This window comes from Streptomyces sp. NPDC034049 (assembly GCF_055575575.1).
The window spans coordinates 168,264-225,323 of sequence record NZ_JBVISJ010000014.1 but is presented as its reverse complement, the minus strand read 5'-3'; the positions used below and the strand labels follow the sequence as shown (position 1 = coordinate 225,323).

Here is a 57,060-nt window from a genome sequence, read left to right as displayed (position 1 = left end):
GGTGCGGATGCCGCAGACGGCGACCTCCCGCACGCCGCGCTCGGTGAGGATCTGCTGCAGATTGGTGGTGGTGAAGGCGTTGTGCGAGGTCTTGTGGAGCAACGGCTCCTCGCCCTCCCGGCGCTCCAGCCCCGCCTGCAGCCGGACGTGGCCGAGAGCCGGGTCGAAGGCGTCGCCGCTGCCGGGCTCCGCGTGGAGCACCCACACCACCAGGTCGCCGGCCCGGCGGGCCAGCCGGACCAGCCGGTCGGCCTTGTCGGCGATCTCCGGGTCGGAGATCGCCTCCCACAGCGGATCGGCGCGGAAGGACTCCTGGACATCGATGACGATCAGTGCTCGGGTCATGTCCCAAGCCTCGGCCGTACGGCCTCCGCCGCGACAGGCCGCATCGGGTCCCCGAGCGGACCGATCCGGTCAGTGACTCCGTTCGGTCACCGGTCGAGCACGAGCGATCGCAAGTGATCCACGAACGCGGCAATGCGCGACTCCCTCGGTCAGTAGCGGAACAACAGGGATGCCGCGGACGGCCGCCTCGTACGGTCCTCGCACCGGCGGACAGGGCGATGCCCGAGCCGCGCAGCGACCGACAGGAGATGCCGATATGGCCAATGTGGAGATTTCCCTGAAGGAGATCATGACCTCGATCGAGGGTTCCCTGGGGACCGCGCTCGTCGACTACACCAGCGGAATGGCCCTGGGCACCCTGGGCGGCGGAAAGGACCTGGACCTGACGATCGCGGCGGCCGGCAACACGGACGTGATCCGCGCCAAGACCCGCACCATGGAACACCTCGGCCTGACGGGGGAGATCGAGGACATGCTCATCACCCTGGGCAGTCAGTACCACATCATCCAGCCGCTCAAGGGCCGCAGCGGCAACGGGCTGTTCCTCTACCTCGTGCTCGACCGGACGAAATCGAACCTGGCCATGGCCCGCCACCAGCTCAGGCGTATCGGGGCCGAAGTCGACGTGTGACGCTCCGCGTTCTCCATGGCCTCGCACGCCCATGAGTTGAAGATTTCTTCAAGTGGACATATCCAGATCGGGCCAATCCCCTGGGTGTGCGGGGCCGGATCCACGAGGATGGGGACGCAAGTCCGCCTGCGGTGGCAGACACAGGCCGCCGTGCCCAGAGAGCCCGTCGAACGCGGCAGGGAGCGAGCGATTCTCATGCAGGTGCCCCTCTACCAGGCGAAGGCCGAGTTCTTCCGGATGCTCGGGCACCCGGTGCGCATCCGGGTCCTGGAGCTGCTCCAGGGCGGTCCGCTGCCCGTGCGTGACCTGCTGAGCGAGATCGAGATCGAACCGTCCAGTCTCAGCCAGCAGCTCGGCGTCCTGCGCCGCTCCGGCATCGTCGTCTCCATCCGGGAGGGCTCCACCGTCAGCTACGCCCTCGCCGGCGGCGACGTGGCCGAACTGCTCCGCGCGGCCCGCCGGATCCTGACCGAGCTGCTCGCCGGCCAGAGCGTGCTGCTCGCCGAGCTCCAGCAGGCGGACCTGGGCGGGCCCGTCCCCGAGCGTGGGGACGGGCCCGCTCCCCGGACGGTGGCGCAGGCAGGTGCCAAGTAGGTACCATGCCGAGCATGCCATCACTGAACGTGTCCTTCACGGACGAGGAAATGGAAGGTGTGCGGGCGGCCGCGGCGGCCGAGGGCAAGAGCCTGAAGCAGTACATGCACGACCTCGGGGTCCGCGAGATGCACCGCAAGCGGTTCGTCGCCGGCGCCACCGCGTGGGCGGACCGGCTGCGCGGCGAGTTCGACGAGGCCTTCCCCGACGAGGTGCCCCCGTCCCAGCGTGATCAGGGAGTCACCGCCGCCTGATGAGTGAAGCCCTGTACGTCGACGTCTCCTGGCTGCTGGACGTCCAGGAAGCCGCTCTCGGCACCGAGGACGTGTCCGTCACGGACTACTCCGCCCTGGTGGCGGCCGTCGCCCGGCACAAGACCCGGATGCCGACCCTGGAGACGTCGAACCCCGACGCCGCCTGGCGCGCGGCCGCGCTCCTGCACACCATCGCGCGCCTGGAGCCGTTGCCGCACCGCAACAGCCTCGTCGCCGCGTTCGTCGCCGCCCAGTACATGGACCAGTCGGCGCAAGGCATCGATCCGCCCTACGGGGCCCTGTCGGACCTGATCAGGAAGGTCCGGGAGAGCAGGCTGACCATCTACGAGGTCGCCGACACCCTGCGGTCCTGGCGGATCTGACGTGCGACAGGCCCCCGTGCGCCGTGCGCGCCGGGGGCCTGCGGTGACTCAAGGGCGTATCAGCAGGTCGAGTTGGTCTGGGTGAGGAGGCCGAGCCGCCACGGCAGCAGGTTGTAGTCGCCGCTCGCGCCGGGGTTCAGGCCCTGGTAGAGATACTGCAGCCGGCAGGCGGGGATGGTCAGTGTCTGGTCGTACCCGGCCCGGATCATCTCGCCGTGGCTGACGTCCCTGGTCCACGCGCCCGAGGGGAAGGCGACGTTGTTGGCCCGGGCGAACGGGTTGCTCTCGGACGCGGCCAGCTGGGTCCAGGAACCGGCGAGGCTGCCGGCGGTCCAGGAGCGGAAGTAGCGCCGGCCGTCCGATCCGATCGCCTCCACCAGGAGCAGATACTGATCGGAGCCCTGCACCTTGTACACGTTGCTCGCTTCGAACAGGGCGTACTTGGAGTCCTGCGCCGCGATGACGGTGTCGGTGAAACCGTTCGGGAACTGACCGACGCCGGTCCGGGACCGGTAGAGGTGCCCGTTGTCGTCGGAGGAGAACAGATAGCAGTTGGCGCTGTCGCAGATCACCCACATGTCGACCCAGTAGCCGTTGCCGATGTTCTGCCGGATGATCTCCGGCATCGACGCGTAGAAGTTGCGCGGTGCGCTCCACCCGTTCGGATTGCTGATGTCGGGGTTGGTGGAGTAGGAGGCGTTGCCGGTCTGGTAGACGAGGTACCACAGGCGCTGCGGGGCGTAGTAGAAGACCTGCGGGGCGGCCCGGTAGCCGGCTCCGATGGCGCTGCGGTCCAGATAGTGGTGCGTGGCGGAGCCGGCCTGCGACCAGTCGCTGAAGTTCAGGTACACCAGGTTGTACCCGGAGGAGCTCGCGACGCTGGCGAACACGTGGTACTTCCCGTTGTACCGGACGACCGTCGGATCCTTGATGCCGGCGATGTTGTGGGTGGCGTCCGGCTTCGGTGAGATCAGCGTCCCGCTGGAACTCCAGGAGAAGCGGGAGGGCAGCGCGGCGGCGGACCGGGGCGAGGAGGTGTCGGCCCGCCGGGTCGTGGGCGTGCCGCCCATGGCCGTGAGCGTCGACCCGTACGCCGGTTTCTTGTTGCCGTTGCGGTCGAACAGCAGCGGGTTCTCCCCGGCGCGCCAGGAGTCGCTGTCGCGGATGCCCCAGACGGTGATGCCGGTACAGCGCGCCACGTTCAGACAGGCCCTGACCGTGTTGGCGTACGCGGTCGTCGGGGCCTGTGCGATGTCCAGCTCGGTGATCTGCACGTCCACGCCGAGCGCGGCGAAGCTCGACAGTGTGGTCTGGAAGCTTGCGGGGGGACCGCCGGCGCCGAAGTGGGCCTGGAGGCCCACGCAGTCGATGGGCACGCCGCGCGCCTTGAAGTCGCGGACCATGCGGTAGACGCCCTGGGTCTTGGCGGCGTTCCAGTCCTCGATGTTGTAGTCGTTGTAGCAGAGCTTCGCCGCCGGATCGGCGGTGCGGGCCGTACGGAACGCCTGCTCGATGAAGCCGTCGCCCAGCAGGTTCTGGAAGACCGAGGGGCGGTGCTGGCCGCTGCCGCCGTCCGCGAAGGCCTCGTTGACCACGTCCCAGGAGTGGATCCGGCCCTTGTAGCGGTTCATGACGGTCGTGATGTGGTTGTTCATCACCCCGCGCAGGGTGTTGGCGTCCGTGATGGAGCCGACCCAGCCGGGCAGTTGGGAGTGCCAGACCAGTGTGTGGCCGCGCAGGCGCTGGCCCCGGGCCGTCGCGCGGTTCACGATCTGGTCTGCGGGCCCGAAGGTGAACTGTCCGCGAGACCGCTCGGTCGCGTCCCACTTCATCTCGTTCTCTGGGGTGACCGAGTTGAACTCGCGGTCCAGGATGCCCGTGTAGGTGCCGTCACCGAGCCTGCCGGCGGCCACGGCGGCTCCGAAGTACCGCCCGGACTGCGCAGCCTGCGCGCCCAGGGTGGACGCCTTGACCTCGTCCGGCGCACCGGACGCGGCGCCGGGCGTCACCAGGGCCAGGAGAGCTGCCAGGCCCACCACCGAGGCTCGGCGTCGGCCGATCCGTTTCAACGGGTTCATCGTTCTCCTCGTACGGTCGGGTGCCAGTGAGGGTGCTGCGGGTGCGGAAGCCTCGGGGCGGACAACAACGGAGGATGACGAGGGCATGACATGACCGAAGGCATGGAGCGCCCATGCCGTCCGCCTCCGTCCGCCCGGCCCGGTTCGTAATGCCGGACATCGATCGGCTCATCGAGCACTTCGGATGATAGGAGGCCGGTGAACGGCGTCAATGCCTCTCGCAAAATTCGATCCTGACAGCGAAACATTTCGTCGATCGGCGAGGGTGGAGGAGACCCGCGCCGTTCATGTGTGTGGACGGTTCTGGCTGGTCCTGGCGCATGCGGGCACCCGTGTCTCGATCGCGCGGTCGGTCGGACGGCAGGTGTTGACATGTTCTCCCGCCTCTCTATAGTCCCGGACTACCCGGCGCCCGAACGGCTTCGATCGCGAAGCACGGCGAATCTTGCGCCCTCTCGTTCCCGCTGCATTGTCAGGTTCGTGACAAACGAAGGAGGCCCATGTGATCACTGCGACGAAAACCCTCTTACGGCCCGCCGTGCTCGCGGTGCTGCTCGTCCTGACCCTCGGAGCCGTGCCGTCCACGGCCTCCGGCGCGACCGCCGCTCCCGCGCGCGCCGCCGCCGCGACCCCCGGCTGCGGCAAGGCGCCCACCCTCACCAGTGGTACGCACACGATCCAGAGCGGCGGCAGGAACAGGAGCTTCATCCTGCGGATCCCCGACGGGTACGACCGCAACCGCCCCTACCGCCTGGTTCTCGGCTTCCACTGGCTCGGCGGCACCTCCACCGACGTCTCCACGGGTCGGACCGTGGAGACCGGCACCTGGTCCTACTACGGGCTCCAGCGGCTGGCCGGCAACAGCGCCGTCTTTGTCGCGCCCCAGGGGCTCAACAACGGCTGGGCCAACAACGGGGGCGAGGACGTCACCTTCGTCGACGACATGATCCGGCGCATCGAGGCCGATCTCTGCGTCGACACCGCACAGCGCTTCGCCCTGGGATTCAGCTACGGCGCCGCCATGACCTACGCGCTCGCGTGTTCCCGGGCCACCGTCTTCCGCGCGGTCGCCGTCCAGAACGGCGGTCAGCTCAGCGGGTGCGCCGGCGGCACCCAGCCGGTCGCCTACCTCGGGGTGCACGGCATCAGGGACACCGTCCTCGGCATCTCCGGCGGACGGACGATGCGCGACAGGTTCGTCAGGAACAACGGCTGCACCGCCCAGAATCCGCCCGAGCCCGCCCGTGGCAGCCTGACGCACCGGGTCACCACCTACTCGGGGTGCTCCGCCGGACGCCCGGTCGCCTGGGCCGCGTTCGACGAGGGGCACATCGCCGCCCCGCAGGACGGCGCCACCGGTGACAGCGGCTCCAGGACCTGGCTGCCCGGCGAGGTGTGGAAGTTCTTCACGCAGGCCGGGAACTCCCCCTCGGCACAGGGGACTTCGGCCTTGACGAAGTGAGCGGGGCAGCCACCGAGCAGGTCAGCCACCGCCCCGGACCCGCCCGGCCCCGAATTCGCTCGGCCGGGGGACCGGCGCCGGACGCCCGCGCGGCGTCCGGCGCCGGTCGCGTCAGGTCCGGGTGCAGGCGGTCCCGTTCAGGCTGAAGCCGCCCGGTGCGGCGAAGGTGCCGCCGTAGGTGCCCTGGAAGCCGAAACTCTGGCTGCCGCCCGGGGAGATGCTCGCGCTGTGCGTCGGCGCGCTCGCCGTGACCGCGCCCGACGACGCGGAGAGGGAGGCGTTCCAGGCGCCGGTGACGCTCTGCCCGGAGGGCAGCGTGAAGGCCAGCCGCCAGTTGTCGACGGGCGCCGAACCGGTGTTGCTGACGGTGACGTTCGCGGTGAAGCCGCCCTGCCACACGGTGGTGGCGTACGACACCGCGCAGGCCGCGCCGCCCGGGGTGCCCGGCCCGCTGCCGCTGGTCTCGACGGTGGACGAGAAGGAGTCCACGGTCAGCCCGGTGCCGTTCTGCCAGGGCTCGAAGCCGGCCTGGACGCTGGTCAGGTACCAGTTGTTCTGCGCCAGTCCCCGGGAGACGGCCTGCCGGACGAAGTTCATCACGTCGAAGCTCCAGCTCGCGATCGCCGACGGGGCGACGAACGACAGCACGTCGTTGGCGCCGTTGTTGCCCGACCAGACCTGCCAGGACCGCCCGCCGACGGTGGCCGTGCCCACCGGGGAGCCGATGGGCTGGACCGGGCCCACCTTGTTGAACCAGATCATGATCTCGGTCCGGTTCACTCCGTCGGTACGGGGCGTCGGGTCAAGCCAGATGTCGTACGAGGCGTTGTAGACGGCGTCGCCGACGTAGCCGTACGAGATGCTGCTGGGCGCACGGGAGATGCCGGAGAGCTGGGCGGGCAGGTTGGTCCCCGGCGAGCAGTTGGTGTAGTGGCAGCCGTTGAAGACGGAGGGGTACGACTTCGGGGCGCCGTCGGTGGGGACGGAGCCGTCGGCCCGGGTGACCCGGAAGCCGGTGTCGGTGGTGGTGACGCACTGGGGCCAGCCGGTTCCCCAGCGGTTGTTCTGGACGACGTAGCGACCCTGGATCACGCTCGATCCGTACTGCTCGCAGACGGTCGTGTCGGCCTGGGCCGGTGGCGTGGCGGTGAAGAGTGCCGCGAGGGTCGCGAGCGCGGTGAGCAGCGCGGCCAACGCGCCGCGCGCGGTGCGCGGGAGAGGGGGTGACGGTCGCATGGGGGACCTCTTTCGGAGGTACGGCCGGGACGTGGGGGTGGCACGGGCGCTCCTCGGTTCCCCCGTCTGGGAGCGCTCCCATTTCCGTTCTGTTCCGGACTGTAGGAGTGCGGGCATGCCCCTGACAACCCTGTTGCGGCGACTCGTCGTACGAGCGGACGTCGCCGGCGCGGTCCCTCGGTGCCGACAGGGACCCTGTCGGCACCGGGACGCACGGCGCGGCTGAGCGACCGCCGCGACGTCAGGCCAGGCCGAACCGTTCCGCGTGCACCTGCCGCCGGGGGACCGCCAGTTCACGCATCGCGCGCAGCACGGCCGAGGTCATCGCGGGCGGCCCGCAGACATACACATCGCGTTCGGCGATGTCGGGGACCAGGGCCCGCAGACCGTTCGGCTCGAACGGCTCGAACGGCGGTGTTCCCTCCCCCGTGCGACCGGTGAGCAGGTGCAGTCGCCCGCCACGCGCCCCGACCAGGGCGCGCACCTCGTCCACCAGCACGGCGTCGCTCTCACCGCGCACCCGGTAGAGCACGACCACGTCGCCCGCCGGCTGCTCCTCCAGCAGGGACCGCACCGGGGTGATCCCCACCCCGCCCGCGATCAGCAGGACCCCCGGGCGCGTCCGGTGCAACGAGGTGAACGCCCCGTACGGCCCCTCGACGAACGCGCGGCTGCCGACGGGGAGATCACGCAGTCCGGCGCTGGTGCTGCCCACCGCCTTGGCGGTCAGCCGCAGCGTCCGGCCGTCCGGCGCCGCCGACAGCGAGAACGGGTTGGCGAGCCACCAGTGGTTGTGCCCGGGGAACCGCCAGACGCAGAACTGCCCGGCCCGGGCCGGCAGCCGGTCGAGGTGCCGGCCGGTGACATGCACCGACACCACGTCGTCCGACTCCCGTACGACCGCCGCGACCCGGAACCGGTGCCGGGCGTTGCGCCACACCGGCAGCCCGATCCGGCCCACGACCAGGGCACCGAACGCGAACAGCCACAGCGCCCACCAGTACGTCCACGCGAACGCGGAGGAGCTGAACGTCGTGGTCTCCAGCAGCTGGTGCACGAACGCCAGCCCCAACGCCAGGTACAGCAGCAGATGCAGCCCGTGCCACGTCTCGTAGCGCAGCCGCCGGCGCACCGCGCGGGCGGAGACCGCGGCGACCACCACGACGACCGCCGCGGCCAGCACCCCGAGCAGCGAGGCCGGCACTCCGGCCAGCGCGAGGAAGGTCTTCGTCATCGACGCGTCGTCGAGCCTCGCGTAACCCAGCACCACCAGCACGGCGTGGGTGAGCAGGGTCCACAGCAGGGTGAAGCCGACCCACCGGTGCCACACCGTCAGCCGGTCCATGCCGATACGACGGTCCAGCCACGGCAGCCGGGCCACCAGCAGCAGCTGGAACAGCATCAGCACGGCGGCGTGCAGACCGAAGAACTTGGCGACCGTGAGCACCCCGTTCTTGCCCGCGCCCGAGGTGAGGAACAAGAACTCGACGATCGCCAGATTGACGATGACGAACGTCCACAGCGCCCACCGCGCCATGGTCACGGGAGGTATGGTCCCGTGCCGCACCCGTGTACTCGTCGCCTCCACCGCTGCCCCCTCCGGTTCCTGTGACGCACTGCCGCCCGCTCCCGAAGAGGTCGGGAGGACCGGGCGTCCCGATCCGATCCGGCCCCTGGGCGGGGCAAGAATATGGAACGTGGCAAGAAGTAGACCCCGCTGGGGCCCGACCGGTTCCTGACGGTGTGGCGAGAGTCGCTCCGCGGGCACCTCGGGTGATGTCACGAGAACTCGGGGAAGAAGGTGCGGCAACCGATCGGAGGTTGTCGTGGAAGGTGCAGACCTGGAACTGGGCGAATTGCTGACCGCTGCGGAGGCGGCCCCGCCCGGTGATTCCGTCGAAGTGGTGGCGCACGATCTGCAGAAGCGGCTCGGCGCGCAGCGGGTGTCCTTCCTGTTCGTCGACCTCATGGGGCAACGACTGGTACGACTCGTCGCGGCCGACGGCGACATCGTGGACCAGGCCGAGCCGATCGATCTGCACGGCAGCGTCTACGACGACGTGCTGCGGAGCCAGCGCCAGCACGTGGAACCCGACGGGCAGGGCGGACAGCGGGTCGTCACGCCGGTCACCAACCGCGGTGACTGCATCGGCCTCCTGGAGGTGACCCTGCCGAACATCGCGGACACCGTGCTCCGGCAGGTCCGCGACGCGGCACACGCACTGGCCTACATCATCGTCACCGACCGCCGCTTCACCGATCTCTACCACCTCGGCAGACGCACGACCCGTACCAGCCTGGCCGCGGAGATCCAGCACCAGCTGCTTCCCTCGGCCCCCTGTTGCGAGGCGGCCCAGTTCACCCTGGCCGCCGGCCTCGTCCCGGCCGACGACATCGGGGGCGACACCTACGACTACACGCTCGACCGTGACACCCTCCACCTGTCCATCACCGACGCCATGGGCCACGACACGCAATCCGCCCTGCTCGCCACGTTGTTGGTGGGCGCGCTGCGACAGGCGCGCCGCGGCGGCTGCGACGCCCTCAGCCAGGCCGACCACGCCCATCAGGCCCTGCTGCGTCACAGCCGGGGCCTGGCCACGGGACAGTTGCTGTGCGTCGATCTCGCGACCGGCGTGTGTGAAGTGGTCAACGCCGGGCACCCCTGGCCCCTGCGGTTGCGGGACGGCACCGTCGAAGAGGTCGAACTCGCCGTCAACCTGCCCTTCGGAGTGTCGGCGCCCATCCCTTACCGCCTACAGAAACTGAGCCTGAGACCCGGCGACCGTCTGATCCTGCTCACCGACGGGATGCAGGACCGCGGGGCAGCGGCCGCCGATCTGGAGGCGGTCCTGCTGGAGACCCGCGCGCTGCACCCGAGAGAGGTCGTCCGCAGCCTGACCGCCGCGGTGCTCGACGCCTGCCACGGTCACCTCAGGGACGACGCCACGGTCCTGGTGCTGGACTGGCACGGCAACCCCGAATGAGAGCCGCCGACGCCCCGCGGGGCGACACGAGGAAGAAGCCGACCGCCATGACCATCACGCACCCCGTCGACGACCGTGTCCTGCGCCTGCGCCGACGGCTGGAACGCCTGACAGGGGTCGCGGCGACCGAGGGCAACGCGCTCACCGTGCTCCGCAACGGAGACGAGATCTTCCCGGCGATGCTGGGTGCGATCCACCGTGCCCGGCACACGGTGGACATGATGACGTTCGTCTACTGGAGGGGGGACATCGCCCGCGAGTTCGCCCACGCCCTCGCCGAACGGGCCCGTGCCGGGGTACGGGTACGACTGCTGCTGGACGGCTTCGGCAGCCGGCTGATCGAGACCGAGCAGCTCCGGACGATGGAGCGGGCCGGCGTGCAGGTGGCCTGGTTCCGCAAACCGCTGTACCTGTCCCCGCTCAAACAGAACCACCGCTGCCACCGCAAGGTGCTCGTCGTCGACGAGGAGACCGCGTTCACCGGCGGGGTGGGCATAGCCCAGGAGTGGTGCGGCGACGCGCGCGACGAGACCGAGTGGCGCGACACGCACGTCGAGGTCCGCGGGCCCGCGGTGGACGGCCTGGCCGCCGCGTTCGCGCAGAACTGGGCCGAGTGCCACGACGAACTCTTCGACGAACGCGACCGGTTCATCGAGCACCGCCCGCAGGGCGGGTCCGTCGTCCAGGTGGTGCGCGGCTCGGCCAGCCTCGGCTGGCAGGACATGCAGACGCTGATGCGCGTCATGTTGGAGTCCGCCGAGGAACGCTTCCGCCTGGCCACCGCCTACTTCGCGCCGGACGTGTACTTCGTCGACCTGCTGTGCGCCACCGCCCGGCGCGGGGTGCGGGTGGAGATCCTCCTCCCGGGCACCCACACCGACAAGCGCGTCTGCCGACTGGCCGGCCAGCACCACTACGACGAGCTGACCGCCTGCGGGGTGAAGATCCACCAGTACCGGCCGACGATGATGCACGCCAAGGTGGTCACCGTCGACGGGGTCACCGCGCTGATCGGTTCGACCAACTTCAACCGGCGCTCCCTCGACCACGACGAGGAGATCATGCTGGCCGTGCTCGACGAGGAGTTCACCCGCACCCTCGACGCGCACTTCGAGGCGGACCTCGCGTCGAGCGATCCGATCCGGCCCGGCCGCTGGAAGCGGCGCTCTCTCCTGCAACGAGCACAGGAAGCAGCCGTACAGCCCATCCGCCGCTTCCTGTGACCGGCGGCAGGGGCCGGCCGTCGCTACGCCACCGCGCTCAGCGTGTCCGCGAGGCGCCGGCGGGAGGCGCGGGCCGCGGGTACGGCGGCGAGGGCCAGCGCCCCCAGGAGCGCCGCCGCCCCGAAGGCGGACAGCGCCACGAGGGAGGGGCCCTGCGCGATACCGGCCCCGATGCCGCTCGACCGGCCCTGGGCGTCGATCAGCCATCGCGCGAGGGGGAGACCCAGCGCCAGGGCGACCGCGACCGCGGCCAGGGCCGTGCAGCCCGTGGCGGTCACCGTGATCGCGGTGATCTGCCGCGGTGACAGCCCCGCCGCCTTGAGCGCCAGCAGGTCCCGTTCGCCCTCGCGCACGGTGCCACCGATGACGGTGAGCAGTTCGACGAGCCCGATGAGCGCGAGTACGCCCAGCAGTCCGACGACGACACCTCGCAGCGGCGAGAGTCCGTCGGCGGGGTTCGTCACCGCGTGCACGTCCAGCTGCCCCCGGCCCGCCGCGTCGGTCAGCTCGGCGGCGACCGCGTGCGGATCGGCGCCGGGACGCAGCCGCAACTGGTAGAGCGTGGGGCGCAGTCGGGGGTCGTTCTCCCGGAGGGTGTCGAGGGAGGTGGAGATGACGCGGCCGGCGTTGTCCGGTTCGATGCTGCGGCCCACGATGTGCAGGATCTGCGGACGGCCGCCCACCGTCATGCGCACCCAGTCGCCGACACGTACGTCCAGCAGATCCAGCAGCCCCTGCCCGGCCACCGCCTCGTCGGGCCCCCGCGCGGTACGGCCCTCGGCGAGCGCGAAGGGGTAGGGGTCCGCGTCCGTGCCGAGTCCGCGCAGCGCGATCGTGGCCGTCTGACCCGGCACCAGCGCGGCCACCTCCACACCGGGACGGGCGGCGGTCACCTCGGGATGGCGGGACAACAGGGCCCGCGTCGCCGGCGCGTCCGTACGGTCGTCGGCGCGCACGGTCAGCGCGGCGGGCATCCCCAGCTGCTCGGGGCGGGTGTGGAAGCGGTCGATGGTCGTCCACGCGCTCATCGCCACCACGACCAGCGTCAACGGCAGCGCGAGCCGGGCGATCGTGGCCAGGGTGCGCGGCCGACGGGTGAACGCCTTGTGCCAGCCGAGGACCAGCGCGGGCGGCAGCCCCAGGGCCAGCGCCCGGCGCGCCGTCGCCGACAGGCGGCCGCCGGCCGGGGCGGCGGCCCGGGGCACCGGCACCGGCGGAACCCGCCCCGCCCGCCAGGCCGCGAGGCCGGTGGTCGCGCCGATGAACAGCACCACCGCCACCGGCACCGCCACGAGCGCCGCCGTGTGTCCCGGCAACCCCTGCCACACGCCGACCGCGTCCCCGAGCCGCCCCGGCGTCCGGGGCCCCAGCGCCTCGGTGAGCGCGGCCGCGGCCACGGCGCCCAGCAGGGCGTAGGCCAGGTGCTGGAGCAGGAAGACACGCACCAGCTGGCCGGGGGTGAAACCGATCGCCTTCAGGATCGAGATGTCCCGCAGATGCCCCCGGACCCGGGTGCCGATCGCGCCGTGCACGGCGAGTCCCGCGGCGACCAGAGCGCCCAGTCCGAACAGTCCCAGCACCTGCCCGAGCAGCCGGTCGTCGCCCTGGGCCTCGGACCGCGCCTGCTGCCAGGAGGAGACCTCGCTGACGGCGTCGGCGCCGAGCAGGGTGACGGCACGCTGGACGGCGTAGTCGGTGGCGTCGGGGTCGGTCAGCCGCAGCCCGATCACCTGACCGCCCGCGGAGCCGGTACGGGGCAGGGCGGACGGCGGCGCCCAGACCAGGCCGGGCCGCTCGCCCTTGCGGTAGCCGGGCTCGGCGCTGTCGGCGACACCGAGGACGGTCAGGGTCCTGGGGTCGCCGCCCGGCAGGGTCAGGACGTCCCCGGGGCCGGCCAGCAGCGCCTGTGCCAGGCCGCTCTCCAGCACCACCCCGTCGGGCCTGCCGGGATCCAGCCAGCGGCCGGAGGTGAGCAGCGGGCGGCCGGTGTCGGGCCGCTCGCCGGTGCCGCGCAGCTCGACCGGGGCGCGCGTGCCCCGGGTGGCGATCGTGGTGGCGGAGGTGGGGTAGGGGCCCGCCACCGCCTCGACCCCGTCCAGGTCGTCCAACGCGCCGAGGTCGGCGGCTTCGGCGGAGGCGGCGGTGTGGATCCACACATGGGCGCCCCGGGACTGGGTGAAGACCCGCTGCCAGGGGTTCGTCGCATAGCCGAAGAGCGCCGCCGCCAGCAGCAGGGAGGCGACGATGCCGACGGTGGCGAGGACCAGGAACAGCGCCTCGCCGCGATGGGTCCGCAGGTCCGAGTGCGCCCAGCGCAACATGGCTCGCATGGGTCAGTCCTTCAGCTCCAGCACGGCGGGGACCCCCGCGCGGGGCGTCGGCGTGCCGTCCAGCTCGACGTCGTCGGCGATGCGGCCGTCGAAGAAGCTGATGACCCGGTCGGCCGCACTCGCCAGCCGTGCGTCGTGCGTGACCAGGAGGATCGTCTGCCCCCGCCGGTGGAAACGGGACAGCACCCGCGTCACCTCGCGGGTGCCCTTGCTGTCCAGACTGCCCGCCGGCTCGTCGGCCAGCAGCAGCGGCGGACGGTTCACCAGGGCGCGGGCGAGCGCGACCCGCTGCTGCTCGCCGCCGGAGAGCTCGCCCGGCATGCTGCGCTCCTTGCCGGTGAGCCCCAGCTCGGCCAGCAGCTCCTCGCGCTCGGCGCGCGCCCGTCTGGCGGAGACCCCGGCCAGCAGCGCCGGCAGTTCCACGTTGTCCGCGACGGACAGGTCCGAGACCAGGTTGAAGAACTGGAACACGATGCCGATGCGGCGTCGGCGCTCCACGGCCCAGCGCGCCTCGCTGTAGTCGTCGGTGCGCTCACCGCCCAGCCAGATGCTGCCGCTGTCCGGCCGCTGGAGCCCGCCCAGCAGATGCAGCAACGTCGACTTGCCCGCCCCGGACGGACCGGTGACGGCCACGAACTCGCCCTCCCGCACGCACAGGTCCACTCCGCGCACGGCATGGGCGGGGGCGCCCTGCCCGTGGTGGGTCTTGACGAGGCCCTCGGCCCGCAGCACAGGGATGGGGGCGTCGCTCACCGAGGCTCCTCCAGTTCCTCCTGGCAGCGCTCCAGCCAGTCGAGGTCGGCCTGGAGGTGCAGCATGGCGCCCTCGATCAGCAGCCGGGAGACACGGTTGTCCCGGCCGTTCTCGGCTGTGGAGAGCTTCGACAGGTTGCGCATGGTGTTCAGGTAGTGGCGCCGTTGTCTGTTGATGAGGGCGATCTGGTCGGCGAGACCGGTCTGCGGGGCGAGCGCGAGCTTCATGAAGAACTCGTCCCTGACCCGCGGCTCGTCCGCCGTCTCCTCGTACCAGGCGCGCAGCGCCTCCCGCCCGGCGTCGGTGAGGTGGTAGATCTTCTTGTTGGGCCGGCTCGACTGCTCGACCTCCTCGCCCTCGATCAGGCCCGACTTCTCGAGGCGGCCGAGGGTCACATAGATCTGGCCGACGTTCGGCTGAGGGTACGCGGCGCCCAGCAGTTGCTCAAGGTCCTGCTTGAGCTCGTAGCCGTGGGCCGGGCCGCGCGCCAGCAGGGCCAGGAGGGGCAGGCGCACTCGAGCTGTCCTCCTCGCAGCCTCGTATTGTGTTCCAGGCCCTAGTATCGCCCATACCTAACAGGTATACATGGCCTCTGACTCCGGGCGACGGTGCCCGGCGCCGGTGTACTGGGAGGAACCTATGCGGTGGATACGCGCCGCCGGTAGGGGCCTTCTCGTCCTCGCGGTCGTTCTGGCCGGTTACGGTGCCTCCGGCGCGCAGGCCGACGGCGGACTCAGGGGCCGGGGTCCGCTGACCCTCGCCACCGCGGGCGATCTCACCGGCTATCTCGGCCCGCTCCTCGCGGGCTGGAACCGCGCCCACCCCGGGGAGAAGGTCACCCTCGTCGAACTGCCGGACTCCGCCGACGAGACCCGCGCCCAGATGATCACCGATCTGCGCGCCGGCGCGCGCGGCCGGTTCGACGTGCTCAACATCGACGTCACCTGGACCTCGGAGTTCGCCGCCGCCGACTGGATCCGCCCGCTGCCGAGGAACCGTTTCCCGCTCGGCAGCTTCCTCCCGCCGGTCGTGGACACGGCGACGTACGACGGACAGCTCTACGCCGTCCCGTACGTCACCAACGCCGGCCTCCTCCTCTACCGCTCGGACGTCCTCGCGGCGGAGGGCGTCCCGCCGCCGCGCACCTGGGCCGAACTGGAACGCTCGGCGAAGACCGTCGCGCCCCGGCACGGACTCGGCGGCTACGCGGGCCAGTTCCTGCCCTACGAGGGCCTCACCGTCAACGCGGCCGAGGCCGTGTACTCGGCGGGCGGCACCATCCTCGGCGACGAGGGCGAACGCGTCACCGTCGGCTCGGCGGCACGCGAGGGGATCGGCTTCCTCGCCCGCGGTGTGCGCGAGGGCTGGATCCCCCGGGAGGCGCTGGAGTACAAGGAGGAGGAGTCCAGACAGGCGTTCCAGGACGGCCGGCTGCTCTTCCTGCGCAACTGGCCCTACGCCTACGTCAGCGCCTCCGCCGAGGGCTCCGCGGTCGCCGGGAAGATCGGCGCCGTGCCGCTGCCCGGCCCGAACGGCCCCGGCACCAGTGTGCTCGGCGGCTCCAACCTGGCCGTCAGCAGCCACGCCGAGCACCCCGACACCGCCGCGCGCCTGATCGCGTACCTCACCGGCGAGCGCGTCCAGCGGCAGGTCCTCACCCGGGGCGCGCTGCCTCCCGTACGCGCGGAGCTGTACGAGGACCCGGAGCTGGTGCGCGAGTTCCCGTACCTGCCGACGCTGCGCGCGAGCGTTCTCGCGGCGGCGCCCCGGCCGAAGAGCCCGCGGTACGACCAGGTCAGCATGGTCGTGCAGGCGGTCGTGCACGACGCCATGGCCGGACACCGGACCCCCGAGGAGTCCGTGCGCCGACTGACCCGCGAACTCGCGGCGATCTCCCGCGGCTAGGGGACCCCTAGGCCATCGCTCACCCCTCCCTAGTTACATGTTAGGTAACGCGGATGTCTCACATGGCATTCAGCTGCCCTGATAAATCCTTATTTGTCTCCCCGACTTCCCGGTAGCTTCCGTCGACTCGTTGACACCTCCGCGACATCCCTACCTAACATGCATGCATAACCGTCAGGTCGCACAGACAGGTCAACGGGTGAGCTCCAAGCACATCGACACACGTCGCTGGTGGCGCGACGCAGTGATCTACCAGGTGTACGTCCGCAGCTTCCTGGACAGCACGGGCGACGGCGTCGGCGATCTCGCCGGGGTCAGGGCCGGACTGCCGTACCTGAGGAAACTGGGCGTCGACGGGATCTGGCTGAGCCCCTTCTACCCCTCGCCGCAGCACGACCACGGCTACGACGTCGCCGACTACCGCGACGTCGACCCGCTCTTCGGCGACCTCGCCGAGTTCGACCTGCTCGTGGCGGACGCCCGGCGGCTGGGCATCAAGGTGCTGCTCGACATCGTCCCCAACCACTGCTCCAGCGAGCACCCCTGGTTCCGCGAGGCGCTCGTCGCACCGCCCGGCGGCGCGGCCCGCTCCCGCTTCCACTTCGCCGACGGCCGGGGACCGGACGGCGCCGAACCGCCCAACAACTGGCACGCCATGTTCGGCGGCCCCGCCTGGTCCCGCGTCACCGAGACCGACGGCCGCCCCGGCCAGTGGTACCTGCACATGTTCACGCCCGAGCAGCCCGACTGGAACTGGCGTGACGCCGAGGTCGGCGCGTACTTCGACGGCGTCCTGCGTTTCTGGCTCGACCGGGGCGTCGACGGCTTCCGCATCGACGTCGCCGCCGGGCTCTTCAAGCACCCCGAACTGCCCGACTCCCCGGACCCCGAGGCCGACGCCCGCACCCGCGACTCGGTCAACCCGCTCGCCTGGAACCAGCCCGAGGTCCACGACGTGTGGCGGCACTGGCGCGCGGTGTGCGAGGAGTACACCGCGCACGACGGCCGCGAACGGCTCCTGGTCGGCGAGGTCTCCGTCCCGACGGCCCGCGAACACGCCCGGTACGTCCGCCCCGACGAACTGCACCAGGCCTTCTTCTTCGACCTGCTGAGCGCCTCCTGGGACGCCGACGCCTTCCGCAAGGTCATCACCGAGGCCATGCAGGACATCGCCGGCACCGGCTCGACCGTCACCTGGGTCCTGAACAACCACGACCAGGTCCGCACCGTCACCCGCTACGGCGAACCGGCCACCGAGGGCAGCGGCCTCGGCGCCGCCCGCGCCCGCGCCGCCGCCCTGCTGATGCTGGCCCTGCCCGGCGCGGCGTACATCTACCAGGGCGAGGAGCTGGGCCTGCCCGAGGTGGTCGACCTGCCCGACGACGTGCTCACCGACCCCATCTTCCGCCGCACCGGAAGCCGCGCCCGCATCCGCGACGGCTGCCGCGTCCCGCTGCCGTGGTCCGGACAGGCCTCACCCTTCGGCTTCACCTCCGGAGTCGAGGGCGCCAAGCCCTGGCTGCCGCAGCCCGACTACTTCGCCGAGTACGCCACCGACCGCGCCCTCGCCGACACCCGCTCCTTCTGGCACCTGTACCGCGACGGACTGCAACTGCGCGCGGCCCTGCCCCAGTTGGGCGAGGGATCGCTGCGCTGGCTGGACACCCAGCCCGACGTCCTCGGCTTCGTCCGCGGCGACGGCCTCGTCTGCGCGGTCAACTTCGGTACGGCACCCGCGTCGGCGCCCGTCCCCGGCACCCCGCTGCTGTCCAGTGGCCCCTGCCCGGCCGGGGTCCTCCCCGGCGCCACGGCCGCCTGGTGGATCGGCGACGACACCGCTTCCTGAGCCCCACACCCCCCTCACCCCCAGCACCCTCCGCACCGGCCGTGATCCGTCCCGGCCGCCCGCTCCATCACCTTGCGACACTTTCCGAAGGGACATCGACGATGATGCGACCACGTACCACCCTGCCCGCGAGCTGTAGCGCCCTCGTCCTCACGCTGGCGCTCGGCGCGACCGCGTGCGGGGGAGGGGGGCCCGTCGCCGCGGGCGGCGGAGACAGGACGCTCGACGGCCAGACCGTCTCCGTCGCCGGCGTCTGGTCCGGCACCGAGCAGAAGAACTTCCAGAAGGTCCTGGACGCCTTCACCGAGAAGACCGGCGCCAAGACCCAGTTCGTCTCCACCGGCGACAACGTCTCCACCGTCGTCGGCAGCAAGATCGAGGGCGGCAACGCCCCCGACGTGGTGATGGTCCCGCAGGTCGGCGTGCTCCAGCAGTTCGCCGAGGCGGGCTGGCTCAAGCCGCTGTCCGCCGCCGCGACCAAGTCCGTCGACGCCCACTACGCCGACGTCTGGAAGGACTACGGCAGCGTCGACGACACCCTCTACGGCCTGTACTTCAAGGCGGCCCACAAGTCGACCGTCTGGTACAGCCCCGACGCCCTCGACCAGGCCGGCGTCCAGCCGCCGAAGACGTACGAGGAGATGCTGAAGGCCGGGCGGACCGTCTCCGACTCGGGCCTCGCCGCGTTCTCCGTCGCCGGACAGGACGGCTGGACGCTCACCGACTGGTTCGAGAACGTCTACCTCTCCCAGGCCGGGCCCGAGAAGTACGACGCCCTCGCCGCACACGAGCTGAAGTGGACCGACCGGAGCGTGGTCGACGCCCTCACCACTCTCGGCGACCTGTTCTCGGACGAGCAGCTCCTGGCGGGCGGACAGAAGGGCGCCCTGAACACCGACTTCCCCGGCTCCGTCGAGAAGGTCTTCGGGCCCGAGCCCGAGGCCGGCATGGTCTACGAGGGCGACTTCGTCGCCGGTGTCGCCAAGGACCAGTTCGGCCGCAAGATCGGCGAGGACGCGGACTTCTTCCCCTTCCCGCCGGTCGGCGGCGGGAAGGCGCCCGTGGTCAGCGGCGGTGACGCGGCCGTCGTCCTGAAGGACGGCAAGAACACCGAGGCCGGCATGGCCCTCCTGGAGTACCTGGCGACCCCCGAGGCCGCCGCCGTGTGGGCGGAGGCGGGCGGCTTCCTGTCCCCGAACAAGGGACTCGACCTCTCCGCCTACGGCGACGACGTCACCCGTACCACCGCCAAGTCCCTGATCGCGGCCGGGGACACGGTCCGCTTCGACATGTCCGACCAGGCACCGGCCGCGTTCGGCGGGACCAAGGGCGCGGGGGAGTGGAAGATCCTCCAGGACTTCCTGCGTGACCCCTCCGACCCGGAGGCGACCGCGGACCGGCTGGAGAACGCCGCGGCCAAGGCCCACAAGGACTGACCGCGATGACCGCCACACTCACGAAGGTGGCCGGTCCGCCCGCCGCCGGAAGCGCCGCCCCCGAGCGGCGCTCCCGGCGGCGGGGCCGGATCGTCGCCCTCCTCTTCGTCCTCCCCGCGCTGCTCCTGCTGGGCGCCCTCGTCCTCTACCCGGTGCTGTTCTCGGTCGGCCGCAGCTTCTTCGACGCCTCCGGCACCCGGTTCGTGGGCGGCGACAACTACACCGAGATGTTCCGTGACCCGGCCACCCTCAAGGCCGTGCGCAACACCACCGTCTGGGTCGTGGTGGCGCCCGCTCTGCTCACCGGGCTGGGACTGATCCTCGCCGTCCTCGTCGAGAAGGTCCGCTGGGCGACGGCGTTCAAGCTGCTGCTCTTCATGCCGATGGCCGTCTCCTTCCTGGCCGCCGGCATCATCTTCCGGCTCGCCTACGACGAGGACCCCGACAAGGGCGTCCTCAACGCGGCGGTGGTCGGCGTCCACGACGCCTTCCGGGGCACCTCCTCCTACCCCACGGCCCGCGCCCGCGAGGACCAGGGCCTCACCGCCGGCGGCGACGGCTCGTACCGTACGACCGCCACCGTGTCGCCCGGTGACACGGTCGCCCTCGGTCTGGTCGGCGTCGCGCCGAAGGACCTCGACGGCGCGGAACCCGCCCGCGCGGCGGCGGCCCGGGCGGCGGGCCCCGACGAGCTGCGCGGCGTCGTCTACCTGGACTTCACCCCCGGCGGGGGAGGGAAGCAGGGCGAGGTGGACCGCCGGGAGAGCGGACTGCCGGCCATGAAGGTCGAGGCGGTGCGGGACGGGAGGACGGTCGCGAGCACGACCACGGCGGCCGACGGCTCCTTCCGCTTCCCGGACCTGGAGGCGGGCTCGTACACGGTCACGCTCCCCGGTTCGAACTTCGCCCCGCCCTACGAGGGCATCTCCTGGCTCGGTCCGACGCTCGTCACCCCCGCCGTCATCGGCGCCTACCTGTGGATCTGGACCGGCTTCGCGATGGTGCTCATCGGCGCCGGGCTGTCGACCCTGCCACGGGACACGCTGGAGGCGGCGCGGATGGACGGCGCCAACGAGTGGCAGGTGTTCCGCCGGATCACCGTGCCGCTGCTGGCCCCGGTCCTGACCGTGGTCTTCGTGACCCTCGTCATCAACGTGATGAAGGTCTTCGACCTCGTCTACATCATCGCGCCCGGACCGGTGCAGGAGGACGCCACCGTGCTCGCCACCCAGATGTGGCTGGTCTCCTTTGGCGGCGGCAACGACCAGGGGCTCGGCAGCGCGCTCGGTGTCCTGCTCCTCCTGCTGGTCGTCCCCGCGATGGTCTTCAACGTCCGCCGCTTCAAAGGAAGTCAGCGATGAACGTCACCGCGCTCAGGCGGGCGCTCGGCAACAGTCTCGTGCAGGCCTTCCTCGTGGTCGTCGGCCTGATCTGGCTCACCCCGCTCGCCGGACTGCTCCTGTCGTCCCTGCGCTCCACCGAGGACACGGCCCGGGGCGGCTGGTGGACGGCGCTCGCCAGTCCCGGCCGGCTGTCGTTCGACAACTACTCCGCGTTGCTGGGCAACTCCGGTATCACCCGGGCGTTCTGGAACACGGTCCTGATCTCGGTGCCCACGACCGTCCTCGTCGTCGTCATCGCGGCCCTCGCCGGATACGCCTTCGCCTGGCTGGACTTCCCCGGCCGGGACCCGCTCTTCCTGCTGGTGGTCGCCCTGTTGGTGGTGCCGGTCCAGATCGGTCTGCTGCCGGTGGCCAAACTCTTCGGCCAGCTGGGGCTGTTCGGCACCATCCCGGGGGTCGTCCTCTTCCACGTCTCCTACGGGCTGCCGTTCGCGATCTTCCTGCTGCGGAACTACTTCGCCGAGATGCCGAAGGAGATGCTGGAGGCGGCCCGGATGGACGGGGGCGGCGAGTGGCGCATCTTCACCCGTCTCGTCCTGCCCGTGGGCCGGCCGGCCATCGCCAGCCTCGCCATCTTCCAGTTCCTGTGGGTGTGGAACGACATGCTGGTGGCGCTCCTGTTCGCCGACAGCTCGGCACAGCCGCTGACCGTGGAACTCCAGTCACAGATCAGGCAGTTCGGCAGCAACATCGACGTCCTGGCCCCCGGTGCCTTCCTCTCCCTGATCGTGCCGGTCGCCGTGTTCTTCGCCTTCCAGCGGCACTTCGTCCAGGGGGTGATGGCGGGATCCGTGAAGTGACGCCGTGGGCACGGCGGTTGTGGCGCGTTCCCGACTTGCCCATCGGGAAAGTCGGGGGCTAACTTTCCTCCTGGGAAAGTCGAGTTGGCGCGGGAGGGCGAGGGACGTGGGCATGCCGGTGGACGCCGAACAGGCATGGAGGGATCTGCAACGCATCCGGGTGCCGCAGGAGCGGGTGTACGACGAGTTCGAGCACACCGTGTCCGGCGGGCGCGGCACGACCTACGGCACGGCCGCGCTCATGTGGGTGTTCCTGGCCGGCGTGGGCATGGACCTGCCCCAGTGGGGCGTCGGACTGTTCGTGGCCGCCTACGTCGGCCTGTTGGGCCTGCTGGTCGTGATGAGCGGCCGCAGGAGTCGGATGCGGCTGCACCACACGCGCTGCCCTGGGCGCATGTGGGCCGCGTTCGGAGCGGCGGCGGTGCTGGTCGGCGGGACGATCGTGCTGTCGGACCACCTGACAGAGTCACTGGCGCCGATCCACGCCGCCCCCGTCCAGGCCACGGCCGCGGTGGCCGTGTACCTGCTCTCCCTCGGTCCCGCCAACCGCTGGGCGGCCGAATCGGTTCGGCGCGGCGGCGAACCGGCGGCGGACGAGGAGGCGAGTCGATGAGCACCCCCAGAGGCTTCGACGAGTTGATCCACCCCGCCACCCGGCTCTCGGTGGTCGCGCTGCTCGCCGCCACCGAATGGGCGGACTTCGCGTTCGTCCGCGACAGCCTCTCGCTCAGCGACTCCGCCCTCTCCAAACAACTGCACACCCTGGAGGAGGCCGGATACCTGGAGCTGCGCAAGGAGGGCGGCGGCCGCAGGCGGCGCACCCGGGTACGGCTGACGGACCGGGGCCGCGCCGCCTTCGAGGGGCATGTCGCGGCGCTCCGGGCGATCGTCGAGGGCGCCGGCTCCCCGACCGCGACGGACACCTCGGCACGACAGGGACAGCACGCGGAGGCCGGACGATGAAGGGGCACACCGACGCACGGACCGTCGTCCACGCGCGCGACGTGACGATGTCGTACGGCGCCCTCGACGTCCTGCGTGGTGTCGACCTGGACATCCGCCGAGGCGAGGTCTTCGCGCTGCTCGGCCCGAACGGGGCCGGGAAGACCACCACCGTCGAGATCCTGGAGGGCTTCCGACGGCGTTCGGCCGGCGAGGTGAGCGTCCTCGGGACGGACCCGGAGCGGGGCGACGACGCGTGGCGAGCCCGGATCGGACTGGTCCTGCAGTCCTGGCGCGGCCACCGCGGCTGGCGGGTCGCCGAACTGCTGACGCACTTCGCGACGTACTACCCCAACCCGCGCGACCCGGCCGAACTGCTCGAACTGGTCGGCCTCACCGAGCAGGCCGGCCGGCAGGTGGGCCGGCTGTCCGGCGGCCAGCGCCGGCGGCTGGACGTCGCGCTCGGCATAGTCGGCCGCCCCGAACTCCTCTTCCTGGACGAGCCGACCGCCGGCTTCGACCCGGAGGCGCGGCACGAGTTCCACGGCCTGGTGGAACGGCTGGCCCGCGACGAAGGCGTCACCGTCCTGCTCACCACCCACGACCTGGCGGAGGCCGAGCGGCTCGCGGACCGGATCGCCATGCTGGTCGGCGGCCGGATCCGGGCCTGCGGCACCCCCGCGGAACTGGCCCGGCGCGCCGCCGCCCGAGCCGAGGTCCGCTGGACGGCCGGCGACGGTACGTCCCGCCGCGAACGCACCGAGGACCCCTCCCGGCTGGTCTGGGAGCTCCACCGGCACGCGGACGGCCCGATCGCCGACCTGGAGGTCCGCCGCCCCACGCTGGAGGACACCTATCTGCACATGGTGCACCGGGAGGCCGACGGTGCGGACCGCGCCGTGGACGAGGAGGCGGGGGTCGCGTGAAAGGGTCACCCATGACGAACACGTGGCGTGCCGGGCTCCAGCGCGGCGGCATCGAGCTGCGGCACTTCGTGCGCAGCGGCAAGGAGATGTCCAGCCATCTGACCAACGTGGTCGTCGCGCTGCTCGTCGCCGCCTGGATCGGCGACGACGTGCCCGGCACCCGGACCCCCATGTCCCATCTGGTGCTGGCGGGTTTCGCCGCCTACCTGCTGTTCCAGATCGGTCTGATCAACCTCCCGCAGATACTCGTGACCGAGCGGGAGGAGGGCGCCCTGCTGCGGCTGCGTGCCACGCCCGGCGGGATACCGGCCTATCTCGTCGCCAAGTCCGTGCTGGTGGTCGTGGTGTCGGTCGGCACGCTGGCGCTTCTCCTCGGGGCCGCGGCGCTGCTGGTGGACGGGCCGCTGCCGCGGGGGCCGGGCGGCTGGCTGACGCTGCTGTGGGTCACCACGCTCGGTCTGCTCGCCGTCGTACCGCTCGGCGCGGCCATAGGCGCCGTACTGCCCAATCCCCGTGAGGCGCTGGCGTTGATCATGCTGCCGACGATGGGGCTGCTGCTCACCTCGGGGGTGGTCTTCCCCCTCACCGTGCTGCCCGTGCCGGTCCAGCAGGTGGCCGCGGTCTTCCCACTCAAGTGGATGGCGCAGGGCCTGCGTTCGGCACTGCTCCCGGACTCGGCACGGGCCGCCGAGACGGCCGGCTCCTGGGAACTGCCCCTGGTCGCCCTGGTGCTGACCGCCTGGGCCGTGCTGGGCTTCCTCCTCGCGGTCCCCCTGCTGCGCCGCGCGGCCCGCCGCGAGTCCGGCTCCCGGCTGGCCGCGCGCCACCGCCGGGCGGAACGGAGCGGCGCGCCGTCCGCCTAGCCGGTGGGCGCGCCCCACCTGTTGACATGTGCACGGTTGATTTCTATGGTCCGGACCAAGCTTCTGTATTCGGAACGACGTTCTCATTCCTGAACGAATTTTCCTGAACGGAAGAGGTCACCGGATGTCACGCACCAGAACCGCCCTGCTCGGTGTACTCGCCCTGCTGGCCGGGCTGTTGAGCGTCCAGTTCACCGGCCCGGCCCCACGCGCGGAGGCCGCCCCGGCCGCCTTCGCCCACCCCGGTGTGCTGGTGAGCCGGGGTCAGCTCGACCATGCCCGGTCGAAGGTGCAGGCCGGCCGGCAGCCGTGGAAGGCCGCCTACGACGCCATGATGGCCAGCCCCTACGCCTCCCTGTCGCGTCCCGCCACACCGCGGCCCGTCGTCGAGTGCGGCTCCTCGTCCAACCCCAACAACGGCTGCACCGACGAGCGCCAGGACGCCGTCGCCGCCTACACGCAGGCGCTCGCCTGGTACTTCACCCGCGACAGCCGGCATGCCAGGAAGGCCGTCGAGATCATGGACGCCTGGTCCGCCACCATCACCGACCACACCAACAGCAACGCCCCGCTGCAGACCGGCTGGGCCGGTTCCACCTGGCCGCGCGCCGCCGAGATCATCAAGTACACCTACGACGGCGGCTGGCCGGGCGCGAACCGTTTCGCGACCATGCTGCGCGACGTGTACCTCCCCGAGGTGATCAACGGCGCCCCGACCAAGAACGGGAACTGGGAACTGGTCATGACCGAGGCGGCGCTCGGCATCGCCGTCTTCATCGAGGACCGCGCCGCCTACGACAAGGCCGTCGCCACCTATCTCGCCCGCGTACCGGCGTACGTCTACCTGAACGGCGACGGCGACCTGCCCGAGCCGCCCGCCGGCAGCAGCATCGACACCCGTGCCGAGATCGTCAAGTACTGGCAGGGGCAGAGCACCTTCACCGACGGCCTCGCCCAGGAGACCTGCCGCGACTTCGGGCACACCGGCTGGGGCATCGCCTCCCTCGCCAACATCGCGGAGACCAGCCGGATCCAGGGCCAGGACCTCTACCCCAGGATCCAGGACCGGCTCCGCCACGCGCTGGGCTTCCACACGTCCTACGAGAACGGCACCGCCGTGCCCTCCTGGCTGTGCGGCGGCTCGGTCGCCCAGGGGCTCGGCCGGGTCACCGAGGTCGGCTTCAACGCCCTCCACCACCGCCTCGGCATCGCGATGTCCCGCACCCAGAAGTACACCGAGGCCCACCGGCCCTCGGGCACGGACAGCTACTTCAACGCCTGGACGACGCTCACACACGCGGAGAACCCCAACTGAGCGCCGCCCGCCGATGGTTGGCGGCCGGCCGGTGCCGTGCCGCCCGGTGAGGTGATCTGCGCCTCACGAGCAACCCTCTCGGCGCGCACGGCATCTTGATCGGTGACGGACGCCGCCCCGGCTCCTGGGGCGGCGTTGATTTTCGCTCTCTATACACGGCATGTATACACAGCGTGTATAGGGCGCATCCACCGAAAGGGTTCCATGTACGGCAAGGCGTTCGCGCCCGAATACCAAGGCGCTCTGACCACCCTGTCCGTGAATTCCTCCCTGACCGAGGTACTGGCGGCCGGCACACGGCAGTTGAGAGAGGCCGAGCGCGCCGGGGAGCACGGCGAGGCGGCACGCTCCGGACTCGCCGTGGCCGAGGCGCACCGCCGGCTGGGGCAGATCGGTGAGGCGGACCGGGCGTGGAAGGCGAGTTATCGCGCGGCCAGAGCGGTGGGGGACACGGGAGCGATGGCCTGGGCCCTGTGGAGCGGTGGCACGCTGGCCCGGCAACGAGGCTCGTTCGCCCTGGCCCGGCGGCTCCTCGGACTGGCGGCCGAACTGGGCGAACGGGGCGGCGACATCGTCGTGCGCGGCTACTCCCTCGCGGGACTGGCCGAGACGGGGCGGATCCAGGGCGACTACGAGGCCGTCGCCCAGCTGCACGAACAGCTGCTGGCCGAGGCCCGGCGACGCGGGGAGGCGCGCCACACGGTGTGGGCGCTGGAGGGCATCGCGCAGATCCACCGCCAACGGGGCTCCTACGACACCGCCTACGCGATGTTCGAAGAGGCGGCCCTGATAGCCGCGGGCGCCGACGACCGGCGCGGCCACGCCTGGGCACTGCGCGGGCTCGCCGACATCGTCTCGGCACGGGACGGGGACGTCGAGCGGGCGCTCGTCCTGCTGTCGGAGGCCGAGGAGATGTGCCGGGAGATGCGGCTGTCCAGCGCGCTGGCCTACAACCACAAGATGCGTGGCAACGTCCTCTACCGGGCGGGGCGTCATGCCGAGGCACGGGACACCTACGAACGCGCCCTCGCGGAGTTCCGTGAGATGAGCGAGCCACGCGGGCAGGCACTGTCCAGGCTGGGGCTGGTCAAGTCCCTCGCCCGACTGGGCCGGAACCCCGCCGAGACCGCTTCGGAACTCGCCGATCTGGCGCGGGAGCTGGAGCGGATCGGACTCCGGCACGCGCGGCAGATGGTGGAGCGCGCACGGGACGAGCTCGGCCTGCGGGACGAAGACGAACATGCTCTGCGGGACCAGGGCGAACTCCCCGCACACGACCAGGCGCGCCCTGACGACCAGGCGCACCGCGGAGCGCGGACCGCCGAGCGCGGTGTCCGGGCGGAGGCCGTACGGTGACCCCGCTCTCCTCCGCCCTGCGGGCACCGACCGACGTCCCCCTCGTGCTGGCACGCTGCCGCGAGCTGGTGCGTCCGGCCCTGCGGGACGCGGTCGGGCGGATGCACCCCTGGGTGGGTGAGATGGCCGCGTACTCCTTCGGCTGGTGCGAGGTGGGTGGCGCCCCGGCCCCGGCGGCCGCGCCCGGGGGAAAGGGAGTGCGACAGGCACTGGCCGTGCTCGGCGCCGAGGCGGTGGGCGCCGCCGGATCGGCCGGGGTGCCCGCGGCGGTCGCGGTGGAGTTGGTGCACACCTTCTCGCTGCTGCACGACGACATCATGGACGGTGACACGGCCCGCCGCCGTCGCCCCGCCGTCTGGGCGGCCTACGGCACGGGGCCCGCGGTTCTCGCGGGCGACGCCCTGTTCGCGCTGGCCGTCGAGACGCTCGCGGCCACCGGGGCGGGTCCCACCGCGCTGCGCGTGCTGTCGGCGGCGCTGGGCGACCTGGTGCACGGTCAGGCCGAGGACCTGCTGTTCACCACGCGCCCCTGGACGGGGCCCGAGCGGGTGCGGCCCGCGGAGTACCGGGCGATGGCCGAGGGCAAGACCGGGGCCCTGCTCGGCAGCGCGGCCGCGCTCGGCGCACTGCTGGGCGGCGGCCCGCCGCACGTGGTCTCGGCGCTCGACCGGGCCGGCCGCCGTCTCGGCCTGGCGTTCCAGATCGTCGACGATGTGCTGGGCATCTGGGGCGACCCCGAGGTCACCGGCAAACCCGTGCACGGCGATCTTCGGGAGCGCAAGAAGACCCTCCCCGTCCTGGCCGCGCTCGACTCCCCGACCACCGAGGCGCGGCGTCTGGCCGTGCTCCTGGAGTCGGGGGCGGACCCCGAAGAGGCGGCCGGCCTCGTCGAGGCGGCCGGCGGCAGGACGGCGGCTCTGGACGAGGCACGGGCGCACATCGCCGCCGCGGACGCCGAACTGGCCGACGTCCTGCCGGAGGGCGGCGCCGGGGACGAGTTGCGGGCGCTGTCGCGGTACCTGGTGCTGCGTGACCTCTGAGCAGCGGGTCTTCGCCTCCGGCGGCGCCGACCGCCGGGGCGCGCCTCGCCCCCGCGTACGTCCGTGGCGTGTTCTCCACATGTGACCGGTGAGCCGGGGACGGATGCGGGTACACGGGGCGCCATGACGCCGAGGAAAGACCATCTGATGCCGCCGCCCGTCGTGCGGCAACTGCGACGCATCCGAGCCTTCTACGCGACCGCCGCCGTCCTGTGGGCGGCGTCGGCGGCCGAGGAAGGGTGGACGCGTCCCGGAAGCCAGCCCATGTGGGTGTCCGTGGTGCTTCTGTTGGTCTTCACCGGGCTGTTGTCCCTGACGTCCCTGTGGCTACGGCGTCACCGGTCCGCCGAAGCGGGCCCGACGGACGCCCGGACAGCCGGCGCGTCGACACGCGTGTCGGCGCGGGCCCGCCTCGTCCAACAGCTCAGGACCATGGGCGCGGGGCCCGCGGCGGAACGGTGACCCTCGCGCCCGCCGTCACGGCCGAACCGACCCCCGCCCCCGCGCCGGTTGCGCCGTCCGGGCGAGCCGGCGCAGCAGGGTGCCGCGGCCGCCGTCGGGAACGGTCCACAGGGTCTGGCCCCTGACCCCCCACCGCTCCAGCAGCGCGTTGGCGGCGAGGAATCCGCTCGTGGCCGCCCGCTCCATCAGAGCGACCGGGAGGCCGGTGCGGACCAGATCCCCGGCCACCACCAGGGCGGGGTCGCTGGTGCGGACCGTGGGCCGGTCGCCGTACCCGCCGACCGGGAACAGCGGGCAGTCGGCCCGCCACTCGTGCCGTTCGTCCAGCACCCTCGCCGCCCGCGTCTCGGGGTACACCCGGTGCAACTGCTCCAGCAGACGCTTCTGTTCGACATCCCGGGGCGAGCCGTCGGACAGGGCGTAGGCGTGCAGTTCCACGACGGATCCGCCGGTGCGGGCGGCCCAGCGCGCGGCCTCGCCCTCCCACCGGTCGAGCACGCTGACGTTGTCGAGCGTGCCGTACCCGGCGGTGCCCAGGAAGCCGGGACGGCCGGCGGCGACGGGGCGGTCCAGCCACAGACGGGAGACCAGGAACGGCGGCGCGCCGCGCAGGGCCGCCACCCGCTCGCGCCACGCCGTGTCCGCCAGCCGCGGGGAACCTTGGACGAGCGAGCGGAGGCCGCCCGTTTCCAGGGCCAGGACGACCGCGTCGTACCGGCGTTCCTCCTCACCCGCGGCGACGAGGAAGCCGCCGTCGGGCGTGGGCTCGACCGCCTCGACCGGGGTTCCGGTGTGCAGGTCGGCCCCGTGGCCGCGCAGATAGGCGGCGAGGGGGTCCCACAGGGCGGTGGGGAAGGGCTCGTCGGGGACGTCGAACAGGAGCCCTTCCGCCGAGCCGAGGAAGTAGATGTGGAACATGAGGACCATCTCGGCCGCGGACAGTTCGCGCGGATCGGCGAAGAAGCTGCGGGAGAACACCTCGAACGCGAGGTGCTGCGCGGCCTCGGGGAACCGGATCGCGTCGAGGAAGTCGCGGGCGCTGACGTGGTCGAGGCGGGTGTGGACGTCGGGGACCCGCACGTCCAGCAGCGGCAGCGCGGCGACCGGGTGCATCCGGACCAGGTCCCGGAGCCCGAAGGAGGGGCTGAGGGCGACGAAGCCCAGCACGCTCCACGGCGGGGTGCGCGGGACGTGCCGGAAGCTGTCGTGGAGACCGTCGGCGTGTCGCAGGGGGTAGTCGGGCAGCGCGCGCAGGCGGGTCAGGCCGGGGTCGGTCCGCCGCAGCAGTCCGCGGAGGTTGTAGTACTGGCGGAAGAACGCGTGGAAGCCGCGGCTCATGGTGACGGTGGTCCCGTCGGACAGCACGGTCGGCCGGCCCGCCAGCCGTCCGCCGAGGACCTGCTCCCGTTCGTGGAGGGTGACCCGCACCCCGCGCTCCGCGAGGGCGGTCGCGGCGGCCAGCCCGGCGATACCGCCCCCGACGACAGCGGTCGTCGGCGGCCGGTCGCCCATGAAGCGCGGGGCACCCGGTACCGCGTTCACCCTGCGGACCCGCCGGTCCCTGCCCGGCCGCAGCGGGTCGCCGCCCCGGCGGGCCCTCATCGGCCGTCCTCGGCGGTGGCGGGCCGGCGGGCGACGATCGTGTGCGTGATGCCGGTCTGCCATCCGGGCAGGGGCAGGACCCGTACGGCTTCGAAGTCATGGGAGCGGACCCGTGCGGCGAAGTCGCCGGCGGTGTCGAACTCCACCACGCTGCGCCACAGATGGCGGTAGAGGTCGCCGTCGCCGAGGGCGGTGGCGACGGGCAGGACCAGGCCACGGCACACCCCGGTCCACACGGCCCGGTCGAGGGGCCGGCCGCTGAGGGTGTACTCGTGCACCGCCAGGCGGCCTCGGGGGGCCAGGACGTCCCGCACGGTCGACAGGACGCCGTCGGGATCGGTGACGTTCCGGAAGAGATAGGCGGCGAACACGGCTTCGAACGGGCCTTCCACACCAGCCTCCGCCAGCCGCTCGGCGGGCGCGCACACGAAGTTCACCCCCGCGTGCCAGGGCTTGCGGGCCGCACGCTCCAGCATGCCCGCCGAGGCGTCCACCGCGGTGATCTCGGCCTCGGGGAGAACGGCGGTGAGCGCGGCGGTCGACGCACCGGTACCGCAGCCGAGGTCCAGGACACGCAGACCGGCCCCCCGCCCGGGCAGCCCGAGACGGCGCGCAGAGCGGCGCAACTGGCTGTGATAGCCGGGGTTGGCGGACACCAGCGTGTCGTAGCTGCGCGAGGCGTGGTCGAAGGCGGCGGCCAGGTCCTCGTCGCGGAGCAGCGTCATGGGATCTCCTCGGTCTGGTGCACGGAAGGTCGCCGTGCCGGTCATGGGCGGCCGGGGCCGCGGTCCGGGAACGGTCCGCCGGAGAAGGGCTGCTCGGCGGATCCGCGGGGCAGCCAGGACAGTTCCACCGCGGAGCGGAGCATCGGCAGCACGGGCGTGCGCAGGCCGAGGGCGAGATCCTCGTGCAGGCGGGTGCTCCCGTCCAGGAACCGCAGCAGCCGTTCCGCCGGCACCCGCGAGAACAGCCGGGTGAAGAAGGCGGCGCCGTCGACCCGGCCGCTGTCCAGGGCCCTCAGCAGCACCGCGTCCATCGCGCGCGAGCGGGCCGAGTGGGCGGGGGGAGGCGACGGGTTCCGGCCCGCGCGCAGCGCCGCGGCGATCGCCCGGGTCTGCCGCTGGATCGCGGAGAACGTATAGCCCGTCGACGGCCGCGTGGCGCCTCCGGCCGTGCCGATACGGAACACCGAGGGCCCCGACCGGCGGTCGAAGCGGGCGTCGGTCATGGGGATCACCCCGCTCTCCGTCGCGACGACCTCGAAGTCGCCCAGGCCGAGCACGTCCTCGCTGTAGCGGCGCAGCGCGGTGTCGTAGGAGTCGCGGGGCAGGACGGCACCGGAGAACTCGGTGTACTCCACCAGCGCCCGCTCGGGGCCGGTGGGCAGGACGTAGCCGAAGGCGAGCCCGCCGGGCGGCTGCGGCACCCGGAAGTCCATGAACTCCACCGTGCCGCTGTCGAAGACGGGGCGGCCGGTGCGGACGAACCAGCCGTGGAAGTGCTGCAACAGGGTGGTGCGGGCGGCGGGCAGGCTCCCGAGGGGCCGGGAGTCGAAGACCCAGCAGGCGCGGACGGTCACGGGGGAGCCGTCGCCGGACCGGGCGCGGATCTCGGCCCCTCCGGCGACGCCGTCCACCGTCTCCACGGCCGCTTCCAGCCGGCGCACCTCCTCGGCGCGGGACAGGTGGCGCGTGACGAGGTCCTCGAAGTCGTCGGAGCGGAGCATCTTGTAGGTCAGGGGTGTGATGTCCTCCTGGAGGATCCGGCCCTCGGGGGTACGCATCCGCAGCCGCCGCCAGACGGCGCTGAGGGCGTCGTCGTAGGGGCCGGGTCCCTTCTCCCAGAAGCACCAGGTGCGGCTCGGGGGACGCAGTGGGCCGGGGGGCGCGTCCAGCAGGATCACCGACAGGCGCCGGGCGCCGGGGGCGCGCCGGGACAGCCGGTGGGCCAGGGACAGGCCGGCCGCGCCGGCGCCCACGATGGCCACGTCAGCTTCCAGCACCTGCGGCTCCCTCCTCGTCGTCGTGTGCCTCGCGTGCGGTCGGCCCCGCGCAAGCTTTCCGTCTCGGGGGCGGCCTCGGTGGCAGGCACGACCGATGGGGAGCGGTTTCCCCGCGGGGCGCGGACATCGCACGGCACTCCGGATACAGCCGGTGCGACGAACCCGCATCGATCGCGCATCGATTTGCCGGTCACGCCGAACGGTCCAGGACCCCTTCCTCCCGGAGCCGGTGGCCCAGGCTCCGCAGTCCGCGCCGTGCGTGGCTCTTGACGGTGCCCAGCGGCCAGCCGGTGACCTCGGCGATCTGGGTCTGCGTCAGGTCGTCGTAGAAGGCCAGGGTCAGCACCAGGCGCTGCGGGGCCGGGATCCGGGTGAACTCGCGGTCGATCAGGACCCGGTCGAGCACGGCGTCGGGCAGCGTGTCCGCGCGTGCGGGCGCCTCCGCCATGCGCGCCCCGGCCGCCGCCACGAGCTCGGCCCGCCGCGTCCGCGCCGCCAGCGCGTCGGCGATCTTGCGCCGGGTGATGCCGACCAGCCAGGCGCCCAGGGGGCCGCGCTCCGGGGCGTACCCGGCGCGACCGCGCCACGCGGCGAGGAAGACGGACTGCCTGACGTCCTCCGCCTCCCGGGCGTCGCCGAGCGAGCGCCTGGCCAGGGTGAACACCAGGGGGCCCCACCGGTGGTAGACGGCGGTCAGGCCGCCCTCGTCCCCGGCGACGAAACCGGCGGCCAGGTCCTCGCACGCGGCGGAGTCGTCCGCCGGGGCGCCGGGCGGCACCCCGGCGGGGGTCTGCCTGGTGGCCTGCTGTGCAGTCATGGCGTCTGCTCCTTGTGCGGGCTGGGTCCGTCGCGCCCAGGGGTGACGGGCGTGCTTGCCGGGGCACCCGTTCCGTTCGAGCCGGGCTCCGGTCGCCGGCTCCTGCAACTCCTCCACCCTGCGAGGGACGAACCGAGGGAGACAACTTGCATCGCCTGTGCAGCGGTTTGCGTCGGACCGTCGCGCGCCGGTCGTACGCGCGGCGCTCGGAGCGCGAACCGGCCGCACCTTTTCACTCCTCCGGCGCATCCGTGCGCGCCTCCGCCACGGAAGGCGTTGAAGCAGACACCGCTGTTGCCGGCGACGGAAGGAACCCTGATGGGCCCCAGCGACGCGAAGGACCACCCCGCGGCTGCGTCACCGCCCGGGGCCTCTGAGGAGGCCCCGTCACAGGTACCGGCCGACGCGAGCGAACCGCACGCCGTCGACCGCGACGTGCCCGGCGCCGTGCGACGTGTACTGGAGGGCCTCCTCGCGGAGCGCACCGAACGGGCCGCCGCGCTCGACCCGGTCTTCGCTGAGGACCTGGCCGAGCGCGTCGCACGCTTCGCCCTGGACGGAGGCAAGCTCATGCGCCCGCGCTTCGTCTGGTGGGCCCTGCGCGCCTGCGGGGGAGGGGCCGCCGAGACGGAGGCCGCCCTGCGCATCGGCGCCGCCCTCGAACTGATCCAGACCTGCGCGCTCGTCCACGACGACGTCATGGACGGCTCCCGGCTGCGTCGCGGACGGCTCGCCCTGCACGCCGACGTCGCCGCGCAGTACGCCGACGTCACGGAGCCGGCCCATGGAGCGCGGTTCGGGGAGGCGGCAGCGATCCTCGCCGGAGACCTGGCCCTTGCCTGGGCCGACGACATCGTTGCCGACACCAGGACGGCACCGGCCGCGGAGCGCGCCGTCCGCGAGCTGTGGAGCACCATGCGCACCGAGATGGTGGCCGGGCAGTACCTGGACATCCAGGGCCAGGCCACCTCCTCCAGGTCCCTGGCCCGCGCGATCCGCGCCGCCTGCCTGAAGAGCGCCCTGTACTCGGTGGAGCGCCCCCTGGCCCTCGGCGCCGCGCTGGCCGGCGCGGACGCCGCACGCACCCGGGCCCTGTGCTCGGCCGGCCGGTGCGTCGGCATCGCCTTCCAGCTCCGGGACGACCTCGGCGACGTCTTCGGCGGCCCCCGGCACACAGGCAAACCCACCGGCGGCGACATCCGGGCCGGCAAGCCCACCTACCTCGTCGCCGTGGCACAGGCGCGGGCCGAGGCGACCGACGACCGGCGCGCCCTCGCGCTGCTGCGCCGGTCCCTCGGCCGCGCCGATCTGTCCGAGCACCGTCTCGCCGAGGTCCGCGACGTCCTGGTCCGCACCGGCGCCCGTGACATCGTCGAGGCGAAGATCGGCCGACTCGTCGCCCAGGGTCTGCGTCATCTGGAGTCCGCCCCGCTGGAGGCGGAGGGCAGGCTGCGGCTGCGGGAACTGCTGCACACCACCGCCGGCGACCCGCCACCACCGTCCCCGTCCTCCGCCCCGCACGGCCCCCTGGACGGCGTGCCGGTCTCGCTTCTGCTGGGCGCCGCCGAGGGAGCCGCCCGATGACCAGGACCGTTCCCGGGCGCACCGACCACGTCGTGGTCGTCGGCGCCGGACTCTCCGGCCTGGCGGCCACCCTGCACCTCCTCGGCGCCGGCCGCCGGGTCACCCTCGTCGAGCGCGACACGCTGCCCGGCGGGCGCGCCGGACGCCTGGAGCGCGGCGGCTACCGCATCGACACCGGCCCCACCGTGCTGACCATGCCCGACCTCGCCGACGAGGCCTTCGCCGCCGTGGGCACGAGCCTGCGCGAGCGGGTCGACCTCATCCCCCTGCACCCCGCCTACCGGGCCCTGTTCGCCGACGGCACCGGCATCGACGTCCACACCGACGCCGACGCCATGGAGGCCGAGGTCGAACGCTTCGCGGGCGCCGGGGAGGCCGCGGGCTACCGGCGGCTGCGCGGCTGGCTGGAGCGGCTGTACCGGGCGCAGATGAGGCGCTTCATCGACACCAACTTCGACTCCCCCCTCCAACTGCTCACCCCGGACCTCGCACGGCTCGCCGCGCTCGGTGGCTTCGGACGGCTGGACGCGCGGATCGGCCGCCATCTGCGCGACGAACGACTGCGGCGGGTCTTCTCCTTCCAGGCGCTGTACGCGGGCGTCCCACCGGCGCGGGCACTCGCCGCGTACGCCGTGATCGCCTACATGGACACCGTGGCCGGGGTGTACTTCCCCCGCGGCGGGATGCACGCCCTGCCGCGGGCCATGGCCGACGCCGCCACCGAGGCGGGCGCCGACCTGCGGTTCGGGCACGATGTCCTCCGGCTGGAACGCTCCGGCGACCGCGTCACCGCCGTGGTCACCGCGCACGAACGCATCCCGTGCGACGCCGTGGTCCTCACGCCCGACCTGCCCGTCGCCTACGCCCTCCTCGGCCGGCCGCCCCGCCGTCCGCTGCGGATCAGACACGCGCCGTCGGCCGTCGTCCTGCACGCCGGCACCGACCGGACCTGGCCCGAACTCGCCCACCACACCCTGTCCTTCGGCACCGAGTGGCGCCGCACCTTCGACGAACTCACCCGCACCGGCGACCTGATGAGCGACCCGTCGCTGCTCATCACCCGCCCCACCGCCACCGACCCGACGCTCGCCCCGCCGGGCCACCACCTGCACTACATCCTCGCGCCCTGCCCCAACACCGACATCGGCCCCGACGCCGCCGCGTGGGGCGACCTCGCTCCCCGCTACCGCGACAGCGTCCTCGGGGAGCTGGAACGACGCGGCCTCGACGGCCTCGCCGACGCCGTCCAGGAACAGGCCCTCGTCACCCCGGCCGACTGGCACGCCCAGGGGCACGCCGCGGGCACCCCCTTCTCCGCCGCCCACACCTTCGCGCAGACCGGCCCGTTCCGGCCGCGCAACCTCGTACGCGGCACCGCCAACGCCGTACTCGCCGGCTGCGGCACCACCCCCGGCGTCGGCGTGCCGACCGTCCTGCTGTCCGGCAAGCTCGCCGCCGCCCGGATCACCGGCCGGCACACGGCCCCCGCCCCCAGCCGCCGGCGCACCGCGTCGGCCGCACCGGAAGGAACCCCCTCATGACCGCCCGTGAACTCGACGCGGCGGGCATCACCGAGCCGGTGCTGCGCGACGCCTACGCACGCTGCCGCCGCCTCAACGCCCGGCACGGCAGGACCTACTTCCTCGCCACCCGGCTGCTGCCCGTGGAACGCCGCCCCGCCGTGCACGCGCTCTACGGGTTCGCCCGCTGGGCCGACGACATCGTCGACTCCCTGGACACCGACGCGCCGCCGCACCGCCGCGCGGCGGACCTCGCACTCCTCCACGAACGCCTGGAGCGCGGCCTGCGCGACGGCGACGCCCGAAGCGGAGACGGGGGTGACGCCGTCGAGCCGGTCGTCCTCGCGCTCGCCGACACCGCCCGGCGCTACGCCATCGACCACCGGCACTTCGGCGACTTCATGGCCTCCATGCGCAGCGACCTGGAGGTCACCGACTACCCGACCTACGCCGACCTGCGCGCCTACATGCACGGCTCCGCCGCCGTGATCGGGCTCCAGATGCTGCCGATCCTCGGGACGGTCGTCCCGCGCGAGGAGGCCGCCCCGCACGCCGCCGCCCTCGGCGTGGCCTTCCAGCTGACCAACTTCCTGCGCGACGTCGGCGAGGACCTCGACCGGGGCCGCCTCTACCTGCCCGCCGACCTGCTCGGCGCGCACGGAGTGGACCGGGAGCTGCTGTCGTGGAGCCGCCGCACCGGCCGGCACGACCCGCGGATCACCGAGGCGCTGCGGGCCTTCGAGGACCTCACCCGGGGCGTCTACCGCGCGGCCGCCCCCGGCCTCGCCCTGCTCGACCCCGTCTCCCGCCCCTGCGTCCGCACCGCGTTCGTGCTGTACGGCGGCATCCTGGACGCCGTCGCCCGCGACGGGTACGCCGTGCTGCACCACCGGTCCGTGGTCCCCCGGCGCCGGCGCGCCGTGGTGGCCGTCGACGGGCTCGTCCGTCTGGCGGCGGCACGGGCGGCCACCCGTACGGCGGCGCACGCCGGGACACGGCGGACGGCGGCGCGCGCCGGGGCACGGCGGACGGAACAGCCGGCGCCGGACGTGACGCCCGCCGCCGGACACGAGCCGCCCGCCGTCACCGTCCTGCCGAAACCGCTCCACGAGGAGGTCGCGTGAGCCCCCGACGTCCCGACCGCCGCCGACGGTATCCCCTGTCCCTGCGCCGCGACCCGGTGCCCTGGGAACGGCAGCGGCCCACCTGGCGCGAGGCCCGCCCGGCCGTGATCGCCGAAGCCCTCAAGCGCGCGCAGGCCCGCCCCTCGGGCAACTGGTACGTCGTCGGTGCGACCCGGGACATCCGGGACGACCGCCCGCTGGCCCGGACGATCGCCGGCCACGAGGTCGTCGTATGGCGAGCCGCGGACGGCCGCCTCGTCGCCGGGCCCGGCATCTGCCCCCATCTGGGCGCGCCCCTGAAGGACAGCCCAGTGCGCTGCGGCACCCTGCTGTGCCACTGGCACGGACTCGCCCTGGACGGCGGCCCGTTCGCCGGCTGGGAGCCGCTGCCCGCCCACGACGACGGCGTGCTGGTGTGGGTGCGACTGGACGACGTGGGCGGGGAGTCACCGCTCGAAGCGCCGGTGGTGCCGACCCGGCCCGCCCGCGCGGCCTCGCTGACGGCGGTCTACGTCGGGGTCGGCGTCTGCGAGCCGGAGGACGTGGTCGCCAACCGGCTCGACCCGTGGCACGGCGCCTGGTTCCACCCGTACTCCTTCGTCGATCTGACGGTCGTCGACGCGCCCGCCGGGGAGGAGGACGGGTTCACGGTCGACGTGTCCTTCCGGCTCGGCGGGCGACTCGTCGTGCCGGTGCGGGCGGTGTTCACGGCGCCCGAGCCGCGCACGGTCCTCATGCGCATCACCGAGGGCGAGGGGGTGGGCTCGGTGGTGGAGACCCATGCGACACCGCTCGCCCCCGACGACCGGGGCAGGCCCCGGACGGCCGTGGTGGAGGCCGTCGTGGCCGCCTCGGACCGGCCCGGGTTCGCCCTGGCCCGCAAGGCGGCACCGCTGCTGCGGCCCCTCGTACGGGCCGCCGCGGGCCGCCTGTGGCGCGACGACCTCGCCTACGCGGAGCGGCGCCGGCACCTGCGCTCCACGGGCCGCTTCCCCGGCTGACCGGGCGGGGCGCACACAGGGAGTGGAAGAAGGAGCGGAAGAGGGAGTGGAAGGAGGTAGGAACCATGTCGGACCTGCCCGCGCCCGGCTCTGCCACCTCTGCCACCTCCGCCGCCTCCGTCCTGAGCCGCCCCGCCGCCCCGCTCGCACCGGAGCCGGGCGGCGGGCCGTCGGCGGAGCCGGGCGCGGACCTGCCCCGGCACGGGGTGACCACGGGCTTCCTCGCGCGCAGGCTGGGTGTGTCGCCGACGACGCAGCGCTCCTGGGACCGCCGCTACGGCCTGGGGCCCGCCGTACGGGCCGAAGGCCGCCGGCGCCGCTGGTCGCCCGGTGACGTCGACGCCCCCGCACTAGCCGCCCCGGCCGTCCAGGAACGACTCCGGGCCGTGGTGCGCGCCCACGGGCTCGTGGTCGCGTGGGAGGAGGTGATGGCGCCCACGCTACGCGCGGTCGGCCGCAAGTGGGAGTCCTGCGGCGACCGGTACGTGGAGGTCGAGCACCTGTTGTCCTGGCACATCTCCACCACGCTGCGGCACGTGTACCTCTCGGCGCCGCCGCCGGGGGAAGGCCGCGCCCGCCCTGCCGGCCTGTCTGCCCGACGGACACCACACGCTGCCGCTGGAGGCGCTCGCCGCCGCGCCGGCGGAGCGGCACGTCCCGGTGCTGATGCTCGGTGGGGCGGTCCCGGCCGAGGCACTGGACGGAGCCGTACGACGGGTCGCCCCGGCTGCCGTCGCGCTGTGGGCGCAGTCGCGGCCCACCGCCGCCCTGCCGCCGGCCCAGCGCGTCGCGGCGACCCGCTGGGGGATCCGGGGCGCGCGCAGACACAGTCCCGTCTGCTGTGCGGCCCGGGGTGGGGCCGCCGTACCCCGGAGGAACTGCTGCGGCCTTCCGGACTGCACAACGCGGTGACCACGCTCGTCCCGCTCTCCGCGTCGACGCGACCGTGAGCGTCGGCGCGGCCGTGAGCGTCGGCGCGGCCGAGAGCGTCGGCGCGGTGGGGGCCGCGCCTCAGGCGCCGGTCATCAGTCGCCGGTCCCGTCGCGTCGGCAGTACAGGAAGAGATGGGGCTCGGGACCGGCGTCCGGATGGTCCGGGGCGAAGACGGCGTCGTGGCGGGACAGGACCGTCAGCCCCGCCGCCTCCGCCATGGCGACGACGCCCTCCTCGGCGAAGCTGGTCGCGCGGACCGGCCGGCCCATGAAGACCACCTCGACGTCCTCCACGTCCGCGGGCACGGTGGCCAGCACCAGATGCCCGCCCGGCCGGAGGGCGCGGGCGAGGCGCCGCGTCAGCGCCGACTGCTCGGCACGGGTCATCTGCAACAGCGAGAAGAACACGCACACGCCGTCGAACGTGTCGGCTTCCAGAGGCAGTTCGCGGATGTCGCCGCGGCGGAACTCGGCCCCGGGGACCTGCCGGGCGGCGATGTCGACCATGACGGGCGAGACGTCGACGCCCACCACGGAGTGGCCCGCCTCGACCAGCGCGGCCGCCGTCGGCCGGCCGGTGCCGCTGCCCACGTCCAGCGTCCGCGCGGCCGGCGGAAGCCGCTCGATCAGCCACCGGAGGGCGGACAGATGGGCGGGAGCATGGGCGAACGCCTTCTCGTAGGCGGGGCCCAGCGCGTCGAACAGCACGGCGGCGGGCGGCCGTTGGTCCTCGTGACTCACGTCGACGTCCCTTCGCTCACCGACCCGTATCGTCGCACCCGCCGCGCACGGCCACAACGGGTGCCAGGTGCGCGTGCGTCCCGACGGGCCCGGCAGGGGAGAATGAGCTCCGTACTCAACGGTCGACCTTTGCGGAGGAGCGGGGAAATGCAGAACGCGCGAGCGGGACAGGTCGCCGGGCCCGAGGACCTCATCGACGTGGCCCGTCTGGTCACGGCGTACTACGCGCTCCATCCCGACCCGGCCGAGCCCGGGCAGCGGGTGGCGTTCGGGACCTCGGGACACCGCGGCTCCTCCCTCGCGGCGGCGTTCAACGAGGACCACATCGCCGCCACCAGCCAGGCCATCTGCGAATACCGCGCCGCCCAGGGCACCGACGGCCCCCTCTTCCTCGGCGCCGACACCCACGCCCTGTCCGAGCCCGCGCGGATCACGGCACTGGAGGTCTTCGCCGCCAACGACGTGACCGTCCTCATCGACCAGGCCGACGGCTACACACCCACTCCGGCGGTCTCGCTCGCCATCCTCACCCACAACCGCGGCCGTACGTCCGGTCTCGCGGACGGTGTGGTGGTCACCCCCTCGCACAACCCGCCCGCCGACGGCGGCTTCAAGTACAACCCGCCGAGCGGCGGACCGGCCGGTTCCGAAGCGACCTCCTGGATCCAGGACCGGGCCAACGACATCATCGCGGGCGGCCTGAAGGACGTACGGCGCATCCCGTACGCCCGTGCCCTGGCCGCCCCCGGCACCGGCCGCCACGACTTCCTCGGGGCCTACGTGGCGGACCTGCCGAGCGTCCTGGACCTGGACGCGATCCGGGCCGCCGGTGTACGCATCGGCGCCGACCCGCTCGGCGGCGCCTCGGTCGCCTACTGGGGCCGCATCGCCGAGCAGCACCGGCTCGACCTCACGGTGGTGAACCCGCTCACCGACCCCACCTGGCGCTTCATGACGCTGGACTGGGACGGCAAGATCCGCATGGACTGCTCCTCCCCGTACGCCATGGCCTCCCTCATCGAGAGGCGCGACCGGTTCGACATCGCCACCGGCAACGACGCCGACGCCGACCGGCACGGGATCGTCACGCCGGACGGGGGCCTGATGAACCCCAACCACTATCTGGCCGTGGCGATCTCGTACCTCTTCTCGCACCGCGAGCAGTGGCCGGCGGGCGCCGGGATCGGCAAGACCCTGGTGTCGTCCAGCATGATCGACCGGGTCGCCGCCGACGTCGGCCGCGAGCTGGTCGAAGTCCCGGTCGGCTTCAAGTGGTTCGTGGACGGCCTGTCCGACGGCAGCCTCGGCTTCGGCGGCGAGGAGTCGGCCGGCGCGTCCTTCCTGCGCCGCGACGGGTCGGTGTGGACCACCGACAAGGACGGCATCATCCTGGCGCTGCTCGCCTCGGAGATCACGGCCGTCACCGGCAAGACCCCCTCGCAGCACTACGCCCTGCTCACCGAACGGTTCGGCGCCCCCGCCTACGCGCGCGTCGACGCCCCGGCGTCCCGCGAGGAGAAGGCGCTGCTCGCCAAGCTGTCCCCGAGCCAGGTCACCGCCGACACCCTCGCCGGTGAGCCGGTGACCTCGGTCCTCACCGAAGCCCCCGGCAACGGCGCCGCCCTCGGCGGCATCAAGGTCGCCACGGCCAACGCCTGGTTCGCCGCCCGACCTTCGGGCACGGAGGACGTCTACAAGATCTACGGCGAGTCCTTCCTCGGCCCGGACCACCTGCGCCGTGTCCAGGACGAGGCCAGGTCGGTGGTGCTCACGGCCCTGGGCGGCTGACACGCACGAACCGCACGGCCCGAACCGAACGACCGGCCGGAGCCGTATCGTCGGCCACGGTACCCGGGGGGCGTGCGGGCGGGGTGAAACGCCGCTCGCGGCACCCCCGGGTGTCGGGTCAGTCCGCCGCGGGGTACACGCGGGTCACCTTGCCGTTCGGGTCGGCCTCCAGATACCCGGACTGGTTGTACTCGTCGCTCAGGTAGACGGCCATACCGGCCGGAGTGTCGAAGATGTCGTTGGGCTGTCGCACCAGCAGGTAACGGTTCACCGGATCGGGGACGTTGAGCTTCTTCTCCGCCTGCTTCAGGAGTGCGGGGACCTTGTCCCAGTCGAAGTCGTCGAGGCTGACGGGCTGTTCGCCGCCGGCGAGGGTGCCCTTGATGATGCCCTTCTCCACGCCCCGTCCCGGGCGGTAGGTGTAGGTGTCGTACTTGGTGTCGCTGCCGTCGACCATGAGCTGGGCCGACACGTAGTCCGGGTAGACCGAGAAGTCCCCGTACCGGTCGCGGCCGGTCTCCTTCTCGAACGCCTTGATCGCCGTGCGGATGCCGTCCGGGGTCAGCATGCCGCCGGTGACGGTGTCGTCCGGCTGCTCTGTCTCCGGGGCGTCGGTCGGTGAGGCGTCGTCGGTCGGCGTGGCGGTGGCCGTCGACTTCGACCGGGACTGCGACGCCGAGGTCGACGTGGTCGGCGGGACGGTCGCGTTCGCGTCACCGGTGTCGTCCAGGGGCAGCAGCCACCACAGCAGGACCAGGACACCGGCCAGCGACACCCCCGACACGCTCAGCAGGGCGGCGAGACGCGGCCCGCGCCGCGGTGCCCCGTTCACGGGCGCGGTCACCGGCTGGTACGACACCTTCCCCGGCAGCGACTGGACCAGCGGCGACTGGACCAGCGGCGACTGGACCAGCGGCGGCTGGCCCAGCGGTGAGTGGCCGGGGGGCGTCCGGCCCAGCGGCGGATGCACCGGCGGATGCACCGGCGGTGTCTGCGCGGGCGGCGGACCGAAGCCCGCCGAGGTGACCCGCGTCGTACCCGGGGAGCCGGTCCCGACCCCGGTGGCGGGCGTCGGCGGGGTCAGCGGGTACGACGTGGGCTCGTCCCACACGGCCGGGCCCGCCGGCGCCGACTCGACCTCGGCGAGTCGCCGGTCCAGTTCGGCGGCCGACGGTCGTGCCGCCGGGTCCCGCACGAGCACGCTCATCAGGACGTCGCCCAGGGCACCGGCGCGCCGGGGAGGCGCCACGTCGTCGTTGAGGACCGCGGCGAGCGTGGCCAGGGTGGAGCCCCGGCGCAGCGGGTGGTGGCCCTCCACGGCGGCGTACAGCATCATCGCCAGCGACCACAGGTCGGAGGCGGACCCGCCCTCCTGCCCCGATATGCGTTCCGGTGCCATGAAGTCCGGGGTCCCGATGACGGAGCCGGTGGCGGTGAGGCCGCTCGTCTCGCGGATCGCCGCGATGCCGAAGTCGGTGAGGACGGGACGTCCGTCGGGACGCAGCAGGACGTTGGCCGGCTTGACGTCCCGGTGCTGGATGCCGGCGTCGTGCGCGGCGGTCAGCGCGCCCAGCACCTGCCGGCCGATCCGTGCGGCCTCGGCCGGCGGCATCGGGCCCCCGGCCAGCCGGTCGGCCAGCGAGCCGCCGCTGACCAGTTCCATCACGATCCACGGGTAGGTGCCCTCGCCGCCGTCGACGATGTGGTGGATGGTGACGACGTTCGGATGGTCGATGCGGGCCAGCGCCCTGGCCTCGCGCAGTACCCGCTCCCGCAGGGTCCGCGCGCCCTCGGGGTCGTACTCGGCGAGGTCCCGGTCGGGCGGGCGGACCTCCTTGACGGCCACGAGCCTGTGCAGCACCAGGTCCCTGGCCCGCCAGACGGTCCCCATCCCGCCCCCGCCGAGACGGGTCTCCAACTCGAAGCGCCCGTCGACGACTCGTCTTTCGGGGCCTCTGTCGTCCTCGTTCATGGGCGGGAGCATAGTGGCCGCAACCGACAGCATTCGCCGCCAGGTGGACGAGGTGGCCGACCGGTGCGCTCCCCACATGCACGAGCCGGGTGAACGGCCAGGCGGCGAAGAGGCGTTCGCCGTGCCGCAGGGAGGGCAGCACGGTGGCGAGGGGGAGGGCGGCACGGTGGCGCGGACACGGGTGCGGACGACGGCGGGCATCGTCGCCGGCAGCAGGCTCACGAGCGGCCTCCGGTGGTGGTGTCGCCGCGCCGGGCAGGGCCGGTCGGCCCTCCCCAGGGACCTGCGGCCCCTGCCGGTGAACCGGCCCGCGCAGGAAGCTCGATGCGAACCGCGAAACCCCCGCTCGAACCCTCCGATCGGTACCCGACCTCAAAGGTGGAGATCATGAACCGCACCGTCACCGTCGGCCTCGACGGCTCCCGTGAGAGCCGTTCGGCGGCCGAGTGGGCGGCCCGTGAGGCGCAACTGCTCGGCGTGCCGCTGAAGCTGGTGCAGGTCTGGGAGCCCGTCCCGGCCCCCATGGCACAGGCACCGCTGCTCGGCACGGAGACCCGGCAGCACTGGACCGAGCGCGTCCCCCGCGAGGCCGCCGAGGGCCTTCGCCTGCGCCACCCGGGGCTGGAGGTCGTCACCGAGCACACCTCGGGCCGCCCCTTCGAGGTGCTGGTCGACGAGGCGAGGGACGCCGAGCTGCTGGTCCTGGGCTCGCGCGGGCTGAGCGGCATCGGCGGTTTCCTGGTCGGCTCGGTCGGGCTGGCGGTCGTGGCGCACGCCGACCGGCCGACCGTCCTGGTCCGCGCCGAGGAACTGGCCGCCGACGAGCACGAGATGGACCCGGTCGGCATCCCGTCCGCGGCGACGCCGTTCCGGCCCGTCGTCCTCGGCCTCGACATCGAGAGCCCCGACGAGGAACTGATCGAGTTCGCCTTCGCGGCCGCCGCCCGCCGCAGCACCTCTCTGCGGGTCGTGCACGGCTGGAACCCACCGCCCTACTACGCCTACGGCCTCTCCGTCGACCTCGAACTCCACGCAGCCCTCGCCCGCCGCGAGACCATCGCCCTGACCGAGGTCCTGCGCCCATGGCGCGAGAAGCATCCGGACGTCGAGGTCACCGAGGAGTCGCACTACGGCACCCCTGGCATCCACCTCGCCGACGCGTCCCGTGAGGCCTCCCTGGTCGTCGTGGGCCGGCGGATCCGCCGCAACGCGTTCGGTGCCCACATCGGCCCGGTCACCCACGCCGTGCTGCACCACAGCGCCGCCCCCGTCGCCGTCGTCCCGCACCACTGACGCCACCACCCGAGGAGTCGAACCCATGAAGGCAGCGGTCGTCCGAGCCTTCGGCGCACCCCTGGTCATCGAGGACCGCCCCGACCCCGAACCCGGCCCCGGCCAGGTCCGCGTCCGTGTCGAGGCGTCCGGACTGTGCCACACCGACATCCACGCCGCCCACGGCGACTGGCCTGTCAAGCCGAACCCGCCGTTCGTCCCCGGTCACGAAGGCGTCGGCCTGGTCGAGAAGCTCGGCGACGGGGTCACCCACCTCAGCATCGGCCGGCGTGTCGCCGTGCCCTGGCTGGGCCGGGCCTGCGGGCGGTGCGAGCACTGCCTGTCCGGCTGGGAGACGCTGTGCGAGCAGCAGATCAACACCGGCTACGGCTGCGACGGCGGGTACGCCGAGAAGATGCTGGCGTGGGCCGACTTCGCCCAGCCCGTGCCGGACGGTGTCACCGCCGTCGACGCGGCCCCGCTCACCTGCGCCGGCGTCACCACGTACAAGGCGCTCAAGGTCGCCGGCGTACGGCCCTCGCAGCTGGTCGCGATCTCCGGGATCGGCGGTCTCGGTCACCTCGCCGTGCAGTACGCCAGGATCGCGGGGGCGACCGTCGCCGCGATCGACGTCACCGACGAGAAGCTCGAACTGGCCGCCGAACTCGGTGCCGACCTCGTCATCGACGCCCGCAAGGAGGACGTCGGCGAGGTGCTCAGGCGGCACGGCGGCGCCCACGCGGCCATCGCCCTCGCCGTGAACGACGCGGCCTTCGCCGCCGTCAACGCGGGACTCAGGCGCGGCGGCAAGCTCGTCATGGTCGCCCTGCCCGCCCACGGCACCGTCCAGGTCCCGATCTTCGACACCGTCCTGAACGGCACGAGTGTGATCGGCTCGATCGTGGGCACCCGGCAGGACCTCGCCGAGGTGTTCCGACTGCACGCGGCCGGTCGGACCAGGGTCATCTGCGAGACCCGCCCGCTGGCCTCCGTCAACGACTCCATCGACGAGGTGCTGCGCGGCCAGGTCAAGGCCCGGATCGTGTTCGACCTCGGCGCGGGACGGTGAGCGGCATGAGCAGGGACCTGACAGTCGTCGTCGGCGTGGACGGCTCCGAACCGAGCCTTCGGGCCGTGGACTGGGCCGCCGACGAGGCCGCGCTGCGCGGGGCGCCGCTGCGGCTGGTGTACGCCTCGCTGTGGGAACGGTACGAGGGCGCCCACCTCGCCGAGGGCGTACGGGACGACGGCGTACCCGAGGGCGTACGGGCCGAGGTGATCGTGGAGAGCGCCGCCCGGCGGGCAGGCCTGCGCCGTCCGGAGGTGAAGATCACCACCGAGGTGGTGCCGGAGGAACCCGAGTACACCCTGCTGCGGGAGAGCCGCACCGCCTCCCTGCTGGTGACGGGCACCCGCGGCCGCAGCAGCCTCACCGAGGCGCTCCTGGGCTCGGTGAGCCTGACGGTGGCCGCGCACGCGCACTGCCCGATGGTCGTCGTACGAGGCAGCCACGACAACCGGGCCGTGCCCGCCACGCACGGCCGGATCGTCGTCGGCGTCGGCGAGCGGCCGACCTCCTCGGCGGCGGTGCGCTTCGCCTTCGAGGAGGCCCGGCGGCGCGGCGCCGAGGTCGAGGCGGTACGGGCCTGGCGGTGCCCCGCGCACGGGAACCCCGACCACGCGCCCCCAGACTCCGTCCAGGGGCGCCCCCAGCCGACCGGCGAGGCGGCACGGCCGTACGAGGAACGGGCCGTGGCGGGTCTGGAGGCGGCGCTGGAGAAGGCCCCCGACGATGTCCGGCTGCGCCGCCGTACCGCCGAGGGCCACGCCCGCGCCGTGCTCGCGGACGCGTCCCACCACGCCGACCTCCTCGTCGTGGGAGCCCGGCGCCGGCAGCGGCACTTCGGACTCCAGCTGAGCCGGGTGACGCACGGCGTGCTGCACCTCTCCGCCTGCCCGGTCGTGATCGTGCCCGAGCCGGAGTGAGCCCGGTGACCCGCCGCCGCTCAGAGGTCCGCCGCGTGATCGGGGACGTAGGTCCGCAGATCGCGCGGCGGACGCTCGTAGCCGGTCGACGGCGGGCGCTCCGGCAGTTCCAGCACCGCGGGCGGCACCTCGTGGTACGGCACCGACGCCAGCAGATGGGCGATCATGTTCAGCCGGGCCCGGCGCTTGTCGTCGCTCTCCACGACGTACCACGGCGCCTCGGTGATGTCGGTGTGCACCATCATCTCGTCCTTGGCGCGCGAGTACGCCTCCCAGCGGGCAAGCGACTCCAGGTCCATCGGCGACAGCTTCCAGCGCCGCAGCGGGTCCTCCAGCCGGCGCCGGAAGCGCTCCTGCTGCTCGGCGTCGCTCACCGAGAACCAGTACTTGCGCAGCAGGATCCCGTCCTCGATCAACATGCGCTCGAAAAGCGGGCATTGGCGCAGGAACAGCTGGTACTCCTCCTTGGTGCAGAAGCCCATGACGTGCTCGACACCGGCCCGGTTGTACCAGGACCGGTCGAACAGCACGATCTCCCCGGCCGCCGGCAACTGCTCGACGTACCGTTGGAAGTACCACTGGGTCCGCTCACGCTCCGTCGGCTTGGGGAGCGCCGCGATCCGGGCGACACGGGGGTTGAGGTGCTCGGCGACCCGCTTGATCGTGCCGCCCTTGCCCGCCGCGTCCCGCCCCTCGAAGATCACCACCAGCCGGGCGCCCTCGGCCCGCACCCACTCCTGGAGTTTCACCAACTCCGTCTGCAACCGCAGCAGTTCCTTCTCGTACGCCGCGCGCGACACCTTCGTCGCCTTCTTGCCGGCCATGCCGTCCTCCACCGCCCGACGACCCCCGTCGATGAGTTCCGGAGTCACCCATGACCCAGGTCGAACACCAGAACGTCACCGTACTTTCCGACGACGAGCTGCGCACCCTGGACGCCCACTGGCGAGCCGCCAACTACCTCGCGGCCGGGCAGATCTACCTGATGGCGAACCCTCTGCTCACCGAGCCGCTGCTCCCGGAGCACATCAAGCCGCGGCTGCTCGGGCACTGGGGCACCTCCCCGGGCCTGAACCTCGTCTACACCCACCTCAACCGGGTGATCACAGCCCGAGACCTGGACGCCCTGTGCGTGTGGGGGCCCGGGCACGGCGGGCCGTCCGTGCTGGCCGGCTCCTGGCTGGACGGCAGCTACAGCGAGACCTACCCGGACGTCACACGTGACGCGCACGGCATGGAACGGCTCTTCCGGCAGTTCTCCTTCCCCGGCGGCGTACCCAGCCATGTGGCACCGGAGGTCCCGGGCTCGATCCACGAGGGCGGCGAACTCGGCTACTCCCTCGCCCACGCCTACGGCGCCGCCTTCGACAACCCCGACCTGCTGGTCACCTGCGTCATCGGCGACGGCGAGGCGGAGACCGGCCCACTGGCCGCCTCCTGGCACTCCGACAAGTTCCTCGACCCGGTCCACGACGGCGCCGTCCTGCCGATCCTCCACCTCAACGGCTACAAGATCGCCAACCCGACGGTCCTCTCCCGCCTCCCGCAGGCCGAACTCGACGCCCTGCTGCGCGGCTACGGCCACACCCCGCTCCACGTCACCGGCGACGACCCCGCCACCGTGCACCGCGCGCTGGCCCACGCCTTCGACGAGGCCCTGGACCGCATCGCCCTGGCGCAGCGCAGGGCACGCGAGGACGGCGTCGCCGAACGCGTGCACTGGCCGATGATCGTGCTGCGCACCCCCAAGGGCTGGACCGGCCCCGCCGAGGTCGACGGCCGGCCCGTCGAGGGCACCTGGCGCGCCCACCAGGTCCCGCTCGCCGAGGTGCGGGAGAACCCCGAGCACCTGCGCCAACTGGAGGCCTGGCTGCGCTCGTACAAGCCGGGAGAGCTGTTCGGCCCGGACGGCCGGCCCGTCGCCGACGTCCTCGCCTGCGTCCCCTCCGGCGCCCGGCGCCTCGGCGCCACCCCGCACGCCAACGGCGGACTCCTCCTCCGCGACCTCCCCATCCGCTCCCTCGACGACTTCGCCGTCCCGGTCGAGAAGCCGGGCACGACGCTCCACGAACCGACCCGGGTCCTCGGCGATCTCCTGGCACAGGTCATGGAGGACACCCGTCGGCGCCGGGACTTCCGGGTCGTCGGCCCGGACGAGACCGCCTCCAACCGTCTCCAGGCCGTGTTCGACGCCAGCGGCAAGGCCTGGCAGGCCGAGCGCCTGCCCGTCGACGAACACCTCGACCGGCACGGCCGGGTCCTGGAGGTCCTCTCCGAACACCTCTGCCAGGGCTGGCTGGAGGGCTATCTCCTCACCGGCCGGCACGGACTGTTCTCCTGCTACGAGGCGTTCGTGCACATCGTCGACTCCATGGTCAACCAGCACATCAAGTGGCTCAGGACATCACGGGAGTTGCCCTGGCGCGCGCCCATCGCCTCCCTCAACTACCTGCTCACCTCACACGTCTGGCGCCAGGACCACAACGGCTTCTCCCACCAGGACCCCGGCTTCGTCGACCACGTCCTCAACAAGAGCCCCGAGGTCGTCCGCGTCTACCTGCCCCCGGACGCCAACACCCTCCTCTGCGTCGCCGACCACGCCCTGCGCAGCCGCGACCACGTCAACGTGATCGTGGCCGGCAAACAGCCCTGCTTCGACTGGCTCTCCATCGACCAGGCCCGCGCCCACTGCGCGCGCGGCGCCGGAATCTGGGAGTGGGCGGGCAGCGAGAACGGTGGCGAACCGGACGTCGTCCTCGCCTGCGCCGGAGACGTGCCCACCCAGGAGATCCTGGCCGCCGCCCAGCTGCTGCGCCGCCATCTGCCCCAGCTCGCCGTCCGCGTGGTCAACGTCGTCGACATGACCCGGCTCATGCCGCGCGAGGAGCACCCGCACGGCATGACCGACTCCGAGTACGACGGCCTGTTCACCACCGACAAACCGGTGATCTTCGCGTACCACGGCTACCCGTGGCTCATCCACCGTCTCGCCTACCGCCGCGCGGGCCACGCGAACACCCACGTACGCGGCTACAAGGAGTCCGGGACGACGACCACACCGTTCGACATGGTCGTCCGCAACGACCTCGACCGCTACCGCCTCGTCATGGACGTCATCGACCGCGTCCCCGGGCTCGCCGTCGGCGCCGCCGCCGTACGCCAGCAGATGGCCGACGCCCGGACCCGCCACCACGCCTGGATCCGCGAACACGGCACCGATCTGCCGGAGATCGCCGACTGGCACCGGGCCTGAGCCAGTCGTCCGGCCGCGTGCCACCGGCGCGGGACGGCCCGCCGCCTCCCGGCCCGTGCGAGGTCCGGCCGGGAGGGCCAAGCTGGAACTGCGGGTCAAAACCGGCACCGCACCGGCGTCCGGACGTACCGGACCGTGGGTGAGCCACCGGTCCGCCCGACCCGGGGGAGACACAGAGAGGCAGGGATCGTCATGAAGGGCTTGGTCTTCCACGGCCCCGGACAGTCGTCCTGGCAGGACGTGCCCGACCCGGGGATCAAGGACCCCACCGACGCGATCGTCCGTGTCGACACCGTCACGATCTGCGGGACGGACCTGCACATCCTCAAGGGCGACGTGCCCGAGGTCCGCCCCGGCACGGTCCTGGGCCACGAGGCCGTCGGCGAGATCGTCGAGGTCGGCAGCGACGTACGGACCGTGCGGCCCGGCGACCGCGTGCTGGTCTCGTGCATCACCGCCTGCGGCCGCTGCCGCTACTGCCGGGAGGGCACGTACGGCCAGTGCGTGGACGGCGGCGGCTGGATCCTCGGCCACCTGATCGACGGCACCCAGGCCGAGTACGTCCGTGTCCCGTACGCCGACCTGTCCGTCCACCCCCTCCCCAGCACCCTGGACGCCAAGGACGCCGTGCTGCTGGCGGACATCTTCCCCACCTCCTACGAGGTGGGCGTGGTCAACGGGCACGTCCGCCCCGGCGACACCGTCGCCGTCGTGGGCGCCGGCCCCATCGGCCTCGCGGCGATCGCCACCGCCCGGCTGTTCTCGCCCGAGCGGATCGTCGCCGTGGACCGCGCCCCGGCCCGCCTGGAGGCGGCCAGGCGACTGGGGGCGGACGCCGTGGCCGACGCCCGGGAGGCTCCGGAGCAACTGGTCGCCGACCTCACCGACGGGCTCGGCGCGGACGTCGTGATCGAGGCCGTCGGCGCACCGGAGAGCTTCGAGCTCTGCACCCGCATGGTGCGCCCCGGCGGGCACGTGGCCAACGTCGGCGTCCACGGCAAACCGGCGACGCTGCACCTGGAGGACCTGTGGATCAAGAACGTGACCATCACCACGGGCCTGGTGGACACCCACTCCACACCCACCCTGCTGCGGATGGCGGCCGCCGGCCGACTGCCCACCTCGTCCCTGGTCACGCACACCTTCCCGCTGGACGACATGGAGGAGGCCTACGACGTGTTCTCCCGCGCGGCCGACACCGGCGCGCTCAAGGTCGTGCTCGGCGAGCCCCAGCACGATGTCGTCGCCGTCCCGGCCGCCTGACACGGCCGGCTGGAAACAGGGCCGACCGGCCCTGGCCGTCCGGCCCGGACACGACGAGGATCGGCGGAGGGAGGCCGACACCGTCCGTGGCGGACAGGACGGCGCGGAGTGCGGAACCGAGGAGTGAAGCGATGCCGGTCAGCGAGCAGCCGGGCCCGGACAGCCCGATCCGGGTCTTCCTGCTGGACGACCACGAGGTCGTACGCCGCGGAGTGCGCGACCTGCTGGACGACGAGCCGGACATCTCGGTGATCGGCGAGGCCGGCACCGTGGAGCAGGCCCTGGTGCGTGTGCCCGCCCTGCGCCCGCAGGTCGCGGTGCTCGACGTCCGCCTGCCCGACGGCGACGGGATCACCGTGTGCCGGGAGCTGCGGTCGCGCATGCCGGACCTCGCCTGCCTGATGCTGACCAGCTTCGACGACGAGGAGGCACTCCTGGACTCGATCATGGCGGGAGCCTCCGGATACGTCCTGAAGCAGATCCGGGGCTCGGACCTGGTGTCGGCCGTGCGCACGGTGGCCGCCGGGCAGTCCCTGCTCGACCCCAGCGCCACCGCCCGGCTGATGGCGCGCCTGCGGCAGGGCCCGCAGGAGGAGCAGGCGCCCGAGGCCCTGCCGGGCCTGACCGAGCGCGAGCGGGAGATCCTGGCCCTGATCGGCGAGGGTTTGACCAACCGCCAGATCGGCGGGCGGCTCTTCCTGGCCGAGAAGACGGTGAAGAACCACATCTCCCGGCTACTCGCCAAGCTCGGAGTGGAACGGCGCGTCCAGGCCGCCGTCATCGCCACCCAGGCCCAGGACCGAATGCGCCGGGAGACCCCCTAGTCACCGGCAACCTCGCAGGTCGGGCACCTTCTCCCTGACGGCCCGTTACCGTGACCCGTGGCAGCGGCGGCTGCCCGAGGCCGTGGGCAGTCTGGAGGATCACCGGTGGCAAGCTTCGAGAGGGGCCGCGAGGCCCGGGTACGGCTGCCGCAGCTGAGGCTGGACGAGTTGCTGGAGGAGTTGCAGGCGCGGCTGGACGCGGCGCGCGGGACGCGGGATCGGGTGCACAGTCTGCTGGAGGCGGTGCTGTCGGTCGGGCGGGAGCTGGAGCTGGAGCAGGCGTTGCGGGGGATCGTGGAGGCGGCCGCGGTGCTGGTGGATGCCGAGTACGCGGCACTCGGGGTGATCGGCCCGGACGGCAAGCGGCTCTCGGCGTTCCACACGGTCGGGGTGAGCGAGGAACAGATCGCAAGGATCGGCCCCTTCCCGGAGGGCCACGGCATCCTGGGCGAGCTGATCAGCCACCCGGAGCCGCTGCGCCTGGTGAAACTCTCCGAGCACCCCGCCTCGTACGGTTTCCCGCCGAACCATCCGCCGATGCACACGTTCCTGGGTGTCCCGATCCGGGTGCGTGAGCAGGTGTTCGGGAATCTGTATCTGACGGAGAAGCGGGGTGGGGCGCAGTTCGACGAGGAGGACGAGTCGGTGCTGTCGACGTTGGCGGTGGCGGCGGGTGTGGCGATCGACAACGCGCGGCTCTACGAGGAGTCGCGGTTGCGGGAGCGGTGGCTGCGGGCCAACGCCGAGATCACCCACAGCCTGATGTCCGGCGGCGAGCCCGGCGAGGTCCTCCGGGTCATCGCCGAACGGGCCCGGGAGATCATGAACGCGGCCCTCGCGGTCGTCGCGGTGCCGATGGAGGGCACCGAGTCCCTCACGGTCGAGCTCGCCATCGGCGAGGAGGCGGCGGCCCACCGCGGGCTGGTACTGCCCCTGGAGGGCAACCTGATCGGCCGGGCCTTCACCGGAGCCGCCCCCGTCACCAGCCAGGACGTCTCCCGCGCCGGACCCGACGGGACCGGCGGTACGGGCGGGACCGGCGGTACGGGCGGTACAGGCAGTACGGGCGGTACGGGTGCCCGGAGCGTCACCGGTCTCGGCCCCGCGGTGGCCGTTCCCATCGGCTCGGGGGAGAGCATGCGCGGCATCCTGCTGCTGGCGCGCGCGGTGGGCCACCTGGTGTTCACCGAGCCCGAGATCGAGCGCCTCCAGGGCTTCGCCGCGCAGGCCGCGGTCGTCATGGAGCTGGCCGAACGCCGCCGGGACGCCGAGCAGATCGCGCTGCTGGAGGACCGCGACCGCATCGCCCGGGACCTGCACGACCTGGCCATCCAGCGGCTGTTCGCCACCGGGATGACCCTGCAGAGCGCGGGCCGCTTCATCGAGCACGCGGAGGCGTCCGAGCGGGTCCTGCGGGCGGTGGACGACCTGGACGAGACCATCAAGATCATCAGGTCGACCATCTTCGGCCTGCGCTCACGCGAGGGCACCGCCGGTGTCGGTCTGCGGGCCCGCGTGGTGCGCGTGGTCGGCGAGGCGGCACCGGTCCTGGGCTTCGCCCCCAGCCTGCGACTGGAAGGACTGCTCGACACCGAGGTGCCCAAGGAGGTCGCCGACCATGCGGTGGCCGTGCTCTCCGAGGCCCTGACCAACGTCGCCCGGCACGCCCGCGCGTCCCGGGCCGACGTGGTGGTGGAGGCCGCCGCGGGGGAGGTGCGGCTCACGGTCTCCGACGACGGGGTGGGCATTCCCGCCGAGGGCCGCCGCAGCGGACTGCGCAACATGGCCGAACGCGCCCGGCGACTGGGCGGCGAACTGGAGACGAGCAGCCCGCCCGGCGGCGGCACGACCCTGGTGTGGCGGGTGCCGTCGGCACACGACCGGTAGCGCGGGAAGCCTCGGCGGGCACGGCCGGTGGCGGAGGAACCCTCGGCGGGTCGGCGGGGAGCCCGCTACGGGGTGGGAATCGGTTGCTCCCCCGAACCCCGGACGATCAGCCGGGTGGAGACGGTGAGCGTGCGCGCGCGGGAGCGGTCGCCGTCGAGCCGCGCCAGGGCGGTGATCGCGGCGGTCCGGCCGATCTCCTCCGGGTTCTGCGCCACGACGGTCAGGGCGGGTTCCAGCGCCTCGGCGAGCGCCACGTCGTCGAAGGCGACGACCGCCACCTCCTTGCGCTTGCCGCGGGCGAGTTCGGCCACTGTCCCGAGCGCCATGATGTTGTTCCCGGCGAACAGGGCGGTCGGCGGGTCGGGCAGTGCGAGGAGCTGGGCGGTCGCGGCCTCGGCACCCCGCTGGTCGTGTGCGTCGGCGACCAGCGCGGGGTCGTGGGGGAGGCCGGCCTCCCGCAGGGCCGCGCGGTATCCGGCCAGACGCTCGCGGCGGGTGTACAGCTTGGCGGGCAGGTCGCCGACGAACCCGATGCGCCGGTGCCCGTGGGAGATCAGGTGGGCCACACCGTCCTGGGCCCCCGCCCGGTTGGAGCTGACGATGCTGTCCGTGGTCAGGCCGACTCCCGGGCGGTCGAGGAAGACCACGGGCAGCCCCGCCGTCCGCTGCGCCCGCAGATGGGAGTGGTCGGCGCCGACCGACGGCACGACGATCAGGATGCTGACGCGCCGGGCCAGGAACTTGGCCGTCAGGGCGCGTTCACGGTCGGGGTCGTCCGCGGACGACCCCATGAGCAGCGTGAGCCCGCGTTCGCGGACGCTGTCCTCGATGCCCCGGGCGACCGCTCCGAAGAACGGGTTGCCGAGGTCGGGGACGACCAGTCCGACGGTGGTGTCCGGACCGCCGACCCGCATGTTGCGTGCCATGAGGTTCGGCTGGAAACCCAACTCGGCCACTGCGGCGAGGACTTGTTCCCTGGTCTGCGCCGAGACGGGTCCGTCCTCGTTGAGGACCCGTGAGACCGTCTTGGCGCTGACGCCGACTTCTCGGGCGACGTCGGCCAGGGTGGGGCGGCGGTTCGCTGCCATGGAGGAAACCGTCTCCTGTGGGCTCTCGGTCCCGGCCGCGGCCTTCGGCCGGAACTGCGAGAGCGGTGTCGTACTGTCAGGTGGCCTGTACTCCGGCGGCCTTCGCGGCCTCCGAATCCGCTACGACAGTAGCGCCGGCCGCATCCACGGTGAGCGCGCCGGTCATGATGGCGACGACCTCCGCCATGGAGTAGTCGGACGGCTTGATCACCGCGGCGCGCCGCCCGAGGCGGTGGACGTGGATCCGGTCGGCGATCTCGAAGACATGGGGCATGTTGTGGCTGATCAGGACGACCGGCATGCCCTTGTCGCGGACCCTGCGGATGAGGTCGAGGACCTGACCGGACTCCTTGACGCCGAGGGCGGCGGTCGGTTCGTCCATCACGACGACACTGCGGGCCCAGGCGACGGCGCGGGCCACCGCGACGGCCTGCCGCTGGCCGCCGGAGAGGGTCTCGACGGACTGGGTGAGCGAGCGCAGCCCGATCTTCAGGTCGGCCATGTGCTCGGCCGCCTCCTGACGCATGCGCTTCTTGTCCAGCATGCGGAAGGCACTGCCCAGCACACCGGGCCGGCGCAGCTCGCGGCCGAGGAACATGTTCGAGGCGATGTCCATGGACGCGGCCACGGCGAGGTCCTGGTACACCGTCTCGATGCCGTGGGCGCGGGCGCTCTGCGGGCCGGAGAAGACGATGGGCTCGCCGTTCAGCCGGATCTCGCCCGCGTCCGGAGTCACCGCGCCGGTGAGGGCCTTGATCAGGCTGGTCTTGCCGGCGCCGTTGTCACCGATGACGGCCAGTACCTCGCCCGGCATCAGGTCGAAGTCGGCGCCGTCGATGGCGGTGACATGGCCGTACCGCTTGACCAGACCGCGGGCCTGCAGAACGGGGGTCGACGTGGCGGTCATCGGGCCTTCTTCCGGGAGATCTGGTCGACGGTCACCGCGAGGATCACCAGCACACCGGTGATCAGGGTCTGGTAGATCGAGGCGACACCCATCAGCTGGAGGCCGTTGCGGAAGACACCGACGATCAGGACACCGATGAAGGTGCCCAGGACCGAACCGCGTCCGCCGAAGAGGCTGGTGCCGCCGAGGACCACGGCGGTGATGCTGTCGAGGTTGTCGGTCTGTCCGGCCTGCGGATCGCCCACGCCGGTACGGGAGATGAGCAGCAGGGCGGCGATGCCGTACAGCAGTCCCGCCACGGTGTAGACGCCGATGGTCAGCCGGGAGGTACGGATACCGTTCAGCCGGGCCGCCTCCGGGCTGTTGCCGAGGGCGTAGACGTGCCGGCCCCAGCCGGTGCTGCTCAGCGCGTAGGCGAGCAGGAGGAACAGGGCGATGGTGACCAGCGAGCCGTAGGTCACGTCGGTGTACCCGAGCGGGAAGGTCTCGCCGAGCGCCGTCAGCGGACCCGGCAGGTTGGTGACCGTCTGCTCCTCGGAGTAGATGTGGGTCAGCGCGAACGCCACGTTCAGCATGCCGAGGGTGACGATGAACGGCGGCAGCGGGATCTTCTGCACCAACACCCCGTTGAGCAGGCCGAATCCGCCGCAGACGACCAGGCCCAGGGCGATGGCGGCCAGCGGCGGCAGGCTGCCCTCGGCCGCCATCCTGGCGATCACGATGCTGCCGAACGCCATCACGGCACCGCACGACAGGTCGATGCCGGCGGTGAGGATGATCAGGGTCTGCCCGATGGCCAGGGTGCCGACGACCATGACCTGCTGGATGATCAGGGAGAAGTTGCCGCCGGTGAGGAACTGGTCGGTCGAGAGGGAGAAGAAGGCGCAGGCGAGGAGGAGCGCGGCCAGCGGGCCGGTGGTCGGCGCC

Annotated in this window: 49 protein-coding genes and 1 pseudogene (2 of these 50 running past the window's edge); 33 read left to right on the top strand and 17 right to left on the bottom strand. The window is 72.6% G+C overall.

The features are described from left to right. A protein-coding gene (locus ACZ52C_RS33015; RefSeq protein ID WP_469078209.1) for an isochorismatase family protein crosses the window boundary here: on the bottom strand, positions 1-345 show its 5' portion. It extends 330 nt beyond the left edge of the window; the window shows 345 of its 675 coding nt (coding positions 1-345); it begins with the start codon at positions 343-345; its stop codon lies off the left edge, out of view. A 256-nt stretch (positions 346-601) separates the two neighbouring features. On the opposite strand from ACZ52C_RS33015, the gene ACZ52C_RS33010 reads away from it, so the two are divergent. The 4 genes from ACZ52C_RS33010 (at position 602) to ACZ52C_RS32995 (ending at position 2,207) form a co-directional block, all read left to right on the top strand. Next, positions 602-976, top strand: a complete 375-nt coding sequence (locus ACZ52C_RS33010; protein WP_469078208.1) for a roadblock/LC7 domain-containing protein — start codon at positions 602-604, stop codon at positions 974-976. A gap of 195 nt (positions 977-1,171) precedes the next feature. After that, on the top strand, positions 1,172-1,570 hold the full coding sequence (locus ACZ52C_RS33005) for an ArsR/SmtB family transcription factor (protein WP_319104420.1): 399 nt from the start codon (positions 1,172-1,174) through the stop codon (positions 1,568-1,570). A 14-nt stretch (positions 1,571-1,584) separates the two neighbouring features. Beyond that, positions 1,585-1,824 carry a hypothetical protein gene (locus ACZ52C_RS33000; protein WP_045561349.1) on the top strand — a complete coding sequence of 80 codons (240 nt, stop codon included), beginning with the start codon at positions 1,585-1,587 and terminating at the stop codon, positions 1,822-1,824. Beyond that, positions 1,824-2,207, top strand: coding sequence for a toxin Doc (locus tag ACZ52C_RS32995; RefSeq protein WP_086800193.1), 384 nt, complete (start codon positions 1,824-1,826; stop codon positions 2,205-2,207). Before ACZ52C_RS33000 ends, ACZ52C_RS32995 begins: the two co-directional genes overlap by 1 nt. 59 nt (positions 2,208-2,266) lie before the next feature. Here the strand turns inward: ACZ52C_RS32995 and ACZ52C_RS32990 are convergent, their stop codons facing one another. Next, complete coding sequence (locus ACZ52C_RS32990) at positions 2,267-4,285, bottom strand: glycoside hydrolase (protein WP_469078207.1); 2,019 nt, start codon at positions 4,283-4,285, stop codon at positions 2,267-2,269. Between the two features lie 502 nt (positions 4,286-4,787). Here ACZ52C_RS32990 and ACZ52C_RS32985 point away from each other — a divergent pair. After that, complete coding sequence (locus tag ACZ52C_RS32985; protein WP_469078206.1) at positions 4,788-5,747, top strand: CE1 family esterase; 960 nt, start codon at positions 4,788-4,790, stop codon at positions 5,745-5,747. Between the two features lie 111 nt (positions 5,748-5,858). Here ACZ52C_RS32985 and ACZ52C_RS32980 read toward each other — a convergent pair whose 3' ends face one another. Both ACZ52C_RS32980 and ACZ52C_RS32975 read right to left on the bottom strand, forming a co-directional pair. Next, complete coding sequence (locus ACZ52C_RS32980) at positions 5,859-6,983, bottom strand: GH12 family glycosyl hydrolase domain-containing protein (RefSeq protein ID WP_469078205.1); 1,125 nt, start codon at positions 6,981-6,983, stop codon at positions 5,859-5,861. Between the two features lie 241 nt (positions 6,984-7,224). Next, positions 7,225-8,520: a ferredoxin reductase family protein gene (locus ACZ52C_RS32975; protein ID WP_469078235.1), complete on the bottom strand. Its 1,296-nt coding sequence runs from the start codon at positions 8,518-8,520 to the stop codon at positions 7,225-7,227. Between the two features lie 289 nt (positions 8,521-8,809). On the opposite strand from ACZ52C_RS32975, the gene ACZ52C_RS32970 reads away from it, so the two are divergent. Together ACZ52C_RS32970 and ACZ52C_RS32965 are read left to right on the top strand one after the other, a co-directional pair. Then, a complete protein-coding gene (locus tag ACZ52C_RS32970; protein ID WP_469078204.1) occupies positions 8,810-9,970 on the top strand; it encodes a PP2C family protein-serine/threonine phosphatase in 1,161 nt (386 codons plus the stop codon). A gap of 47 nt (positions 9,971-10,017) precedes the next feature. Beyond that, complete coding sequence (locus ACZ52C_RS32965; RefSeq protein WP_469078203.1) at positions 10,018-11,193, top strand: phospholipase D-like domain-containing protein; 1,176 nt, start codon at positions 10,018-10,020, stop codon at positions 11,191-11,193. A 23-nt stretch (positions 11,194-11,216) separates the two neighbouring features. Here ACZ52C_RS32965 and ACZ52C_RS32960 read toward each other — a convergent pair whose 3' ends face one another. From ACZ52C_RS32960 to ACZ52C_RS32950, 3 genes are read right to left on the bottom strand one after another with little or no spacing between them, the layout of a single operon-like run. Then, positions 11,217-13,523, bottom strand: a complete 2,307-nt coding sequence (locus ACZ52C_RS32960) for an ABC transporter permease (RefSeq protein WP_469078202.1) — start codon at positions 13,521-13,523, stop codon at positions 11,217-11,219. A 3-nt stretch (positions 13,524-13,526) separates the two neighbouring features. Continuing rightward, positions 13,527-14,276, bottom strand: a complete 750-nt coding sequence (locus ACZ52C_RS32955; RefSeq protein ID WP_469078201.1) for an ABC transporter ATP-binding protein — start codon at positions 14,274-14,276, stop codon at positions 13,527-13,529. Beyond that, entirely contained in the window at positions 14,273-14,791 is a 519-nt protein-coding gene (locus ACZ52C_RS32950; RefSeq protein WP_033528774.1) for a PadR family transcriptional regulator, read from the bottom strand. Before ACZ52C_RS32950 ends, ACZ52C_RS32955 begins: the two co-directional genes overlap by 4 nt. Before the next feature lie 124 nt (positions 14,792-14,915). Here ACZ52C_RS32950 and ACZ52C_RS32945 point away from each other — a divergent pair, with 124 nt between their 5' ends. The 13 genes from ACZ52C_RS32945 (at position 14,916) to ACZ52C_RS32885 (ending at position 28,570) form a co-directional block, all read left to right on the top strand. Beyond that, entirely contained in the window at positions 14,916-16,181 is a 1,266-nt protein-coding gene (locus ACZ52C_RS32945) for an ABC transporter substrate-binding protein (RefSeq protein WP_469078200.1), read from the top strand. Positions 16,182-16,380: 199 nt separating this feature from the next. Further along, entirely contained in the window at positions 16,381-18,027 is a 1,647-nt protein-coding gene (locus tag ACZ52C_RS32940; RefSeq protein WP_469078199.1) for a glycoside hydrolase family 13 protein, read from the top strand. Between the two features lie 101 nt (positions 18,028-18,128). Further along, complete coding sequence (locus ACZ52C_RS32935) at positions 18,129-19,463, top strand: ABC transporter substrate-binding protein (protein WP_469078198.1); 1,335 nt, start codon at positions 18,129-18,131, stop codon at positions 19,461-19,463. Between the two features lie 5 nt (positions 19,464-19,468). Then, the gene (locus ACZ52C_RS32930; protein ID WP_469078197.1) at positions 19,469-20,824 is read left to right on the top strand and encodes an ABC transporter permease subunit; all 1,356 of its coding nucleotides are present in this window, start codon (positions 19,469-19,471) and stop codon (positions 20,822-20,824) included. Then, a complete protein-coding gene (locus ACZ52C_RS32925) occupies positions 20,821-21,666 on the top strand; it encodes a carbohydrate ABC transporter permease (protein WP_469078196.1) in 846 nt (281 codons plus the stop codon). The genes ACZ52C_RS32930 and ACZ52C_RS32925 overlap by 4 nt, the downstream gene beginning before the upstream one ends. Positions 21,667-21,778: 112 nt before the next feature. After that, complete coding sequence (locus tag ACZ52C_RS32920) at positions 21,779-22,279, top strand: hypothetical protein (protein ID WP_469078195.1); 501 nt, start codon at positions 21,779-21,781, stop codon at positions 22,277-22,279. Beyond that, entirely contained in the window at positions 22,276-22,629 is a 354-nt protein-coding gene (locus tag ACZ52C_RS32915; protein ID WP_469078194.1) for a transcriptional regulator, read from the top strand. Before ACZ52C_RS32920 ends, ACZ52C_RS32915 begins: the two co-directional genes overlap by 4 nt. Continuing rightward, positions 22,626-23,534: an ABC transporter ATP-binding protein gene (locus tag ACZ52C_RS32910; RefSeq protein WP_469078193.1), complete on the top strand. Its 909-nt coding sequence runs from the start codon at positions 22,626-22,628 to the stop codon at positions 23,532-23,534. The genes ACZ52C_RS32915 and ACZ52C_RS32910 overlap by 4 nt, the downstream gene beginning before the upstream one ends. A gap of 11 nt (positions 23,535-23,545) precedes the next feature. Next, positions 23,546-24,397 carry an ABC transporter permease gene (locus ACZ52C_RS32905; RefSeq protein WP_469078192.1) on the top strand — a complete coding sequence of 284 codons (852 nt, stop codon included), beginning with the start codon at positions 23,546-23,548 and terminating at the stop codon, positions 24,395-24,397. 124 nt (positions 24,398-24,521) lie between these two features. Continuing rightward, complete coding sequence (locus tag ACZ52C_RS32900; RefSeq protein ID WP_469078191.1) at positions 24,522-25,712, top strand: alginate lyase family protein; 1,191 nt, start codon at positions 24,522-24,524, stop codon at positions 25,710-25,712. A gap of 204 nt (positions 25,713-25,916) precedes the next feature. Beyond that, entirely contained in the window at positions 25,917-27,068 is a 1,152-nt protein-coding gene (locus tag ACZ52C_RS32895; protein WP_469078190.1) for a tetratricopeptide repeat protein, read from the top strand. Beyond that, a complete protein-coding gene (locus tag ACZ52C_RS32890) occupies positions 27,065-28,108 on the top strand; it encodes a polyprenyl synthetase family protein (protein ID WP_469078189.1) in 1,044 nt (347 codons plus the stop codon). The genes ACZ52C_RS32895 and ACZ52C_RS32890 overlap by 4 nt, the downstream gene beginning before the upstream one ends. 123 nt (positions 28,109-28,231) lie before the next feature. Continuing rightward, entirely contained in the window at positions 28,232-28,570 is a 339-nt protein-coding gene (locus ACZ52C_RS32885) for a hypothetical protein (RefSeq protein ID WP_469078188.1), read from the top strand. A gap of 15 nt (positions 28,571-28,585) precedes the next feature. Here ACZ52C_RS32885 and ACZ52C_RS32880 read toward each other — a convergent pair whose 3' ends face one another. From ACZ52C_RS32880 to ACZ52C_RS32865, 4 genes are all read right to left on the bottom strand, one after another. Beyond that, positions 28,586-30,172, bottom strand: coding sequence for an FAD-dependent oxidoreductase (locus ACZ52C_RS32880; RefSeq protein WP_469078187.1), 1,587 nt, complete (start codon positions 30,170-30,172; stop codon positions 28,586-28,588). Beyond that, complete coding sequence (locus ACZ52C_RS32875) at positions 30,169-30,897, bottom strand: methyltransferase domain-containing protein (RefSeq protein ID WP_469078186.1); 729 nt, start codon at positions 30,895-30,897, stop codon at positions 30,169-30,171. The genes ACZ52C_RS32880 and ACZ52C_RS32875 overlap by 4 nt, the downstream gene beginning before the upstream one ends. A gap of 41 nt (positions 30,898-30,938) precedes the next feature. Then, positions 30,939-32,174, bottom strand: a complete 1,236-nt coding sequence (locus ACZ52C_RS32870; protein ID WP_469078185.1) for a lycopene cyclase family protein — start codon at positions 32,172-32,174, stop codon at positions 30,939-30,941. A 190-nt stretch (positions 32,175-32,364) separates the two neighbouring features. Then, positions 32,365-32,991: an RNA polymerase sigma factor gene (locus ACZ52C_RS32865; protein ID WP_469078184.1), complete on the bottom strand. Its 627-nt coding sequence runs from the start codon at positions 32,989-32,991 to the stop codon at positions 32,365-32,367. A gap of 318 nt (positions 32,992-33,309) precedes the next feature. On the opposite strand from ACZ52C_RS32865, the gene ACZ52C_RS32860 reads away from it, so the two are divergent. The 5 genes and pseudogenes from ACZ52C_RS32860 (at position 33,310) to ACZ52C_RS32840 (ending at position 39,170) form a co-directional block, all read left to right on the top strand. Next, a complete protein-coding gene (locus ACZ52C_RS32860) occupies positions 33,310-34,575 on the top strand; it encodes a polyprenyl synthetase family protein (RefSeq protein WP_469078183.1) in 1,266 nt (421 codons plus the stop codon). Further along, positions 34,572-36,116 (top strand): phytoene desaturase, encoded by a 1,545-nt coding sequence (locus tag ACZ52C_RS32855; protein WP_469078182.1) that lies wholly within the window; start codon positions 34,572-34,574, stop codon positions 36,114-36,116. The genes ACZ52C_RS32860 and ACZ52C_RS32855 overlap by 4 nt, the downstream gene beginning before the upstream one ends. After that, entirely contained in the window at positions 36,113-37,219 is a 1,107-nt protein-coding gene (locus ACZ52C_RS32850) for a phytoene/squalene synthase family protein (protein WP_469078181.1), read from the top strand. Before ACZ52C_RS32855 ends, ACZ52C_RS32850 begins: the two co-directional genes overlap by 4 nt. Continuing rightward, on the top strand, positions 37,216-38,220 hold the full coding sequence (locus ACZ52C_RS32845) for a DUF5914 domain-containing protein (RefSeq protein WP_469078180.1): 1,005 nt from the start codon (positions 37,216-37,218) through the stop codon (positions 38,218-38,220). The genes ACZ52C_RS32850 and ACZ52C_RS32845 overlap by 4 nt, the downstream gene beginning before the upstream one ends. A 65-nt stretch (positions 38,221-38,285) precedes the next feature. Beyond that, positions 38,286-39,170, top strand: a pseudogene (locus tag ACZ52C_RS32840) (B12-binding domain-containing protein). A gap of 75 nt (positions 39,171-39,245) precedes the next feature. On the opposite strand, the gene ACZ52C_RS32835 reads toward ACZ52C_RS32840, so the two are convergent. Then, positions 39,246-39,893: a class I SAM-dependent methyltransferase gene (locus ACZ52C_RS32835; RefSeq protein ID WP_469078179.1), complete on the bottom strand. Its 648-nt coding sequence runs from the start codon at positions 39,891-39,893 to the stop codon at positions 39,246-39,248. A 147-nt stretch (positions 39,894-40,040) separates the two neighbouring features. Between ACZ52C_RS32835 and pgm the strand changes: the two genes are divergently transcribed. Then, complete coding sequence (gene pgm / locus ACZ52C_RS32830; RefSeq protein WP_469078178.1) at positions 40,041-41,681, top strand: phosphoglucomutase (alpha-D-glucose-1,6-bisphosphate-dependent); 1,641 nt, start codon at positions 40,041-40,043, stop codon at positions 41,679-41,681. A 118-nt stretch (positions 41,682-41,799) separates the two neighbouring features. Here pgm and ACZ52C_RS32825 read toward each other — a convergent pair whose 3' ends face one another. After that, positions 41,800-43,653, bottom strand: coding sequence for a serine/threonine-protein kinase (locus tag ACZ52C_RS32825; RefSeq protein ID WP_469078177.1), 1,854 nt, complete (start codon positions 43,651-43,653; stop codon positions 41,800-41,802). A 387-nt stretch (positions 43,654-44,040) separates the two neighbouring features. Here ACZ52C_RS32825 and ACZ52C_RS32820 point away from each other — a divergent pair, with 387 nt between their 5' ends. From ACZ52C_RS32820 to ACZ52C_RS32810, 3 genes are read left to right on the top strand one after another with little or no spacing between them, the layout of a single operon-like run. Then, the gene (locus tag ACZ52C_RS32820; protein ID WP_469078176.1) at positions 44,041-44,946 is read left to right on the top strand and encodes a universal stress protein; all 906 of its coding nucleotides are present in this window, start codon (positions 44,041-44,043) and stop codon (positions 44,944-44,946) included. Between the two features lie 25 nt (positions 44,947-44,971). Further along, complete coding sequence (locus ACZ52C_RS32815) at positions 44,972-45,994, top strand: zinc-dependent alcohol dehydrogenase (protein WP_469078175.1); 1,023 nt, start codon at positions 44,972-44,974, stop codon at positions 45,992-45,994. Positions 45,995-45,999: 5 nt separating this feature from the next. Further along, positions 46,000-46,911: a universal stress protein gene (locus ACZ52C_RS32810; protein ID WP_469078174.1), complete on the top strand. Its 912-nt coding sequence runs from the start codon at positions 46,000-46,002 to the stop codon at positions 46,909-46,911. 20 nt (positions 46,912-46,931) lie between these two features. Here ACZ52C_RS32810 and ppk2 read toward each other — a convergent pair whose 3' ends face one another. Continuing rightward, positions 46,932-47,735: a polyphosphate kinase 2 gene (gene ppk2 / locus ACZ52C_RS32805; protein WP_469078173.1), complete on the bottom strand. Its 804-nt coding sequence runs from the start codon at positions 47,733-47,735 to the stop codon at positions 46,932-46,934. A gap of 50 nt (positions 47,736-47,785) precedes the next feature. On the opposite strand from ppk2, the gene ACZ52C_RS32800 reads away from it, so the two are divergent. The 4 genes from ACZ52C_RS32800 to ACZ52C_RS32785 all read left to right on the top strand — a co-directional run bounded on the left by ACZ52C_RS32800 (position 47,786) and on the right by ACZ52C_RS32785 (position 54,138). Beyond that, a complete protein-coding gene (locus ACZ52C_RS32800; protein ID WP_469078172.1) occupies positions 47,786-50,164 on the top strand; it encodes a phosphoketolase family protein in 2,379 nt (792 codons plus the stop codon). 192 nt (positions 50,165-50,356) lie between these two features. Further along, on the top strand, positions 50,357-51,427 hold the full coding sequence (locus tag ACZ52C_RS32795; RefSeq protein ID WP_469078171.1) for a zinc-dependent alcohol dehydrogenase family protein: 1,071 nt from the start codon (positions 50,357-50,359) through the stop codon (positions 51,425-51,427). Between the two features lie 131 nt (positions 51,428-51,558). Further along, positions 51,559-52,251: a response regulator gene (locus ACZ52C_RS32790; protein ID WP_469078170.1), complete on the top strand. Its 693-nt coding sequence runs from the start codon at positions 51,559-51,561 to the stop codon at positions 52,249-52,251. A 105-nt stretch (positions 52,252-52,356) separates the two neighbouring features. Next, positions 52,357-54,138 (top strand): sensor histidine kinase, encoded by a 1,782-nt coding sequence (locus ACZ52C_RS32785; protein WP_469078169.1) that lies wholly within the window; start codon positions 52,357-52,359, stop codon positions 54,136-54,138. A gap of 65 nt (positions 54,139-54,203) precedes the next feature. Here ACZ52C_RS32785 and ACZ52C_RS32780 read toward each other — a convergent pair whose 3' ends face one another. The 3 genes from ACZ52C_RS32780 to ACZ52C_RS32770 form a co-directional block, all read right to left on the bottom strand. Continuing rightward, positions 54,204-55,226: a LacI family DNA-binding transcriptional regulator gene (locus ACZ52C_RS32780; RefSeq protein WP_469078168.1), complete on the bottom strand. Its 1,023-nt coding sequence runs from the start codon at positions 55,224-55,226 to the stop codon at positions 54,204-54,206. 76 nt (positions 55,227-55,302) lie between these two features. After that, positions 55,303-56,133 (bottom strand): ATP-binding cassette domain-containing protein, encoded by an 831-nt coding sequence (locus ACZ52C_RS32775; protein ID WP_045561197.1) that lies wholly within the window; start codon positions 56,131-56,133, stop codon positions 55,303-55,305. Further along, a protein-coding gene (locus ACZ52C_RS32770) for an ABC transporter permease (protein ID WP_045561196.1) crosses the window boundary here: on the bottom strand, positions 56,130-57,060 show its 3' portion. It continues 83 nt past the right edge of the window; only the last 931 of its 1,014 coding nucleotides appear in the window; its start codon lies off the right edge, out of view — the gene reads right to left on this strand; it ends in the stop codon at positions 56,130-56,132. The genes ACZ52C_RS32775 and ACZ52C_RS32770 overlap by 4 nt, the downstream gene beginning before the upstream one ends.

Coding starts and splice junctions, on each gene's coding strand:
- ACZ52C_RS32825 (WP_469078177.1), bottom strand. CDS start 43,653: ATGAACGAGGACGACAGAGGCCCCGAAAGACGAGTCGTCGACGGGCGC.
- ACZ52C_RS32795 (WP_469078171.1), top strand. CDS start 50,357: ATGAAGGGCTTGGTCTTCCACGGCCCCGGACAGTCGTCCTGGCAGGAC.
- ACZ52C_RS32960 (WP_469078202.1), bottom strand. CDS start 13,523: ATGCGAGCCATGTTGCGCTGGGCGCACTCGGACCTGCGGACCCATCGC.
- ACZ52C_RS32775 (WP_045561197.1), bottom strand. CDS start 56,133: ATGACCGCCACGTCGACCCCCGTTCTGCAGGCCCGCGGTCTGGTCAAG.
- ACZ52C_RS32875 (WP_469078186.1), bottom strand. CDS start 30,897: ATGACGCTGCTCCGCGACGAGGACCTGGCCGCCGCCTTCGACCACGCC.
- ACZ52C_RS32930 (WP_469078197.1), top strand. CDS start 19,469: ATGACCGCCACACTCACGAAGGTGGCCGGTCCGCCCGCCGCCGGAAGC.
- ACZ52C_RS32965 (WP_469078203.1), top strand. CDS start 10,018: ATGACCATCACGCACCCCGTCGACGACCGTGTCCTGCGCCTGCGCCGA.
- ACZ52C_RS32920 (WP_469078195.1), top strand. CDS start 21,779: ATGCCGGTGGACGCCGAACAGGCATGGAGGGATCTGCAACGCATCCGG.
- ACZ52C_RS32905 (WP_469078192.1), top strand. CDS start 23,546: ATGACGAACACGTGGCGTGCCGGGCTCCAGCGCGGCGGCATCGAGCTG.
- ACZ52C_RS32925 (WP_469078196.1), top strand. CDS start 20,821: ATGAACGTCACCGCGCTCAGGCGGGCGCTCGGCAACAGTCTCGTGCAG.
- ACZ52C_RS32865 (WP_469078184.1), bottom strand. CDS start 32,991: ATGACTGCACAGCAGGCCACCAGGCAGACCCCCGCCGGGGTGCCGCCC.
- ACZ52C_RS32910 (WP_469078193.1), top strand. CDS start 22,626: ATGAAGGGGCACACCGACGCACGGACCGTCGTCCACGCGCGCGACGTG.
- ACZ52C_RS32860 (WP_469078183.1), top strand. CDS start 33,310: ATGGGCCCCAGCGACGCGAAGGACCACCCCGCGGCTGCGTCACCGCCC.
- ACZ52C_RS32855 (WP_469078182.1), top strand. CDS start 34,572: ATGACCAGGACCGTTCCCGGGCGCACCGACCACGTCGTGGTCGTCGGC.
- ACZ52C_RS32800 (WP_469078172.1), top strand. CDS start 47,786: ATGACCCAGGTCGAACACCAGAACGTCACCGTACTTTCCGACGACGAG.
- pgm (WP_469078178.1), top strand. CDS start 40,041: ATGCAGAACGCGCGAGCGGGACAGGTCGCCGGGCCCGAGGACCTCATC.
- ACZ52C_RS32995 (WP_086800193.1), top strand. CDS start 1,824: ATGAGTGAAGCCCTGTACGTCGACGTCTCCTGGCTGCTGGACGTCCAG.
- ACZ52C_RS33010 (WP_469078208.1), top strand. CDS start 602: ATGGCCAATGTGGAGATTTCCCTGAAGGAGATCATGACCTCGATCGAG.
- ACZ52C_RS33000 (WP_045561349.1), top strand. CDS start 1,585: ATGCCATCACTGAACGTGTCCTTCACGGACGAGGAAATGGAAGGTGTG.
- ACZ52C_RS32895 (WP_469078190.1), top strand. CDS start 25,917: ATGTACGGCAAGGCGTTCGCGCCCGAATACCAAGGCGCTCTGACCACC.
- ACZ52C_RS32900 (WP_469078191.1), top strand. CDS start 24,522: ATGTCACGCACCAGAACCGCCCTGCTCGGTGTACTCGCCCTGCTGGCC.
- ACZ52C_RS32990 (WP_469078207.1), bottom strand. CDS start 4,285: ATGAACCCGTTGAAACGGATCGGCCGACGCCGAGCCTCGGTGGTGGGC.
- ACZ52C_RS32790 (WP_469078170.1), top strand. CDS start 51,559: ATGCCGGTCAGCGAGCAGCCGGGCCCGGACAGCCCGATCCGGGTCTTC.
- ACZ52C_RS32980 (WP_469078205.1), bottom strand. CDS start 6,983: ATGCGACCGTCACCCCCTCTCCCGCGCACCGCGCGCGGCGCGTTGGCC.
- ACZ52C_RS32850 (WP_469078181.1), top strand. CDS start 36,113: ATGACCGCCCGTGAACTCGACGCGGCGGGCATCACCGAGCCGGTGCTG.
- ACZ52C_RS32820 (WP_469078176.1), top strand. CDS start 44,041: ATGAACCGCACCGTCACCGTCGGCCTCGACGGCTCCCGTGAGAGCCGT.
- ACZ52C_RS32885 (WP_469078188.1), top strand. CDS start 28,232: ATGACGCCGAGGAAAGACCATCTGATGCCGCCGCCCGTCGTGCGGCAA.
- ACZ52C_RS32945 (WP_469078200.1), top strand. CDS start 14,916: ATGCGGTGGATACGCGCCGCCGGTAGGGGCCTTCTCGTCCTCGCGGTC.
- ACZ52C_RS33005 (WP_319104420.1), top strand. CDS start 1,172: ATGCAGGTGCCCCTCTACCAGGCGAAGGCCGAGTTCTTCCGGATGCTC.
- ACZ52C_RS32780 (WP_469078168.1), bottom strand. CDS start 55,226: ATGGCAGCGAACCGCCGCCCCACCCTGGCCGACGTCGCCCGAGAAGTC.
- ACZ52C_RS32915 (WP_469078194.1), top strand. CDS start 22,276: ATGAGCACCCCCAGAGGCTTCGACGAGTTGATCCACCCCGCCACCCGG.
- ACZ52C_RS32810 (WP_469078174.1), top strand. CDS start 46,000: ATGAGCAGGGACCTGACAGTCGTCGTCGGCGTGGACGGCTCCGAACCG.
- ACZ52C_RS32975 (WP_469078235.1), bottom strand. CDS start 8,520: ATGGCGCGGTGGGCGCTGTGGACGTTCGTCATCGTCAATCTGGCGATC.
- ppk2 (WP_469078173.1), bottom strand. CDS start 47,735: ATGGCCGGCAAGAAGGCGACGAAGGTGTCGCGCGCGGCGTACGAGAAG.
- ACZ52C_RS32935 (WP_469078198.1), top strand. CDS start 18,129: ATGATGCGACCACGTACCACCCTGCCCGCGAGCTGTAGCGCCCTCGTC.
- ACZ52C_RS32815 (WP_469078175.1), top strand. CDS start 44,972: ATGAAGGCAGCGGTCGTCCGAGCCTTCGGCGCACCCCTGGTCATCGAG.
- ACZ52C_RS32880 (WP_469078187.1), bottom strand. CDS start 30,172: ATGAGGGCCCGCCGGGGCGGCGACCCGCTGCGGCCGGGCAGGGACCGG.